Here is a 57671-nt window from a genome sequence, read left to right as displayed (position 1 = left end):
TTACCGTTTCTATCACTGTAGAAAACCAATCAGATATCTCGGGTCAAGAAACAGTTCAATTATATATTCGAGATCAAATTGGTGAAGTTGTTCGTCCTGTCAAAGAATTAAAAGGCTTTGAAAAAATAACCCTACAAGCACATGAGAAAAAAACGGTTCAATTTACGATTACTGAAGAACTTCTTCGATATGTGCATAGTGACCAAACGTTTGCTAGCGATGCAGGAACTTTTGATGTAATGATTGGATCAAATAGTAGAGATGTCTTAACAAAAACATTCAAATTATTGAAATAGATAGGAAGAGTGAGATGACGCATCAAAAACGAACAATTAAAAATGGTGGGACGGCCGTTTCGTTTTTAGAAACGGGAGATCTATACGAAATAATACATGGACATATTATGATCAACCAACTAAATGGGAATGCATTAGATGGAAGTTGCAACCAACTCTATTTGAGAGTTTATGATAATAATGGTATTCATAGTGCCCCCATGATCGGCTCAAATTCAGCCAGTACATTTCTGATGGGAAAAGAACAAGCGACTTGGTTCGGCAATTTTTTCGACGTGAACTACCAAGTTGATTTTAAATTAACTGAAATGGGTATTTGGTTTTGGCAAGTGACATTGACAGGTTCTGGGCAGAAAGTTGATGTTATTTATGGTCAAGATATCGGTAATGCGACAAAAGGTGCTGTTCGATCAAATGAAGCGTATATGTCACAATACGTGGATCACCATGTCTGGAAAGAAAATGAAACAATTACTATTTCTTCTCGACAAAATCAACCGCAAGAAGGAAATTTTCCAGTAATCGAGCAAGGAAGCTTAAATTCGTTGGTTGCTTTTTCTACAGATGGTTACCAATTTTTTGGTCGCGAGTATAAGGAAACAAATCAAGCTCAAGCTTTGAAAAAAGCATCTTTAGCAAATGAAGTGTATCAATACGAATTTGCCTATATTGCGTTACAGACTGAAATCTACGATGTAAGTGAGAAAGAGACTAAAATTGTTTTTTATGGAGCACCAATAGACAACCAAAGAACAGTTATTAAAGAGCCACTTATTTCTAAAGCAGATATCCAAAAAAATTATGATGCATTAAAATTCGAAGAAATTGATGAGCAATCAACAAACTATGAGAAAAAAATAGGTGAACCAATTACAGGTAAAACATTGACGGATATAGAACGCGACGAATTATTTCCTAATCAAAACCTAGTCGAAACAATTGATGGCAAAGTAGCTTCTTTCTTTACAGATGAGTATCATCATGTGGTTTTGAAAGAAAAGGAAATAGCCATGGAAAGAGCTCACGGGCATATTCTATTAAGTGGAACAGAACTAGATGTAGAGCGTCCCATCCTGAGCACGACTGTTTATATGTATGGTCTTTTCAATTCTCAAATTGTTTTAGGCAATACATCTATGAACAAATTAATGAGCAACAGCCGCAATTCACTAAATATCATGAAACAATCAGGTCAAAGAATTTATATCAAAGATGCAGAAAATTGGCGTCTATTAACAATGTCCTCTGCATTTGTAATGGGATTAAACTCCGCTACATGGTATTATAAATTAGAGAATGATATACTTATGGTGAGAACGTTTACGTTATGTGATACTAAGGAAATCCGTACAGAAGTGATAAGTCAACGAGGCTTGAAATATACTTTTGCCGTAACCAATCAATTGGTGATGAATGCAGATGAAGAAGAGCCAACCTATGAAGTGACTAAATCAAACGAATTGGTAAGTGTAAAAGCTTTACCAGAGTCAGTGATCCATGAAGAGTATCCTGATTTAACTTATTATTATTCGTTAGATAAACCTTTTGAACTAACGGATGAGCGCTTGTTTTTATCTAGTAAATCTGCAGGAGTTTTAACTATTTTTGTGATTAAAGAACAAACAGAATTTTCTATGGCTATCCAAGGAAGCTTGACGGGAGAACCATTTCAGACAATAACGACCACATACGAAAAAGAAAACAAGCAATTCTTAGACTTTGTAAATGAGCTATTAAATAATTTCCAGTTAACACATAAAACTGAAGAAGTTGAATCAATAAACGTGTTGTCTCGCTGGTATACACACAATATGTTGGTACATTATCTTTCACCACACGGATTAGAACAGTATGGGGGTGCTGCTTGGGGAACACGAGATGTTTCACAAGGTCCAACAGAATTTTTCTTTGCCGTCAATCGACCAGAAGTTGTCCATTCAATCATTAAAAATGTCTATGCAAATCAATTTGAAGATGATGGAAATTGGCCGCAGTGGTTTATGTTTGATCGCTATGAAAAACAAAAAGCCGATGAGAGCCATGGTGATGTGATCGTTTGGCCGATGAAGATTGTGGCTGATTATTTGGCTAAAACAAAAGATTTCAGTATTTTAGAGGAAAAAATTCCCTATACTGATCGTAAAACCTTTTTAAAAACAACGAAGACTTACACCTTGTTTGAGCATATAAAAAAAGAAATTCAATTTATTGAAAATAACTTTTTAGAAGGAACATACTTATCTTGTTATAGTGATGGAGATTGGGACGATACGCTACAACCTTATGATAATAAGTTGAAAAAATATATGGCAAGTAGTTGGACAGTTGCGTTAACGTATCAAATCGTGAATAAATTATCCAATTTATTAATGGAGGTCGACGCCGTATTTGGCGAGCATTTACAAGTTTTAGCTGTTAATATTAAAAATGACTTTGAAAAGTATATTTTATCGACTGAAACAATTCCTGGTTTTGTTTATATGGAAGACACAGATCATGTGGAATTTATGATTCATCCAACAGATAAAAAAACAGGGATTCAATATCGTTTACTGCCAATGACACGTAGTATGATCGCTGAGCTATTAACAGCTGAACAAGCTAAACATCACTATGCTATTATTAAAGAACATTTGCAATTTCCAGATGGCGTCCGTTTGATGAATCGACCAGCAACCTATCAAGGGGGTGTCAGCACCAACTTTAAGCGTGCGGAACAATCAGCTAATTTCGGACGTGAAATTGGGTTACAATATGTTCATGCGCACATTCGTTTCACAGAAGCGATGGCTAAACTTGGTAAACCTGATGAAACGTGGCGAGCCTTGAATAGCATTAATCCGATTCAAATAAAAGAGCATGTTGAGAATGCTGAGATACGTCAAGCCAATGCCTATTTCAGTAGTTCCGATGGTGATTTTAAAACAAGATACGATGCGCAAGAAAACTTTACCAAGCTGAAAGATGGCAGTGTTGGAGTTAAAGGTGGCTGGCGAATATATTCCAGTGGTCCTGGAATATATATGAATCAACTGTTGACCAATGTTTTAGGCATTCGGGAAGATAAGGAGAATATGATCTTCGATCCAATTTTACCTAAAGAATTAGATGGTCTAGCGATGGGGTATCAAATTGCTGATAAAGACGTGAGAATTGTCTTTCATTTAGTGGGACAAAAAGAGGCAGTTCTCGCAAACGGAACTGAGTTTTCTATAAGACGAGAAGAAAATCCTTATCGCCAAGGTGGGTATATCGTTCCTTTAGATGAACTCATTGCTTGTTTAGATAAGAAAGAAAACCAAATAGATATTTTTTGTTAGGAGATGAGCGTACATGGTAGGAATCAAAGAGATTGCAAAAAAAGCGGGGGTATCGATTTCAACTGTTTCTTATGCATTAAATGGCAGTCCAAAAGTTACTGAAGCAACTCGAGCAAGAATCCAAGCGATTGCAGAGGAATTGGACTATATTCCTAACATGGCTGCTCGTACGTTAAAAAGGCAACAAACCAATATTATCGGTGTATATCTTGCTGATTATGGTGGTAGTTTTTATGGCGAACTATTGGATGGCATAAAAAAAGGACTGGAAGCCCAGAACTATGAAATGATTGTTTGCAGTGGGAATAAATCACATTTGTTTATTCCCGAGCGAATGATCGATGGTGCAATTATTTTAGACTGGACGTTCAAAAACAAAGAAATTGAACAATATGCAGATCGAGGTCATTTTTTAGTGATTTTAGATCGTTTGATTACTCATGAAAATGTGCGTAAAGTTTTATTAGATAATAAAGGTGGCGCAACGTTAGCCATTGAAAAAGCTGTGGCCAGTCAAACGCAAAAAATATTTTTAGTTTCTGGTCCCCAAAAAAGTTATGATAGTCAGGAACGATTAAATGCCAGTATCAAAGAATTAGAACGCTTTTCAATTGACTATGATATTATTTCAGGAGATTTTACAGAACCTTCTGGTTATCGGGCAGCTAAGGAAATCATGGGAAGTGAGCCTAAGTTTCCTGTAGATATTTTTGCGTTGAATGATGAAATGGCAATCGGCATTTATAAATATTTTGAAGAAACACCGTATGAAATTGGCAAGGATATTCGTTTGATCGGTTTTGATAATATTGATATCAGTGCATTCATTCAGCCGCGATTAGCGACGATTTCATATTCTAAACATCGTTGGGGTATGTTGGCTGCTGAAAAAATCATTCAATTGATTACGGGAGAAGAAACGGAAGATGACCATATTTATACAAGTTTTATTGATGGGTCTTCATTTTCTTGAGTAGGCAAAGAATAGATCAATAGAATAATTGTGAAAGGTGTGATAAGGCGATTTTCAGTCTTGTCACACCTTTTTATAAAATGAGGTTGAAAAAGAACAATGGGAAGATACTATGATTGAAGCAAGACAACTAGTCGAAATGGTGCAGTTAACATCACAAGTTCTACAGCAATTATCTGGAACGTATAACAATATCTTGAATAATAACTTGAATGACACGATGAAAATTTTGACAGTACTGTCGATTTTATTAACGATTCCAACAATCGGAACTGGTTTTTTCGGGATGAATATGCCTTTACCACTGGAACATAATATTTTAGGATGGATGATTGCAATTGGAATAAGTTTGATTGGTTGGTTTGGCTTATCTTTTATATTGCGTCTTATATTAAAATAAGAGATTAAAAATATAATTGTTACGTTGCTCTGAACTAAGAAAATTGTATTTTTTAGTGCTGGAAATAATTCCAGCACTTTTTTTTCAGTAAAGATTAATTTTTTTGATGTTTCATATAATGTACAATTAAAAAGATCATTGAGAGAAAACCCTTGACTTATAGTGCACTCTAATTGATATAGTTTGGATACATAAACAATTAGAAAGGATTGATTAATTATGAAAGAAAGACAACTTGGTAAAAACGGATTAGTTACTTCAGAAATTGGATTTGGCTGCATGGGACTGAATTATCATCGAGGACCTGCTAAAGATAAAAATGAAATGATTGAAGTAGTGCGTACAGCAATCGATGCAGGGATCAAAATGTTTGATACAGCAGAGGTTTATGGGCCTTATACAAATGAAGAATTAGTTGGGGAAGCATTGACTGGAAAAAGAAATCAAGTTCAAATTGCAACCAAAGGTGGATTTAAAATCGACGGACTAAAAAATCAACCAGATAGCAGCTCTAAAGCGATTATATCTGCTGTAGAAGGCTCGCTAAAACGGTTGAAAACGGATTATATCGATTTATACTATATTCACCGAATTGATCCAAATACACCAATCGAAGAGGTCGCTCTAACGATCCAAAAGCTCAAACAGGAAGGTAAAATTTTGCATTGGGGGGTCTCTGAAGTTGGGGCCGAAACGATTCGAAAAGCTCACAAGGTAGAACCGTTAGCAGCAGTTGAAAGTGAATATTCTATTTGGTGGCGGGAAGTTGAAGAAGAAGTTTTACCAGTTTTGGAAGAGCTGGAAATCGGTTTAGTTTCATATAGTCCATTAGGGAGAGGGTATCTCACAGGAAAGTTAAATAAAAATACCCGTTTTAATGAAAATGACAATCGAGGAGAATTACCGAGATTTACTCAAGAAGCCATGAGAGCGAATCAAGTATTGCTTGATTTTATGCAGGAAATTGCGGATACGAAAAATATCACAACTGCTCAACTTGCGATTGCTTGGATACTTGATCAAGAACCGTGGATTGTTCCAATTCCAGGAACTACTAAAAAGGACCGGATTTTAGAAAATGTTACAGCAACCGATACAACGTTTAGCCCAGACGAAAGAGTCATAATTTCGAAAGCATTAGAGCAAATTCGGATTGTCGGTGATCGATACCCAGAATCTGAGAAAAAACGTACCGGACGCTAAAAAGTGTTTCTATAGTTAGAGTGCTCTTAAAAATTGGTGGCGTTAATAAAATACTATACGTTTTATTAATGCCACCAAAAAAAATTTTGTTACTGGACAAGAGCTAGCTAGACAATTTTGTTATGAGATGTTTTATTGATGTATAGATTGTATGGTAATCTTCATCTGTGGGTACTTCATTGATATAAAGGATATTTTCTGCCTTGAACTGTCTAGTTAATTCAGGTGTTTTACTGGTAGTAACTACTATTTTAAGATCAGCAATTGAATCAACAAAATCAGCGAGTGAGGTATGGATAGAAATATTCAAATAGGCTCTTAGTCTGCCATCTAATGTTTTCTTTATGATATTTTCAGTAAAAATACCAAATTCTGTGTCTAAAAGTATATCTACAGTAGGTTCAAAATAACTTAAATCTTTTAACTGACTGAAAATTAACATGTATTGATTTAAAATATAGTTATTACTAACGATGTTATATAAGCCAAATTTCTCTGATAAATGAAAAGCTATAATGTTCATATTCTTTTTTAACATTGGGAACTCTTCGAAATAATGATTATTCTCAGTGTCGCTCCATGTAGGGTATAGCAAGGCATTTACATGGGCTGAATAGACACTAGATTCAATTTTCTTTTGATCGTCGAGAGAAAGGTTAAGATAGTTAGCTGAAAGATAATAGGAAAATTCTGAAGAAATTCTTGAAAGAAAAGTATTGTTCAATTTAGCATTTTTAATAAAATGCCTTCCTAGCTCAGTATTCATAAATCTAGGGTAACTAAATAAACGTAAGAAAAAAAATTCTATTTCTTTTTTTGAAAGTGTAGATTTAAGTTTATCTAAATGAAACTTTTCACTTATGTATTCAGCCTCATCTCTTAAATAATAAGGGATATCTACTTCATAACCATTTCTATACCTAATGATTTGTATTGATAATGAATACATAGTTTGTTTAATATTAATATTATTGACATTTTTTATATAGGATTCATTTTTTTTTGATTTAACAATGTCAGATATTAAGTCTTCATCTATCTCATCAAATGGCCACACTTCACCATGAAATAATTGCCAGAAAACTTTATTCGCATATAATCGTGTATTTTTTTCATCACCAATCAGATAATTGAATCCTTTATTCGATTTTATTATTAACTTGTATGCCGAAATCTGTTTAGTTATAGTTGCAATAGATCTTCTATAAGTAGCCTCACTAATAAAATTATCTTGAACAAACTTTATTCTGTTGACCTTGTAACCCAACAATAATCGCAAGAATAGTTTTATACTCCAATTTTCAAAAATAAGATTTCTTTTAAATTGCTTGTAATATAAAATATCTGAATATTCTAAAAAAAGCATGTTATTTTCACTTGTTCTAATAGAAACTTCATGACCAGGATACATCAAATCAGAGTTGATTTCTTTAATGTATTTTGTCACGGTTGTAGAAGATAAATCAAGATGTTGGCTAAGCTCAATTGTAGTTCTACCTTCAGTTGAATTAAGTAAACAATCCATAATATCAATTTTGGTTTTTAGAACACTATCGTACAATTCATCTAAGTAATATATAAGTAGCCCTCCCTTTTTATTTCCACCAACTGATTCTACTATAAAATCAAATACATCACAAACTAGCCACTCGATAAAATGTATTAAAAGAACACTTTAATATCGGAAAAAAATCAATATTTTTGATATTTTATAATAAAAATTGAGCAAATATTGTTATAAAATTATGTGATAATTTGAAAGAGAAAAATAATGAAAAGATTAGATGAGGAGGAGACAAAAGGTAAATAGGGTAGAAGAACATACATATTTTTATTAGATATATTGCTATTTAACTTGTTAATTATTTATTAAAGAACGTTAAAATTATAGCCTCAATGTAACGGAATCAAAAAAAATTCATATGCAGATAAATGAGCAGTAATCACTGTTTATACATTTATAGACCCACTAATATACTAGGAAATTGTGTTTTAAATAAAGAAGGGCGAATAAATAAGATTTGAGGTAGTATTCAGATGGAAAAATCGGTTGAAAAGTATAATCAAAATAAAATACGTATGCAGTTTTCTTTAATTATAACAGGTACGTATCAGTAAATATTGATGATCTTTGGACACATAACGAGGTTTTTAACTAAAATAAATCTGAATTTATATAATCTATTACTACAACTGATGTATATCAAAATTATTTTCTTATTCAGACCATGTTCAGTCTGATATTTGGGATACTATTGATATTTTTTGCATTTCAGTATTTAAATTTACAAGTTATATTAGTTATTTTCAAACAGGTTTTTTGTATAAAAAAATACTAAGGAAAATTGAGCCTTAGTAGTAAGTCAAATTTATTTGAATAAATAATTTATATAGTTATCTTTATTCTTTGAAAATAAGGAAGTCAGTTAAATAAGACATTTCGTTTATATATTTATGATAATGGATAAAAGATTAATAGTCAATGTGATATTACGTTGATTTCTATCATTTTTTTAGATGTTTTATTAAAAAAATGATAGAAATAACAGTTTTTTTAAAATAATAACAACGAAATGACTTATTTGTACATTAAATTGGCGATTTTAAAAATAAGCCGTCAAAATTAGCGTCAAAATAATTATCAGATAGGGTGAGATTCTATGGCTAAAAAAGGTGAAAATATATATAAAAGAAAAGATGGACGTTGGGAAGGTCGCTATATAAAATATCGGAAACCCAGCGGGAAAATCCAATATGGATATATATATGGAAAAAAATATAAAGATGTAAAGGAACGTTTAGTACATTTGAAAGCCACTCAGGCTGAAAGCAGAAAACACAGTATCGTTCCGGATAGTCTTTTTTTAGAATGGTTTGAATCTTGGATGAATAAAAGTTTAAAAAAGAAAGTTAAGCCAACTACCTTTTCAGTCTACTCAAATATGGCACAGAACTACTTGATTCCTTATTTTGGAAAAATAAGAATTCGACAATTGAATAAGCAAAAAATACAAACATTTGTGAACATACTGGAAGAACAAAACCTTTCTTCTGGTTATATTCGAAACGTTTTTAACCTTCTACAAAAGGGGTTGAAAGAGGCTGAAAGGCTAGGCTTTATTGATCAAGATTTATTAAAATATGTGAAATTACCAAAAATGAAAATGAAGCCAGTCCACGCATTGTCATTAAATGAGCAACAAAATTTGGAACGTGCTGCTTTAAAATTGGACGAGTGCTCTGCCATTATATTGGCTCTTTATTCTGGAATGAGAATTGGTGAAATTAGTGGTTTGAAATGGTCGGATATTGATTTTGAGCAAGAAGTTATTTATGTAAAAAGAACAGTATATAGAATTTCAGACATAAAAGAAAATAACAAAAAGACTATTTTGATTGAAGGAAGTCCGAAAACAGAAAGTTCAAAACGAGCAATTCCAATGTCAAAAAACTTACAAAATTATTTAATAGAAAAAAAAGAGAAATCGGATTGTGATTATGTAATATCGTCTAATGGAAATTGTGTAGAGCCTAGAACGATTAATTATCGTTTTAAGAAGCTTTTAAAATATGCAGATATAAAAGATATTCATTTCCATTCTTTAAGACATACTTTCGCTACAAGATGCTTAGAGCAGGGAGCTGATATAGCGAGTTTAAGTCGATTACTTGGACATAATTCGGCTAAGTTAACATTAGATACATATACTGATTCAATGTTTGAAAATCGGCGTGCGGTTATTTCAGCAGTTGATTTGCTATGGTGTTCGGTTGAAAGTAAAACGTAAACAATTAAATAATAAAAAGCTGAAAACAGAATGGAGAATGACTATTTTATAGTGTTCTCCATTTTGTTTTTTCTATATAAGCCGTCTTAATAACCGTCAAAAAAAAATACACCATGAATTTTAGACTATTTTTTCGTCTGTTTCTTTATTTTCAAAGAATAAGGAAAAATAATGCTAACTATATTATAACGAAAAATCATAAACTTAAAAACAATAATGCTTGAAAAAGTAATGAGAAATGAAACGTTTAAACGGAAATTATAAAAAATATAAACGGAGGTAGGAAAATGTATAACTTGTGTTATATAAAAGTGGCTACTTTTGATTTGGATCCATATTTAAAAGCGCTAAAAAAAGAATGTCAAATCTCTGAAATCAATGAGACGCTTATTTATTCACAAACAAATGATATAGATGGAATTTTGATCTTTAATGAAGATCCAGCGAAGTTTTCAGAAGTATGTGATTTAATCTTAAAAATTAAAAGACAGATAAATTGTCTGATTTGGACCATATCAAAAGAAAAAAATACTATTTCGAATATTGTCTATCTACAGTTAGGGGTCAATGGCAATTTTTGTGAGCAAGAGTCAATAGATGAATATCGATTAATTGTCTTAAATGCATTGAAGAACCGTAATTACTTTAAAAAAAAATCAGAAAAAAATTCTTTGCTAGTTTTAGATAAAAGTAATAGAGAAATAATAATAGACGGAAATAATCATGTGGGATTGACCAAACTAGAATATAAATTAATAAAACTATTGATGGAAAATCCTAATAGAACACTCACGTATAAAGAACTTTACGAGAGTATCTGGAATAAACCATTCAAACAATCAACATATCGAGTTTCTAACTTAATTTTTCATTTAAGATCAAAAATTGAAACAGATAAAATGCATCCTAAATATATCAAAACAATTCGTTCTAAAGGGTATCGATTTGTCGAATAGTTTTCGCTTCACAATAAAGTCATTATGAATGGAGGAGACTTTTGGAAAAACAAAAAAAAGTATTGAAAAAGGCACGTTCTTTGAAAAAGAATGATACGGCTGAACATATTGAAGTTGAACAAAAAATGAGGAAGAAACGTGTGAAAAAAAATAGTACAGCAAAAAAATCCAAGCAGAAAGCTAAACAAAATAGAGGTCAAATGAGTGACTCAGTTATAAAGCGAAATAGAAAAAAGAAAATAAATCGAGAAAAAATCAAGAAAAAAAGAAGAAAACAGATCTTAGCAAGAGGTTGGAATCTCGTTTTTTATACGTTTATCTTAATCATGCTATTTGGTGCTGTAATGTTTTCATTTAATGATAGTAAGAGTAAATCATTCTTTGGTTACCGATTTATGACAGTCAAAACAAATTCCATGGCTCAAAAGAAAGATCGCCCAAAACATAATGATGGATTTGAGGCTGGAGCGATGATTTTTCTAAAAAGTATTCCACCAGAAGAATTGAAAGTGGGAGATATTATCACCTACAAACCTTTTGAAGGTGAACAGGAAATCTATTTGACCCATAGGTTGATTAAAATAGATAAAGAATTAAACCAAGAAACAGGTTTATTTTTTACGACACAAGGTGATGCGAATAATAATCCAGATTCTCCAATACACTCAAATCAATATGTAGGTAAGGTAGTATTTCATATTGAGTATATAGGAAGAATTATTCAATTTATTCGAGACAATCTAATCATCGTTCTTGTTTTATTATGTGCAATATTTGCCTTTAGTTTGACGATTAAATATTATTTGAGTCTTCCAAGTGCAAAGTCTAAATCAGTATAAACTCCCTGAAATTTAGGGATTTATAAATAAAAAGAAATATAGGAGGTTTTTTCAATGAAAAAATGGAAAAACAAAAGTAAAAAACAGAAAGTGGGGTCACTAGCAGCAGCTTCGGCTGTGTTGTTGGTAGTAGCAGGTACTTTCGCCTTCACATCGTACACTGAGTGGGTTCGAAATCATATGCAATCTGCGGGGTATGAAAAAGGGGCAGTAAATATCGTCGAGGTCTTCCCACCAGGACAAGAGCTAGATGCTAATGCAACGATCCAAAAGAAAGTTGACGTTCAAAATGCATCAGGAAATGATGTTATTGTTCGTGTATCATTTGAAGAAATGTTAAGTAAACTAACTTCTGGGGAAACAACTGCTGGGAATGCCGCATATACACCTAGTAAAACTGCCTTTCCTGTGATTGTAAATCCTGATTCTCATGCATCAGGTTGGACGGAAGTTACAGGTCCTGTGACAATTCTTGATGGAAATGGTACATCTACTGCTAAACCAGCTAATTTGAAATTATTTGTTAATGGAAATAGTACAATGCTGGTAAACCAAACAAGCGGATTGAAATACTATGCTGATAAACCAGCTGATAGCAATGTAGAATTGCCAAAAGCTTTCCAAACATCGGGTCCAGAATATACAATTCCAACAATCAATGGAACAAAATGGGCAGATGCAACAGGTGCAACGGTTGAACAAAAAGTTACTGCAAAAGCTACGCTTAAAGACGGAGCAGGCGCGACTGGTACTTATGAGTTAAGTGATGTTAAATATTTCACATATGCTTCTACTTATACCGATACTGCAAATGATTGGAAAAACCCTGTTGTAAATCTTAATAGTACTAATTATCCAGGCTTTACAGGAACAGTGGGTACGATGACTCCAGCAGCTGGCTCAGCTAAAGTGTCTTCTGTAAATTCAGATATTACGTTTGATATGCCAAATGTAGTAACTACGATTCCAAGTTCAGGTCAAGGAAAATGGTTCTATAGTGATGGTTATTTCTATTATGATAAAGTGCTTGCAGATGGTACTAAAACAGAATCTTCAGTGTTAGAAAATATTAATATTGGCGCTGCAGATACCACTTGGAAATTGTCTTCATACGATTTATGGGTTGGTCTAGACTCTATTCCAGCTAGTAAAGCGGCTTTAGATATTGCTTTTGATGGCAGTCAAATTGGATCAGGTTCATCAGGCTGGAGCAACATGTCTTCTCAAGCGAAAGCTTACTTTACTGCTTTACCAGGCATGGCCGAGTAATGAAGTAACACATTCTGGGAGGAACAATTATGAAGCGAATTCATGCTATCATCATTTTAGTCGCAGGACTAATCATATTCACTGGATTCGGACTTTCCGCAAATGCTGCGGAGAGTCTTCCTCCTGGATTAGTTATTGCAGATGAAAATGGAATCCACGCGAATGAAAAAGGTAAATATTTTATTGAACACAATGAAATTAAACCTGAACTAACATTTGAGAGAGCTATTATGATTAGTAACTATGGTATAGAAGAAAAACCATATCGCCTATCTTTAAGATTTTCTGAAGGTGATGACAATCATTCAAGTTTTAAAGAAGGAAAAATAGATTTGAATAGAGCAATTTCTGTCACCATGACAATGAGTGGTAAAACGTTATACGCTGGTGATCTAATTGGAAATGGATTACCAGATGCAAAAAATAAAGCTATTGATTTGGGAACTTTTAAACCAGGTCAAACAGAAACCTTGAACGTTAATTTTTTTGTAAGAAATGATAGTGACGACGATTGGAGTGAAATAAGTCAATCCGACTTTTATTGGGTATTCTATGCGAGTGAAGATACTAAATTGCAACCAGACCCTAAGCCGTCCAAACCTTTTGGAATATTCCCTCAAACGGGTGAAGATCTAAGGAATGTTCTTTTAGGATTTATCTTAGGTCTACTTTTTATAAGTTTAGTAATTGTTGTTACGATAAAAAGGAATAGAAATAGGCGTCGTTAAAGAACACACGGTCGAATCTTATCTGATCTTTTGAATTTTACAAGTATTGTAAAAATTGAATGTCAGAGAAAGGAAGTGAAACATTGAAGAATAGAAAAAAAAGATTTTTTTATAAAAAAGGGTTGAGATTAAATCAAAATAAACTTTTCTTCGGTAGTTTTGCGCTATTATTTTCCTTTGTATTAGTTGTCGGAGCGACTTTAGCATGGACCAGTTATGCTGAGTGGACAAAAAACCACACCCAATCAGAAGGAACAGATAAGCGTTTAGAAGTCAAAGTTGAAGAAGTTTTTGATCCTAATTGGATACCAAACATAGAAACAAAAAAAGAAGTGAACATAATCAACACTGGTGAAATAGATGCCCAGATAAGAGTATCCTTAAAAGAAGTACTATTACAATTCAAAATGACCTATGAAGTTTATCCACGAGCCGAATATGCTAAAGATAGCTACGATTATGGTGACTTATACGAATCAGAAAAAAGTTCAGCGACGATAGAGATAAGTAATAGTCAGACATGGATTGTAGGACAAAAGTACAAATCTTTAGATGAAAAAAAACAAGAGCATTATTATGAAGGACGTAAGAGAATTCCAACTAGTGGTACAACAGAAATAGGATTTAATGGAGGAAATAGAGAGACTGAAATGTCAAAATGGATTCGCATTAATTTTGGACCCTATGTTCAGTCAAATCAAAGTGGTGGAGGGGACTATTGGTATTATAAAAATGGTTACTTTTACTATTCTACTATACTTAATCCAGGAGAGAAAACAAAAACACCATTGTTGAGAAGCTTAACATTATCAAATGAAACGCCTAACTATTTTAAAGGTTCTCTTTATGATTTGATAGTTAAAGTAGAAGGAATATCAAAAAATGATTCGTGGTAATAAGAGAGAGCACCTAAATCTGATTAACAAAATTAAAGTAGGTGAGTCAATGGATTATTTTGTTAATGTAATACAAAAAAAGAACACGAAAAAACAAAAATGTTTAGTTGCAGCTAGTAGTATTGCTTTTTTATTATTTTTTTCAGCAAGTATTGCATACGCTTTGCAGGTTAGTGAAGATCAAAAAGATAATATATTAACTTTACCTACAACACAGGTTGTACTTGATGAACAAGGTTTTGTTAGTGATCCAAATAGTAGTACAGAAAATATGTTGGCTAGCAAAAAAGCAAAAGTAACAAATACTGGCGAGACGGCAGTATTTGTTAGAGCTTTAGTCATCCCGACTTTCCAAAAAACTGAAACCGCAAACCAAGAGCGAAGTGATCTCTTAAAAGAATCTTCGATTTTGCCTGTTGTAATTGATAAATCTGCAGGGATAAATACGGTTGCAATCAACAGCCAAGGAACAAAATGGTATTTGGGAAGTGATGGCTATTATTATTATTTAGCCGTTCTTAATAAAGGTGAGTCGACAGATAATTTAATAAATGGAGTGACAAAACCGAATAACATGACGGATTTTAAAGGGTATCAATTAAATATGGATGTTAAAATTGAAGCTATTGGTGCATATAGCAAACGAGATGGACAAAAAGCGTTTGTCGATGCGTGGAATGGACCGAAAGATTTAACTGTTAAAAGTCGATTAGACGGATTAGCGAATTAAGCGATAAAGAATTGGAGGTGAAACAAAAGTGAAACATCACGCTCATAAGAATCTATTTACACGCTTTTTTTTCATAAGTAAAGAGATAAAAATGACTTATTTGATGGTAATTTTAGCTCTATCTTTAGCTTTTATTTGCTTTTTCAAAAGTTCAGTTGTTTTTTCAGAAGAAACAGTGAAACAAAGTTCGACACAAGTTTTAGAAGGTCAAAAATCCAGCAACTCAGAAAAAGAATTGGATACAAAAAAAACATCATCCTCTACTACTTCAGCGTCTACACAAGACTCAAAAGAATCTGCAAAGAAAATTACTGCTCCTGATAAAGAAAAAAAGGGATTGGATAATCCTACTTCTTCAATCACGCCGTTTGGTATTTATGCAGGTCATTATTATGATTATATACCTGATCTATATAAGTATAATGGAGTTTCGATAACTAGACCTTCTGGATTTGAAGGAGAATGGCCTCCTTATAACAGTATTTATACAGGAGAGTATGGGACTGACTATTTTACTGGTAAGCTGGGAGATCTTGGAAATGACTGGCAATATCAGTATGTTCAAATTGCTGGTATAGGTCCTAAGACTTTGAATCCTTATTCTGAATTTAAAATGTATCGGACGATGCCGTATCAAGTTGATATGTATACAAGTAAATATTTAGGGTATAGACCTGCTGGATTTCTCTATAGACAGAAACTAGATTTAAATAAAAAACAAGTGATGGGATTTTATTACCGCAGTAGTGTTGATGGACCAGGATTTACTGCTACCTTACACAATGATACCAATTTTAAACCTTCCACAGGAAACGAATTGTCAGATCCATTAGTTGAGAGTATGTTTGGACCTATTGGCGGTGGTGGTTTTGGACTAGGGGCCTATCCTTTAACCTATATAGAAAAAAGTTATGCTAATTCAGTATCTGGATCCAGTAACACTAGTACTTGGGGATTAAGTGGCTGGAATCTGGACAACCTTAGTGCAAAAAAATATGAAACGGATTATATTGAAAATGCAGTTTCTATTGAACTAGATTTTAATGGTGGTCAAAATCCAGAAGCAAGTTTAAATGGTCCACTAGGAAGTGCCTATAATCAGTACATCTATTCTGAAGCGCCATCACGTCTTTCAGGTCATATGGCAATGATCAAACCAGAACAGTTTAAATCGGGTATTATTACGAATGTAGAGCCACAATCCAATGCGTATCATAATTACTTTTCTGCAGCAGATGGAACACCAGTAGGACCAGTTTGGGATAAAGTAATTCCTACTAAGTCAGAAGGGCTTTTAAAAGGTGGACGTGCGTGGCGGTATATGGAAGTTACTTGGGATCCATTTAAAAATGAAACGAATCCTTCTGCTCCAGTTACAGAAGGGGATTTATCAGCAACAGTATACGCTTTAGATTCTGACTTTAATCGCTCAGGTATAAATCCTCAGTTGGGAGCAGCCTCTGGAATTTCAACAATTAAATATCTTAACGTTGATAGAAGTCCTAAAGGGGTGATTGCAAGGTTTGAAAAACCAGCTAGAATCAATATCCAACAAGAGTTTAAGACTTCAGATAATACTGTGTATTTTGAAGTAACGTCTTCCACAGGTGTTGCAGGATATGGAAAGGGTGGGAGTGTTGATCAAAACCTTTTACCTACAATCATACCTGGACGTGGAACCAATAATTTGAATGATGAACCAAAAACAAATGTTAAGAAAACTGCTGATCCAGATAAAATAGTTTATAAAGAAGACACACCACCAAGTGATTTATCTCAAAAAACGAGTAAGTTTTCAATCGAATTTGAAAATGATGCATCTGATAATAAAAAAATTACTCAGTTTAATATTACAGATGATTTATCTAAAATAGCAGATAAGCCTTTTGAATACATTCCATATGATTCAAATAATAAAAGTTCAGGAACAACAATCAATATAATGAATGCAAGTGGCAATGTAAAATCAGGTTTTCCGATTAGCGGACAACAAGCTGACAATTTTTGGAAATCAAGTGTATCTACTTCTAAACTAGATCAATTCGAATGGCCATCTTATCAAGGGGGACAAAAAGGGTTTCCTTATCCTTTAAACCCAGGAGACAAAGTTATGATTGAGTTCTATGCGAAATCTGTTTATACATTTAAAACAGAAGATGGAAATCAAGTCATCAAAAAAAATGAAGCTCAAATAGATTTTGATACAGATTACGAAGGAATAAACGCAACGGGAAATACAAAATTGACCGATGCGGATGTAACCTTACTAAAAGAAACTCAAACGGATGCCCATCTATTTTTAAGACAGGTTATGCGAACGGATGAAACCAGTGTAAAACCGATATTGGTAAAACCAACATTACCTATTCCAACGCCAGGTTATGCTCGTATCACAGCGAATAATAGCTATAATTTTTCTATGCCAATAGTCAGTTATAATTATAATATCACGGGTGTTACTTTTGGAGGACAGTACGGGTTGCCGAGCAGTTTTACAGAAGTGATTGTTCCAAGTAAAGTTGCAGGTAATGTACTATCGATGAAAGATGTATCGATCAGAGCAGTAGAACAGCCTATGTATTATCGATACGTTGGAATGAAAATAGAGGATCAACTTCCTGTGCCCCAAGGAGTCACAAATGAAAATCAAAGTATTTTACCGGATATAACGAATACTACTTGGACAGGTGATATTACGAAAACAAAATATGTAACGTTTATTTATGAACCAGTAAATAAAACATCTTTAGATTTTGAAAAACCTTTTAGTGGTTCTTTAAAGTTTAATCAAATCGGAAAAGTAAATTAATGAAATAAGTGGGGAGAATAAAATGAACTATACTCAAGGGATTGTAAAAAAAAGTGTTTTAACCGTAGCATTAGTTTCAACAGGCTTATTATTGTTTAGCAATGCAACAACTGCGAATGCTGAAGCGTCAAGTGAAATGAAGGCTAATACAAATGAACAAAGAGCAGCAAGAGTTATAGCTAATAACTTTAAACAATTTAAACAGCTAATAGAATCGGGTGAAACTGTAATCACTGTGAATGGAACCATTATTTTCACGGACGATGTTTACGTGGATGGAGATTTAGAAATTAATGGTTCCGGAAGATTAATAACAAATGGCTATGGATTAAATACAGACTATGGTAATTTTACTAAAATAGTTTTGAAAAGAATAAGTGTTACTTCTAGCGGAACAAAAAGTTTGATAGAAGATAGTTTTAATGAAACTGGTTCGATTGAACTTGATTCGGTAAACTATTCTGGCAATAAACCATTAATAAAAGTTCCGGGAAGTGTAACATTATTTGGTAACAACAAATTAGAAATAGAATCAAGATATGATAATTTTACTATTGAAGCTGGGAGTATCAACTACCAAGGTGCACAGACAACTTCAGGACCAATAAAAGTGAACAACGGTGATTTGATTGTTAATTCAGGTGAACTAACAATTACAGGAACTTACGGATCGATGGGAATGGATCATGGAAGTATCGTTCTTAATGGAGAGCATTCAATCGTTGTGAACAATAGTGCGAAACTAAATGTAAATGGAGTAGCTAATGGTGTTTATGCCCCAAAAGGAACATTATCAGTATCTGATGGAGCCAATGTAATAATCCAATCAGACGGAAGTAAAATGCGACCTGGCGTACTTTATAGCGTCCTGTCTATTCAGAATATTTCCGTACAAGGAACTGGTGTTGTAGGAAGCAATGGTAAGCTGACCGTGACTTCTCCAAATAAAACGAATGTTAGAAATATTGATTTAGGGGAATATGGCTCCATCGATATCGACAATGGAGGGTTTGATTTTAATAATCAATACTATAGATGTACACCTATCTCAATGAGAAATACAAGTATTGGGTTTCTGAATATTAATATGGATAGAGGTTTTATTGAAGGTTGGGTGAATAGAGGGAAAACGACTACTCCGACACCAACAAATCTTTGGCGACCTATTTCTAATGTAAGCTTAACCTTAGACAATCCGAATAGATCTTCAGTCATTGCTCGATCAACAATAGACTATGCTGATAACGATCAATTTAAAACACAATTCCAAATGCAAAATTACGGAAGAATAAGTAACATGCGCTTTGTTCGATAAATTTAGCACCTAAATTATAATTGAAATGCTGTTTGTTTCGCTAGATATCTAAACAATATTATCATACTGAAAATAGAGTGGCGTAACCCGCTCTATTTTTTTTGAAAAAAATGTTTGATTTCTTTTATCTAGAGTTAAACTATCTCTTTATTCGCAATGCTACATAATTAGCTTTATAATAAATAGAGGTATTATAAAACGCTAAAATGAAACATCATGTAGGAGAAAAAGTTTATGGAAAATCAATTCATTAAGATCAAAAATGCTACTCAAAATAATTTAAAACACGTCACAACACAAATACCAAAACATCAATTAACTGTTGTAACAGGTGTTTCTGGATCTGGAAAGTCTTCTCTAATTTTTGATACGTTAGCTGCTGAATCTAGAAGAGAACTAAATGATACTTTCCCAAGTTTCTTACAAAAATATCTACCTAAATATGGCAGACCAACCGTAGATAACATTGAAAATTTACCTGTTGCGATCGTGATCGAGCAAAAGAAATTATCTTCAAATTCTAGATCAACAGTCGGAACATATACAGATATTTATACATTTTTACGGTTACTTTTTTCAAGGGTAGGCAAACCATTTGTTGGCTATTCGGATACTTTTTCTTTCAATCATCCGGACGGTAAGTGCCCAGAATGTGATGGCATCGGCACTGTAACAACTATTGATATTCATAAATTAGTCGATTTTAATAAATCACTAAACGAGGGACCTATAGATTTTCCAACTTTCCATTCAGGCTTTTGGCGTTGGAAACGTTACGCAGACAGTGGACTATTTGATTTGGATAAAAAAATAAAAGACTATTCGAAAGAAGAGCTAGATTTATTTTTGTATGCACCGCAACAAAAATTAAAAAATCCACCAGAAAAATGGCCTCACACTGCACTTTTTGAAGGAGTGATACCTAGGATGAGACGAAGTATTCTTCAATCAGACGAAGGGAAAAGGCACCAAAAACAATTAGATCGCTTCGTTACTATTGAAACGTGTCCAGCTTGTTATGGCACTCGAGTAAACGAACGAGTGAGAAGTTGTAAAATTTTTGGTAAAAGTATTGCTGATGTAGTCACCTATTCGCTTGATGGATTAACATCGTTTATAGAAAAAATCGAAGACCCATTGGCTGTAGATATTAAACCCGAAATTCAAAAGCGCTTAAAGGCATTAATGGAAATTGGTTTAAGCTATTTAACTTTGGGGAGATCGACTGGCAGTCTTTCTGGAGGGGAAGCGCAACGTATTAGAATTTCGAAATATATCAATAGCGCACTAAATGATATGATGTATATTTTAGATGAGCCAAGTGCTGGTCTTCACCCAAAAGACATCGATCGGATCAACAAAGCGTTGCTTTCTTTGAAAAATAAAGGCAATACAGTCATCTTAGTAGAACATAACCCTCAACTGATTCGCTCTGCAGACTATATTCTTGATATGGGACCTGGTGCTGGAGAAGGCGGAGGAGAACTTCAATTTGCGGGCGATTATTCTAAGTTCCTTGAAGCCAAAACCATCACAAGTGAAGCATTGCAGACAACGATACAAATAAAGAAGAAGACACGGAAACCAAAGAACTTTTTGGATATAAAAAATGTCAATCTTCATAATCTAAAAAACTTTTCCGCAAGAATACCATTAGGTGTCATGACGGTTATTTGTGGTGTTGCAGGTTCAGGTAAATCATCATTGGGTGAGGTCATCCGTCAGACTTCTATTGAAGAAAATCAAGAGATTGTAGCGATTTCACAAAAAAGCATTGGAATCAATTTGCGTTCTACTCCGTTGACGTATTTAGATATCTTCGGGAAAATCCGTGAACTATTTGCCAAAGAAAATGGTGTAAGTGCTGCTTTATTTAGCTATAATTCAAAAGGCGCTTGTCCAAGGTGTCGCGGTAAAGGTGTAATCATTTCTGATATGGCTTTTATGGAAGATATTGTGACAACGTGCGAAGTCTGTCATGGTACACGTTATGATCCAGAAGTTCTGAAGTACACATATGAAGGTAAAACGATTGTCGATGTTTTAGAAATGACAGTCAATGAGAGTGGCCAATTCTTTTTCAGTCAGCCCTTCAAAAAAGAATTATTAACATTAATGGAAGTTGGATTGGGTTATTTAAGGTTAAACCAGTCTTTAACAACACTTTCTGGAGGCGAGTTGCAACGCTTGAAATTAGCAAACCAGCTGCATAAGAAAGGAACGATTTATTTATTAGATGAACCAACGGATGGTTTACATTTAGCAGACATCAACCATTTATTGAGGCTTTTTAATCAAATGGTTGATGAAGGAAGTAGTTTGATTCTTTTAGAACATCATTTGAGTATCATCAAACAAGCTGATTGGCTCATCGAAATTGGTCCAGAAGGCGGTGCAAAAGGTGGTCAATTAATATTTAGCGGAACACCCGAAGAGCTATCAACTTCAAATGATGAAATCACAAAACCTTACTTGTAATAGAATTAACAGTGTGAAAAAAGTACAAAAGTCGAGAAAAAAAGCAGATCCTTTGAAAATTAACTGAAATTCACAAAAATTTAAAAAGCAATTTTCGTGAATTCCCTCTTATTTCTCGGAGCTAAATGCTTTTGTCTCGTCTTCTTTTTGTTTTCTTTAAGATAAAGGATTTTAGCTGGTAATAGATTTTTTGAAACACCGTTAAATCGATTCACACAAAACAACAATAATAATTTAGCCTCTTGCAGTTCAGTGACTTTTCATGGATAATAAGGAACTGAGCCTAAAAAATATTCAGACAATTAAAAGTAAAATTCAACTCACACGAAAAAAGTTTTTACTGTGTGCAAAATATTTTGATCGATAAAATAGAAGAATGGGGAAACAATGAATAAAATAAATTTCAATACCTATCCAATAAGTGATGTAATTCTAGAAGCCATTTCAGATTTAGGCTATGAAACACCAACACCAGTCCAACAAGCAGTAATTCCAGCTGTTTTGGATAGAAAAGATGTCTTAGTTCAATCTCAAACTGGCAGCGGGAAAACTGCTAGTTTTGCTATCCCGCTTTGCGAAAAAGTCGACTGGGTCGAAAATAAACCACAAGTCCTTGTTTTAGAGCCAACAAGAGAGTTAGCTCAACAAGTGCAAGAAGATATAATCAATATCGGTCGCTATAAAAGAATAAAAGCAACGGCTGTTTACGGGAAAGCATCTTATGTAAAACAAAAATCAGAATTAAAACAAAAAAGCCATATCGTGGTTGGAACACCTGGACGGGTGTTAGACCATATCCTAAAAGGAACGCTTCCTCTTGAAAAAATTAATTGTTTGGTGATCGACGAAGCAGATGAAATGTTGAACATGGGCTTTATTGAACAAGTAAAAGAGATTATAGCGGCATTACCAGAAGCTAAAAATACTCTTCTTTTCTCTGCGACAATGCCAAAAACAATTGAAAAACTGAGTAGTGCGTATTTGCGTGAACCAGTTGTTATAAAAATCGAGGCATCAGAAAAAACAACACCGAAGATCCAACATGCCTTTTTAGATGTAACAGAGGAACAGAAATTTGCTGCTTTAGAGGCAGTAACGATCGTTGAAAATCCAGATACCTGTATCATCTTTGCTAATACTCAAGAAAAAGTCAATGATACATACGATTTCTTAGTCAAATCCGGATACCCAGTCGGGAAATTACATGGTGGTATGATGCAAGAAGACCGCTTTGAAGTAATGGATGCTTTTAGAAAAGGCAAGTTTCGTTATCTCGTGGCGACAGATGTGGCGGCTCGCGGTATTGATATTGAAAATATTACTCATGTCATTAACCTTGATGTACCTTTTGAAAAAGAAAGCTACATCCACCGTGTAGGAAGAACAGGACGTGCGGGCAAAGAAGGGTATGCACTGACATTTGTTACTTCAAAAGAAGACTCTTTAAAAAAAGAAATTGAAGCTTTTAGTGAATTAACAATGACACGAATCACTTTGCCGAATACTAAACAAGTAGCAAGAAACAAATCAGCATTTGAGAAAAAAATAACAACAAAGCAAAAACCAAAGCACCAAAAAGCCAAACGTGTAAATGAAGAAATCACAAAAGTTTATTTCAATGGCGGTAAAAAAAAGAAATTACGAGCGCTTGATTTTGTAGGAACCATTTCAAAAATAGAAGGCATTTCATCAGAAGACATAGGAATTATTACGATTCAAGAGAATGTGACTTATGTTGATATTCTAAACGGAAAAGGTCAACTAGTTATTCAAGCAATGAAGGAACGAACAATCAAAGGCAAGCAATTAAAAGTACATGTAGCAAGAAAAAAATAATATAATAAGAAACATAAATCAGAAAAGGTTGAGATATGTTTCTTTTTCTTTGCTTAAAATTGATAGAAAGTCCATTTTCTATTTATTATAATACTCTAAATTTTGTTTAAGAAGCGAAAAATAAACGCAAACAAAGTGAGTAAACGAGGTAAAATAAAAGAACACTGTTCTTTGAAAGTCTGTGTATAAAGTCAGATTTTTTAACAGAGATAAATAGAAAAACCCACTTTGGAGATAAGGTAGAATGAAAAAAATAAAAGACCTAATTAATAGTCGTAATCTTTCAACAACTAAAAATCGAAAACGAGTTGGCGTGATTGTTTTGTTTCTAGCCGTTTTGATTTTTTTACTCTTTACAATTCGATTATCCTATATTCTGATTACTGGCAAAGTTGCTGGAACGTCTCTTTCTGAAAAGACGAAAGAGCTGTATGAGGTTCATGAGACATTAGACGCAAAACGAGGATCGATTTTTGATAAAGATGGTAATGTCCTAGTCGAAGATTCGAGCGCATTTTCGTTATACGCTATTTTAGATGAAAACTATACCGATTTAGAAGGTAAAAAACTATACGTCCAAGAAAAAGATTGGGCAACAATTGCTGAAATTTTTGAAAAACATGTAAAAATAGAGAAAGAGATGACCTTGAAACAATTAAAACCGAGTGTAAATGAAGCCGGAGAGACAGTTACAACAGTTGAATTTGGTACAAATGGGAAAAATTTAAGTTTTGAAACAAAAAGAAGTATTGAAGAAGAGCTGGCAAAGCAAAAAATTTCAGGTATTTATTTTAGAGAAGAGAAAAAGCGTGCCTATCAAGTTGGTAATTTCGCTTCATATTTTATCGGTTATACCAACACAGACGACCAAGGAAATGAACATGGGGTCATGGGGATCGAAGAAGCTTATGATGAAAAGCTATCTGGTAAAAATGGCTCTCGTAGTTATGAGAAAAACTCTGCATTCGGTGATGTAAAACCAGGAAGCGTAAAAGAAAAAAAACGTGTCGATGGAAGTGATATATACACCACGTTAGATAGCAATTTACAGTTTTATCTGGAAGAGTTATTAGACGATGCTGCACAAAAATACCAACCAGAGCATATCACAGCCACTTTGATGGAAGCAAAAACGGGGAATATACTAGCAACCTCTCAACGTCCATCTTTTGAATTAGACACAAGAAAAGGGTTAGATGACCCAAACACTGCTCGTTGGAGTAATATTTTGGTAGAAGATGTTTATGAACCAGGTTCGACAATGAAAAGCATGATGGTCGCAAGTGCAATTGAAGAAAATAAGTTTAACGAAAGTGAACAGTTTCCCTCAGGAAGTATCAAAGTCGATGATGCCACAATCAATGATTGGAATAATGGTGTTGGAGAAGGAAATATGACATTTAGACAAGGTCTAGCTTGGTCAAGTAATGTCGGAATGGTGACACTTCAAGAGCGGATGCCTGATTTGTGGCAAGAGTATCTTAAGAAATTTGGTTTTGGTCAAAGCACGAATTTTGGTTTAGCTGGTGAGGCTGCTGGAGAAATACAGAATAAAACAACAGTAGACAGAGCAATGACCTCGTATGGTCAAGGAATCTCTGTTACTCACTTGCAAATGCTTCAGGCTTATACGGCAATTGCTAACGGTGGGAAAATGCTGAAACCTACTATTGTTAGTAAAGTTGTTTCTTCAAATGGGGAGGAAACAATCACTCAACCTGAAACAGTTGGAACACCAATTTCAAGTGAAACGGCGGGGAAAGTCTTGGAATATATGAAAGATGTGACAGTGGATCCTAAGTATGGTATGGGAAAAGAATATGCGATAGATGGAATAAATGTCTCAGCTAAAACAGGGACAGCAGAATTTTTTGAAAATGGTGCATATCAAAAACAAGAATATTTACATTCTGTGGTAACGATCACCCCAACTGAAGATCCTAAATATATCTTTTATATGACACTTAAAAAACCATTGTTGGAAGGTATATCGGCAAATGACATTATTTCTAATGTTTCTAATAATTTAGTCAAGCGAGCAATGGTTGCTCGTGATTAAAAATAGGCCGAGACAAAAGCGTTTAGCTCCGAGAAATAAGAGGGAATTCACGAAAATTGCTTTTCAAATTTTTGTAAATTTCAGCTTATTTCCGAAGGATCTGCTTTTTTCTCGCCGTTTATTCGGATTTAGAGCGCGAAACAAAACTGTTTTTTAGTTTTGTTCCACGCTCTTTAATGTTTCCAATAATTGCTCATCTGGCGTTACATAAATCGTTTTTTGATTTTCATAAATAACATATCCTGGTTTAGCACCATTCGGTTTATGAACATGTTTTACTTGAACATAATCAACAGGAACTTGGGCAGATAAACGATATTTAGAGTAATAGGCAGCAAGATTGGCAGCTTCCAACAAAGTTTCCTTGGAAGGATCAGTATCTTTAATGATTACATGAGAGCCAGGAATATCTTTTGCATGCAACCAAATATCCGTTTTTTTAGCCGTTCTAAGAGTGAGCTGATCATTTTGTAGATTGTTGCGGCCTACAAGAATCAGGCTACCGTCAGTTGAATAGAATTCTTCTGGTTTACTTTTCTTTGGTTGTTTCTGTTTTTTTGCACCGCGATTTTTAACATACCCTTGCTCGATCAATTCCTCACGAATCATTTGAATATCCATCGGACCTGCAATTTCCAATTGTGACAAAACAGATTCTAAATAGCCGATTTCTTGATTGGCTTGTTCGATTTGACCATGAACAACTTTCACTGCATTTTTTAGTTTTTGATATTTTTGAAAGTATTTTTGAGCATTTTGATTTGGTGTAAGGGCTGGATTTAGTTTAATTTTTAGTAAATGATCTTCTTCGTAGTAATTTGGCAATTCAACGAACTCAGCACCTTTTGGTACTTGAGCCATAAACGTTGTTAGAAGCTCACCATCACGACGATAGTTTTCTGCATGTTCGGTGTCTGCTAATGTTTGCTGAAGTTTAACAACTTTGCTTTGGTTTCGTTTAAGCTCATTTTCAATTTTATGGATCAGCTCTCCGCCTTGTTGCTTAACGCGGTCTTTTTCAGCTTTTCCGCCATAAAATGTATCTAACAGTTTGCTAAGATTTACAAAATTTTCTTGTTTTCCTTCAAGAGATGAGAAGGGAAGGGGCGTAAAAAATTCTTTTTTCTCTGTTACTGTTAAAGTTGGTGCGAGTTCATTTTCTATAGAAGACCAAAATGACTGCCATACAAGCATTTTTTCATTAGGTCGTTCATTTAAACGAAAGGCTATCTCGTCTGCGGTGTCTTTACCTAGACCTTGAAATTGACCTTGTAAATACTTTCCATTTATTTCACTTGTTTTTGAAAGGATTTCAAAAACTTTTTCTTTACTTGATAAAAATGGATTTTGCAGATCTTGTTTTGGTGGGTCAATGTATTCAACACCAGGCAGTAAAGAACGATAACTGTTTTGAGAGCTACCAATATGTTTGATCGCATCCAAAATTTTGCCATTTTCTTTGTTTATCAAAACGATCGTACTGTGTCTACCCATAAGTTCAACGATAAGAACGATATTTTGCAGATCACCTAGTTCATCTCTTTTGGTGAAAGTAAAGTGGATCACTCGATCATTATCGATTTGATGAATCTTTTCTAAAATGGCACCTTCAAGAAACTTTCGCAACATCATAACAAAGTTTGGCGGTGTGTCAGGATTTGCATACGCAATTTCTGTAAGTTGGACTCGAGCATAACTTGGATGAGCCGATAAAAGTAATTTATGATTTTTCCCTTTAGTACGGATAACTAAGATAATTTCATTTTCGTAAGGCTGATGAATTTTTGAAATCCGCCCTGTAGCTAAAGTCTCGGACAATTCGGAGACCATTGCATGAGTAAATACGCCATCAAATGACATAAACATCCCTCAATTCTATATACATAATAATACTATTATAACGGAGTTCTTTTTATTTATAAAGGAAGTGGGAAATAAAAGCTTGAGAATGTGAAATTGATGAATCTATTTTGTAAATGACTGCGCTTTCCTTTGTTTTTTAGTATAATGTGGGTAGATTTATTTCTCAGTTTTGCAAGCTAGTCTCTCGGGAAAAAGGGAAAGAATGCATGAAGTAAAAAGCCTTAGCCATAATTTCTTATTTTTCTGTCGTGACTAACTGAGCCGCTACGCTTTTAAATTAGGGAGGAAAACGATATGGTAAAAAGATTAATCAGTGCGAGTTACAGTGAAGTAGCAAAAATGACAGCAGAAGAATTGAAACAATCGATCAAAGCGAGCGAAGGTCGAACGATTTTGTCAGAAAATGTTGTGATAGCGTCTCCTCAGGCCGGAGATATCAGTAATGCCGAGGTTGCTGCCGCATTTGGAGCAGATTTGATTTTGTTAAATGTTTTTGATTGCTTCAATCCCATCGTACAAGGGATTCCAGGTATGTCTTTTGAAGAGGTCATGAGCTATTGGCAAAATCCAGAAACAAACAAAATCAACCCAATTCCTATTTTGAAAGAGTTAGTAGGACGTCCAATTGGGGTAAATTTAGAACCAGTGGATGATTCATCAGCTATGTTTAGTGAAAAATTAACAATCAGTAATGGCCGTACAAGTTCAAAAGAGACGATTCAAAAAGCAGAGGAAATGGGTATTGACTTTATTTGTTTAACAGGAAATCCAGGAACAGGTGTAACTAACTTAGAAATTGCCAAAGCGGTTAAAATAGCAAAAGAAAATTTCTCTGGTTTGATTATCGCTGGGAAAATGCATAGTGCAGGATCAGATGAGCCAGTTGTTTCAACTGAGGCGGTTGAAGCATATGCTAAAGCAGGTGCAGATATTTTATTATTACCAGCAGTTGGAACGGTTCAAGGATTTACAGAAGAAGATATGAAAGCAGCTGTAGCAATCGCTAAAAAATATAATTTATTAACAATGTCAGCGATTGGGACGAGTCAAGAAAGTGCCAGCAAAGAAACAATTCGTCAAATCGCATTGACCAATAAAATTTGTGGAGTAGATATCCAACATATCGGTGATGCTGGCTATGGTGGACTTGCACCAGTTGAAAATATTTATGAAATGTCCGTTGCGATTCGCGGGATGCGTCATACAATCAATCGCATGGCGCGTTCAGTCAATCGATAAAATGAAAAACAAGAAGCTAAGAAAAAATAGCTTCTTGTTTTTTTAAGCATCTTGCCAAACTTGTTTTGCAGTTTCGACAACCAATCTAACTTTTGCCCATTGTTCCTCTTCTGTCAAATGATTTCCTTCTTCTGTAGAAGCAAAGCCACATTGAGGTGAAAGACACAAGTTTTCCAAAGGAATATAGGTTGAGGCTTCTGTAATTCGTTTCGTTAAACGTTCTCTTGACTCTAATTCAGGGAACTTAGAAGTAACTAATCCCAGAACAACTTTTTTAGCAGGTCCATTTTCATAGATTTGTGCTAATGGCTCAAATCCGCCAGAACGATCATCGTCATATTCTAAGAAATAGCCATCGATGTTCAACTCTGCTAAATAAGTAGAAACATGATCGTAAGGACCTGCAATCGCCCAGTCGGATTTATAATTACCGCGGCAAACATGCATTGTGATGGTTAAATCTTCAGGTAAACCTTTAAGCAATTGATTTACTACAGTAACCCCAGCCTCACATTGTTGTTGCCAGTGTTTGATTTCTTCATCGTTTTTAGCATTTTCAATGAAACCAGTATACATTCCCCAAGATGTATCATCTAGTTGAAGATAACGACAACCTAAATCATAAAATTTTAAAATTGTTTGATGATAGGCTTTAGCTAAATCGTCGATAAAGACGTTCTCATCTGTGTAACTTGCATAGGTAAAAGTATCACTTTTACGGTTAAATAGCAATGTTGGGGAAGGGATTGTTGCTTTAGCGAAGATTCCTTCTGGTGTATGCTCATTTAAAAATGTAAAAGCTTCAAAAAATGGATGATTCGGATTGAAAGTGACCTTATCTGAAATTTGATAAGAAGCAGCTCTTGTTTCCACAGCATTAAATTGATAGCCGTGTTCAGGCGTGGTTTGCTCAACACCATTTAAGCCCCAAAGAAAATCCAAATGCCACCAACTGCGACGAAATTCACCATCAGTTACTGCTTTTAAACCATTTGCAACTTGCTGATTGATCAGCTCGATGATTGCTTGATCTTCTATTATTTTTAATTCTTCAGCAGAAATGCTTTGATTTAAAAAATTTTCTCTTGCTGTTTTTAATGCTGCAGGTCGTAAAAAACTTCCCACTTGATCGTAACGAAATGGAATCTCTTTAATGGTTGTCATATTGTTGCCTCCTTTTTATTTTAAGCGTCTTGCCAAATTGCTTCAGCAATCGTTTTTACTAGTTCTATTTTTTTCCACTGATCTTCTTCAGTTAAATGATTGCCTTCATGTGTAGAGGCAAATCCGCATTGTGGAGATAAACAAATCTGATCTAAAGGAACAATTTGACTCGCTTCTTCAATGCGTTTGATAATATCAGCAGTATCTTCTAGTTGTCCCTTTTTGGTGGTGACTAATCCTAACACGATTCGTTGATCCCTCAAATCTTTAAGTGGTTCAAATCCACCAGAGCGTTCATCATCATATTCTAAGAAGAAACCATCAAATGCTTCAATGGAAAATAGATTTTTAGTAATGGTTTCATAAGAACCATTATATAGCCAATGAGACTGGAAATTCCCTTTGCAAAAATGGAAAGTAACTGCAAGGTCAGCGGGCTTATTTGCTAAGGATTTTTCTGTGACTTCTTGAAAATCACTTAGTAATTGGTCAGCATCTAAGCCATTAACTGTAATCATGTCACGGAAGCGATCGTCGAATAATCCACCCCAACTTGTATCATCAAGTTGTAAATAGCGACAGCCAGCATCGTAAAATGCTTGAATCGCTTCTTGATAAGTTGTAATAAGATCTTTTTTGAATGCCTCCAAAGAGTTGTAAATTGGATTTTCATTGTATTGCTTTGAGAGAATCAGTGAATCTAAAAAAATCATATTTGGTCCAGGGATCGTCTGTTTTGCCAAGACAGGTGCAGCATGTTTTTGAGTAAATCGAAAATGCTCAAGAAATGGATGGTCTTTTGGAAAAGATAAAGGTCCACTAACATAAGTTCCTTGAGCTTGTGTAGCAATACCAAAGGCAGTTGTTTGAAAATCATAGACAGTGATACCGTTTAAACTTGCAATAAAATCTAAATGCCACCAACGACGACGAAATTCACCATCTGTAATAGCGTGAAGACCGATTTTTTTTTGTTTTTCAATTAAATCAATAATTGTTTGATCTTCGATTTGGATCAATTGCTCTTTTGTTATTTTGCTATTTGCAAATGCATCACGTGCATTTTTCAATGATTCAGGCCGTAGAAAGCTGCCTACAATATCATATCGGAAAGGGACAAGTTGGTTGTTGTTCGGCATAATTATTCCTCCTTTTAAATCAGATGTGTTAAAAGAATACAAAAAAAGCCCAATACTTTTTTTGCAAAAGTAAAGGACGATTGATCGTGTTACCACCTTTAATTGAAAATCCCTCACGAGATTTCCCTCTATAGGTACGGATCATGTCGATCTATACCGTTACGCTGTAATGGGCGTTCCCAATATTGACTATACAAGTGTTGATCAATATCTACTCAAAGACCATCTTCCTATTTTCTAAAATTATCTCTTTTCAGCAGCTGAGACTCTCTCATCAATTTTATAAAAATAGTACTCTTCTTTTCATCGTATTTTAATATTTTCGCCATTAACAAAAGTATAGGCTAGAGGTTGAATTTTGTCAACTGGTGCAAATAAAATTAATTATTGTTATTTTTTAATATTTATAAATAGGTGTATTAACAATATTCTATTTTTTATTAAAAATGGAAGTGAGCGTTATTTGTTATACTAGGCAAAGGAATCAACTACTAGTATAATAGAATTATAAGTAGTAGAGGAGAGAACAAATGAAGAAAAATTTTATTGATATTAAAGATGATTTTGTGGCTTCTTTAAATAGACAGAAAAAGCTTACTGCAATTATATTAGTTGTGACCATCCTATTTATTATAAGTTTATTTATAATAGTACCAAAGGTCCAAGCCAATATTCGTGCTTCTGAAATTAAATCTTTGGTAAACCAAGAAAAGCTAACGAAAAAAGCAAATTATTTAGATGCCAAAATTGCAGATAAAGAAATCAGTGAAAAAACTGCAAGAACTGTTTTGTTTTCAGTTCCAAGTGGTAAAGCATACGGGAATGTCATTGATGTATTAAAAGATTCTAAACAAATGAAAGATTTTAATCATAGTATTTATATCTACCCAATTGTTTATGATGCACAGATTATTGAAAATAAATATAATATCAAGAAAAATGAAGTAACGATTATCTTCTTTGAAAATGGTAAAGAGAAGAATAGAATTTCTATCGATGAACGTTTTGATACGAAAAAAATGCTGATTCCTGCTTTAAATCAGTTACCATTATCGAGTATTGGACAAAGTATTCAGCCGCCAGCATCATCAATGCCAGCTTCAACAGAAGCTAAAACAGAAACAACTCAAACAACAACTGAATCACAAGTGACTGTTGATTCAGAACAAACGGTAGAATAATCAGTAGGAGCTGACTCTCTAGCGCATTAAATCAATTTTTAGAAAGAAGGGCTTGATATGAAAGAATTTATTCTATTCAGTTTATTGGGACTTTTTATGATGAAATCTAGATTACAGCATGTCTATGTAAGAAGTGAACGACGTGACAAGCGCTAAATGGCGGACTTTGGCGACAGATTTAGTAAGAAAGAGGACTCGACATAAAAGTGAGTCCTCTTTCAATCGTAATACGCCAAAAAAAGTCCGAATCAATCAAAATATTCGTTTGATCCCTTTTGACAAAATGCGGGAAGAGTCATTAAAGTGGTATCAGGATCCAGAAAGTATGCGTAATATCGTTGGAGTCAAGATTATCTATACAAAAGAGCAGATCCAAGAAATGTATAAGTGGCAAAATGAGCATGGTCTACTTTATTACATTGAATATTACAATGGCTTTCATAAGCAAATAATAGGCGATGTCTGGTTGGCAGAAGACGATTATGCTATCGTAATCGATCAAGCATTTCGTAATCGCCATATCGGACGAATTGTTACAAAATATTTTATCTACAAATCAAACAAAATAGGAAGGGAGTTCATTACAGTTAGTGAAATATTCAATTGGAATAAAGCGTCACAAAAGATGTTTACAAGTTTGAATTTTTATCCTTTTAAAGAGAATAAAGATAGTTGGAGTTATCGCAGACAATTAAAAAAATCTCAAAAAGGAAAAGAAAATTCAAAATAATCTCTCTTTATGACATTTTTAGACTTGACGAACAATTTCTATTTAGTGTAAACTGATTTTAATAGAAAACTATAGGAGTGATTATATGAATCGACTATCCAACCCAATCAAAGAATTGAATAATTCATGGCAAAACTGGCGTAGATAGTTGTATGTATGATACTCTCATAGATACAACTTTAGAAGACAAATTCTAAATTTTGTATCTATGTCGGTTTATTCAAGATGAATTTTCGACCACATAGATGTGTAATCTATGTGGTTTTTGTTTATAAAACAACGACCGCTCCTTTTTAGGATTTGTCGTTGTTTTTTTGTTTGAAATGCACTATTTGATAAGAAGGAGAGGAATAAATATGAGGAAAAATCGTTTATCAGCAGTTGTAGCAATCATTGTTATTTTTTTAATAGGATCATTTTTTATAGAAAAGAAAGAAACGGCTAAAGAGAAATTACCGACAGTTGGAGTATTACAGTTTGTTAGTCACCCTGCTTTAGATCAAATTTACAAAGGGATTCAGGCTGGATTGAAGGAAGAAGGCTATGAAAATGGTAAAAATATGACAATTGCGTTTCAAAATGGTCAAGCAGATCAAAGTAAGTTAGCTACGATGAGTCAACAATTGGTTCAAGAAAAAAAATCGGATGTTTTGATTGGGATTGCTACACCAGCAGCTCAGGCACTTGCAAATACGACGTCAGAAGTGCCAATTATTCTTGGTGCAATTACTGATCCTGTTAGTGCAGGGCTTGTAAAAAACAATCAAAAACCGGGCGCTAATATCACAGGAGTAAGTGATAAATCGCCTGTAAGTGCTCAGTTTGATTTAGTAACAGAAATCTTGCCGAAAAGTAAAAAAGTCGGAATCTTATACGCATCGTCTGAAGAAAATTCTAAATATCAAGTCGAAGAAGCAAAAAAAATTGCCGAGGGAAAAGGTCTGACTGTAAAAACATTCGCAGTTCCTTCTAGTAATGAAATCGCACAGACAGTTCAAGTAATGACGAGCGAAGTGGATTTCATTTATATCCCTACAGATAATACAATTGCTAATGCAATGCAAACAGTGGTAAGTGAAGCAAACAAAACTAAAACACCTATTATTCCCTCCGTTGATACAATGGTAGAACAAGGTGGGGTAGCTACAGTCGGCATCAATCAATTTGAATTGGGTGTTCAGACAGGTAAGATGGCAGCAGATGTTTTGTCTGGAAAAGCAAAGCCAGCCACTACACCGATTTATACCTTTAAAACAGGAGAGATCATCATTAATCAAAAACAAGCAGATAAATTAGGCGTTTCAATACCTGAAAATATCGCATCAAAAGCAAAAGTTATAGAGTAAACTTAAGGAGAGGAAGAGGATCAAATGATAGTTTCAGCAATTGGACAAGGAATGTTATGGGCAATATTAGGACTAGGTATTTTCATGACATATCGTATTTTAAATTTTCCGGATATGACGACAGAAGGTTCATTTCCACTTGGAGGAGCAGTTTGCGTTACCGCAATCACTTCAGGTGTTCATCCGATTTTAGCAACTTTATTAGGCGTTTTGGCAGGTATGTGTGCAGGTCTTGTGACAGGATTACTATTTACAAAAGGCAAAATACCAGTAATATTAGCAGGGATTTTAGTCATGTCAGGTTTGAATTCAGTTATTCTTTACGTGATGCAGACACCAAATTTATCATTATTGAATAAACCAAAAATCCAAGATTTCTTTTTACAATTAAATTTACCTAACTACTATGATATTGTCTTTTTAGGGGTGATTTTTCTAACGATTATTATTAGTTTATTACTATTTTTCTTCAATACAAATTTAGGACAAGCATATATTGCAACGGGAGATAATGAGCATATGGCGCGTTCGATCGGGATTAAGACGGATTCTATGAAAATATTAGGTTTAACCTTATCAAATGGCGTGATTGCTTTATCTGGTGCATTAATCGCTCAAAATGATGGATATGCGGATGTTAATAAGGGAACTGGTGTGATTGTTATCGGTCTAGCATCGATCATTATTGGAGAAGTTTTGTTTGGAGAATTGACGTTTGCAGAGCGTTTAGTGGCAATCGTTGTTGGAAGTATCATTTACCAACTACTCATTCTACTTGTTATTAAACTTGGATTTGACACAACATACTTAAAAATCTTTTCAGCCGTGATCTTAGCAGCTTGTCTGATGATTCCACAACTAAAAAAAGCATTGAATTTACACTTTATACCAAAAAAGGAGGGTGACAAATGAGCACAGTCTTAGAACTTAAAAGTGCGGTAAAACGTATTGATAATGGATTGAATGAAACAAAATTGATTTTAAATAATGTGAATTTGAAAATTTCTCAAGGCGAGTTTGTTACGGTATTAGGTGGTAACGGTGCAGGCAAAAGTACGTTGTTTAACAGTATCGCTGGAACCGTGTCCTTAAGTGAAGGTGATTTATTCATTAACGGACAAAATATTACAACTTATTCTGAAGAAAAACGAGCGAAATATTTATCCCGTGTTTTCCAAGACCCTAAGATGGGGACAGCACCAAGAATGACTGTAGCTGAGAATTTATTATTAGCCATGTATCGAGGTAAAAGACGCGGGTTGCGTTTGCGTAAACTAAATGAAGAGAGAGCTTTATTTACTAAAATATGTAGTGAAGTAGGAAATGGACTAGAAAATCACCTAGATACACCAACAGGAAACCTTTCAGGGGGGCAAAGACAAGCCCTGAGCTTATTGATGGCAACCTTGACTAAACCTGACTTACTACTTTTAGATGAACATACGGCAGCGTTAGACCCTAAAACATCTAAGCAATTGATGCAACTTACAGATCAAAGAATCAAAGAAGGGGCGTTAACTTGTTTAATGATTACCCACCGTATGGAAGATGCCTTAAAGTACGGTAACAGACTGATTGTTTTACAAAAAGGCCAAATCATTAAAGACTTAAATAAAGAAGAAAAAGAAAAATTGACCTTAAAAGATTTACTCTTATTCTTTGAAGAAGAGACAGAAGAAATTTCGATTGACTAAATAAAAAGATCGTTCAGGCAGTTTGAAGGTTGCTTGAATGATCTTTTTATTTAAGTCTGTTTGGTTACTGATTTGTTTTTATCCAATAGATTTTTTAAAAGTCGTTCAACAATCCCTGTTACCATAAAACCAGCAGCGATTGCACCTGCTGTCATAATCACTTTAATGATAGAATGGGCACCGCCAATATAATCACCTAAAACAATATTTCTAACAGCTTGATAAGCTGGACCACCTGGAACTAAAGGAACAAGACTAGGGATATTAAAAATCGTCATCGGCATCTTTTTTTTGCGCGAAAAATAAATACTTAATAGACCAATACCGATTGCTCCAAGAAAATTAGCGAAAATTTCTCCAGCTTCCATGTTTTTAGTAGACCAATAAATCATCCAGCCGACAGTACCAGTGATACCACAAGCATTTAAAACTTTTCTAGGGACATTAGTAACAATCCCAAATGTAACCGTACTTAGATAGCTAAATAAACAATGAATAACAACTTCCACATTCATTTCTCCTTACATAAATAATTTAAATACAATTGCGATCCCAATTCCAATCGATCCAGCAACAAATATCGCCTCTGTTGCACGTGCTGTCCCGCTTAATAGATGTCCTGCCAAAATATCTCGGAATGAATTTGTGATAGCAACACCTGGAACCAGTGGCATGACAGCTCCGATAATAATATTATCAATATTTCCAGCTAAGTGGAATCTCACTGCTAAATAGGCTAGCAGACCAATTGTGAAAGCTGACAAAAAATCATCTAAAAATTTGATATTTAACCATTCCTTGGTGAAATAAGCAACGCTAAAACCAACCATGCCAACGAAAAATGTGGCTAAAAAATCTTGCCAAGTTCCTCCGAAAATATACATTAATGTACAGCTGACAATTCCGGCGGCAAAGATTTGCAACGAAACAGAATAAGTTGGCGCTTCATGGTTAATATTTGTAAGTTTTTGATTGAGCTCTTCTAATGTAATCTCTTTGTCCGCAAATTTCCTCGAAAGGTTATTTACGATTGCTACTTTTTCTAAATTGATACTTCGTTCAGTCACATTTTCTAATTGGGTGTAATTACTTGAACGAAAGCCCATAAAAAGCCCTGTCGCAGTAACATAACTAACACTTTCTTTTTGACCAGCGTTTTCTGCAATTCGATTCATCGTATCTTCAACACGATAAACTTCAGAACCACTTTCAGTCATGATTTTACCCGCCATTAAACAAGTATCTAAAATAAGTTGTATATTTGATTGTTGTTCGTCCATGTAAAAAAACTCCTCACAGTAAATTAGCCGTAAAATCAGTGTATCATTTTTTAGAGTCGTTTGAAATGGATAGTGTGTTTTACAAGAAATAAATGAACTATTATGTTTAGAGTTTCCTTAGAATTATAAAGAAACACTAAAAAAAGGTAGGAAACTTCACAGATACCCAAAAGATCCTTGCATTTTCTAAACAAAAGTCCTATCCTTATAGATAACAAACCAAAGGGGTCTAGATATTATGGATAAGCAATGGTCACTTTATTCAGTAAGCAGTCTGATTTTACTTGTATTGTTAAAAAGAACTTTAGATCAAGGACATTTAGGATTAAGCGCGATTTTGCTTTTTCTCTTACTGATTCAAGTGACAGGAACCGTTATCTGTGTTCATCAAAAAAGACATAAAAAAGAAATCCCATCTTCTAAATAAGAAGAGGGATTTTTTTATACAGTTTTTAGATCAAATCGAAATGTTTTAAGGCGTGAACAATTCCGCCTTCTGTATTTTTCTTAGTAATATAACTAGAACGCTCTTTTAATTCAGTCCGCGCATTGCCCATAGCGATTTTATTGTCACACGCTTCAAACAAAGCGAGATCATTGATTCCATCGCCAAAAGCAAAGGTTGGAACTTTGGGTAACGCCAATGTTTTAAACAGATTGTTTACACCAGTTCCTTTAGAAACACCTTTTCTGACAGTATCAATAGAGTAAGGACCATTGCGATAAAAGGTCATTTCTGGAAAATGTTTTAAATAATGTTCATCACCATCTTCAGATAAAACTAGCATCATATTCACTGTTTTATTTTTTAAACTGGATCGATCGATTATTGGGACATCCGAATGGATAAAAGCATATGCATTAGCTAAAATCTCGCTGTGACCAGAACACCAAATTTGTTGATCGTTATAATATGAGATTTCATGTCCTAGACTTTTGACATGTTCATACATTTTCATGCATTCTTCATAAGTAAATTCATCCGAATAAACTTTTTTTCCTTCTACTTGAATAAATTGGCCGTTCATAACGATTGCTGAATCAATCCCACTGTCTCTCATAATTGGTTCAATTTCCACAACAGTTCTACCAGTTGCGATCATTGGTAAAATATTGTTGGCTTTTAAACCACTGATCGCTTTTGTTATCTCTGGTGTAATCTGTGACTTGTCATTCAATAATGTTCCATCTAAATCAAAAAAAGCAACTGCTTGTACATTTTTCATGAATTTTCAACGTCCTTTCATTATTAATCTTATCAAAAATTGAACAAAAGACAAAGCTTTTTTGAAGAAAGGTAGAAGTTATTGGAGCTGGGTGGTTTTTAGAGTATAATATAAATGACGTTAAACTTGAAGGGAAGAGGCGATTAAATAATGAATGTATTAATGATAGAAGATAATGAGTCAGTTTCAGAGATGATGCAAATGTTTTTCTTAAACGAGGGCTGGGAGGCTACTTTTAAATATGATGGAAAAAAAGGATTGGATGCGTTTTTAGAAAATCCTGAAAAATGGGATATGATCACTTTGGATTTGAACCTACCAACAATGGACGGAATGGCAGTTTGCAGGGAAGTTCGCAAAGTATCTAATACTGTTCCGATTATTATGCTAACTGCTAGAGACTCAGAAAGTGATCAAGTAATTGGGTTGGAAATGGGTGCGGATGATTATGTGACAAAACCATTTAGTCCATTAACCTTGATTGCACGGATAAAAGCACTGCATCGACGTTCAGAAATTGGCGAACATGCACCAGAAGGGACGGATCGTTCCGATGATCAATTTGATGTAGAGACCGATCACTTTAAGATGAATACAAAAACAAGAGAAGCATATCTTGATAATAAATTAATCGACGGTTTAACGCCAAAAGAATTTGATTTGCTTTATACATTGGCAAAGAAACCAAGGCAGGTATTTTCGCGTGAACAATTATTAGAAATGGTTTGGGATTATCAATATTTTGGTGATGAACGGACTGTAGATGCTCATATAAAAAAATTGCGTCAAAAAATTGAAAAAGTTGGACCACAAGTGATTCAAACTGTTTGGGGCGTAGGGTATAAATTTGACGATTCTGGAGTAGTCTAAATGAAGTATTTATATCAACAATTACTGGCCTTTTGGGGTGTGATTATTTTAATTATTTTGATCGTTGGGACATCATTCACTCAACTGACCAAAAAAACACTTCAGGATAATAACTATGAGCAACTTAGAGGGTATGCCATATCAGCTTGGAAAACAAAAGATTCGATCAACAGACTTCCTGGAATGACGGATCAAGATATTTGGAATACGTCGTTTAGTTTGTTTGAAGGTTTCTTGAGCAATCAAGATGTTCAATTTGTTTTTTATGATAGAAATATGCAAGTTCAATATCCTTTAACTCCGGGGAAAAAATTAGACAATTCTGTAATCAAAGATAATTGGGATGCATTGATGGAAGGGCAGCAAGAATACGCAACAATTGATAAAGATATTTATGGGGATAAACGTATGTCATCTTATGTGATGATGCCAGTCAGTACAACGAATGCCCAAAATGAAAATATCATCATAGGTGCGCTAGTCATTACGCAACCAGCGAAGAATGTTTCCAATAGTGTTGATGCTATAACAGCTAATTTGTTCAAAGGATTTATCATCTCTAGTATCGTTGGACTGATTTTGAGTTATTTCTTTGCTAGTTTCCAAGTTAAGCGAATCAATCGTATGAGAAAGGCCACAAAGGAAATTACGAGTGGCAATTTTGATGTTAAACTGGTTACGCATGATAAGGATGAATTTGATGATCTAGCTGAAGATTTCAATAAAATGGCGGAGTCATTGAAAGAATCTAGAGAAGAAATCGATCGCCAGGAAGAGCGACGACGTCAATTTATGGCGGATGCTTCTCATGAGATGAGAACACCGTTGACCACGATTAATGGGTTATTGGAAGGCTTGCAATATAATGCGATTCCAGAAGGACAAAGAGAGAATGCTATTAAATTAATGCAAAATGAGACGTCACGCTTAATCCGGTTAGTGAATGAAAACTTAGATTATGAAAAAATCAGAACAAATCAAATTAGTATCGTAGTGAAAAAATTCGATGCTACCGAAACGCTGAAAAATATTCTTACCCAGCTAGAAGGGAAAGCTGAATCAGCGAATGACAAGCTCATATTAGAAGCGGATGAAGGTATTGATGTGTATGCTGATTATGACCGTTTTGTTCAAATAATGGTGAATATTATTCAAAATGCGATCCAGTTTACTCAGGATGGTGAGATTCGAATCCAATTACAAAAAGGATACTTGGAGACGATTATCACAATTTCTGATACAGGAATCGGCATGACAGAAGAACAAGTGCAAAATATTTGGGATCGTTATTATAAAGTTGATCCTTCAAGAAAAAATACAAAATATGGTGAATCTGGTTTAGGTCTATCCATCGTTCAGCAACTAGTTCGTCTGCATAAAGGTAAAATCAGTGTAGAAAGTCAAGAAGGAAAAGGGACTAGTTTTAGTATTTCATTTCCTGATGTAGAAATAGAAGATGAAGTATAAAAAAAACCAGTTAAACAGAAATTGTTTAACTGGTTTTTTAAGCTGTTTTAATGATTTTATCCATATATGGGCTTTCAGCAATTTGAATATCTTTTGTCAAAACTAGAATAGCTTTTTGCTTTTCTTTTGCTATTTTTTGAAGTAAAGGCAGTAATTCTTGCCTTTGAGCAATGGAAAGTTCTTGAAAGATATCATCAATAATGATGATATCTTTTTCTATGAGTAACAATTGAACTAATTGGAGTTTAACTTGTTCAAAAGAAGTTAATTGCTCTTCAGACTTGTTTAAGATACTCGTGGTAAGCCCAACATAATCGAATAAATCATTGAGTAACTTCTTTTTATCCTTTTCTTTAACAGAGGACCCAACAAATAAGTTGTCTTTAATAGAAAGGTAGGATAAGAAGATATTTTCAGCTAAAATAAAGCCAACAGCCATGGATTTTTTCATATCAAATGTTTTATCGATCAAGAAGTAAAAATCAGCCTGAATACTGCTTTGGTCTTCTAAAACAACGGTCATATGTTGTTGTTGGAACAATTCATTAAAACTTTCTTCGGTCCAATTTTTTGCTAAAGGAAAATTCATTCACTCACGTCCTAAATACTTTTTTCGATGTTTTTGAAAGAAAATAAGTTGCAGATAAGGTGATTCCAGTTGCTATAGCTAGCAATAGAAGACAATTTTTTGTAAAAGCTTTAAAAATAGTATTAACAGATAACCCGCTTATTCTCATAGATAAAAAATATGTGTCTCCAGCTGTATTGATAAATTGATTTGGTGTGCTTTCTACAATTACTTTGGAAGAGAAAAAAGGCACTCGCTTAATGCCCATTTTATCAGCAAGCAAAGGTCTAGCATGTAATAAAATATACTCATATGTATGCTGAAAAACTATAAGAAATACGGCAGTAGTAATGATACCTATGATCATTGGAATAATACTTTCTAAAATAGATTGTTTGATAACGAAGCGATTTGAAAACCCCATAATGCGCCATTTCATCATGTCTTGTTTTTTTAATTTCAAGGAGATAAACAACAATCCTGTAATTAGAATCATCCAAATAAACAAGATAAATAAATATATAGAAGAATACATCTGCATAATTTTTTGATAGTTTGTATGATAGTCAGTGTTGTTGATTATACTACTTACTTGAGTATAAAAAGATCTCTCTATATCTCTCAGGTTTAAAATACCTGTTAAGATAAATAGAAAAAAAGTGGAACAAGCACCAATGACAAATGAAATTTTTTTATGGTAAGAAACGCTAGCAAAAGCGTAACGTAAGTTTTTCAAATAGGATCACCTCACTAAACTAAGTATAAAAGAAGAATATGAATAAATTATGAATAAGATATAAAAAAGCTTGAGTAAATTACTCAAGCTTTCGTGATTATTCTGTGTTATTTTCCAGATTTCAGATAATCTTGGAAGGATTCAGTATGATATTTATCAACCGTTGACGTGTTGTTATTTTTACTATAAACACTCGTTGAATCGTTTCCTTTTTCATCTTCGATTTTTTCTAATTGTTTCAATTGGTCTTTGTAATTATAGTTATCCGGATTCACTGGAGTCAATCCGCTATTTGTGTAAAAGCGTAACAAGTCACCATTGGTTGTTTGATCAGACATTTGAAGTTGTAAGTTTGCTTTGTCTTTCAGTGCTTTAGCTTCTTGTTTTTCTTGTTCAGTAGGTTCTTCTAGTAAACGACCAGTTGCTGTTTCGTAAATGCTTGAGCCTAACATAGTATATTTTGGTGAAACGTAGTTCCCATTTCTAAACGCAACGAGTTGAGAATTTTCTTTAGAGAACAGGTCTTGTCCCATTTGAATATAATTTTTAGTATCAATACCCATTAAATGTAACAGGGTAGGTAACGCATCGATTTGGCCACCATAAGTGTGATTGATTCCGCCATTTGTTTGCCCTGGAACATGAATCATATAAGGAACACGCTGCATCGTTGAATTGTCAAAGTCATTCCAAGTTGATTTAGTTTTACCAACTAATTCAGCTAAGTTATCATTTCTAGAAGTAGAAATACCGTAATGATCACCATAAAGGACAATCACTGAGTTATCATACAAGCCAGAAGCTTTTAAATAGTTGAAAAACTCTTCAACTGATTTATCTAGATAGTTTGCTGTAGCGAAATAACCATTGATGGTTTCATCAGATGTTTGAGCAATTGGGAAACCAGCCTCATCATTTGTAAATTGAGAATATGGATAGTGATTAGAAACAGCAATAAATTTAGAGTAAAATGGTTGTTGTAATCGTTCCAAATATTGTGCAGACTGTTGGAAAAATGGTTTATCATGCAAGCCATATTGGAATGAATTATCTTCATTAACATCATAGTAATTAGCATCAAAGAAGTAGTTATAGCCTAAATGTTTGTAAGTTTCATTTCGATTCCAGAAGTTACCGGCATTTCCATGGAAAACAGCACTTGTGTATCCTGCCTCTTGACCTAAAATAGCAGGAGCTGCTTCAAATGTATTTTTACCACCAACTTGTGTGAACAATGAGCCTTGACTAAGACCAAATAATGAATTTTCAAACATCGTTTCAGCATCACTCGTTTTTCCTTGTCCCACTTGATGGAAGAAATTGTCAAAACTATAGGTACTGTTACTGTGATATAAACTATTAATAAAAGGAGTAACGACATGTTCGACACCTTTTTCATCTTTTAATTTATAATCAATCAAAAATTGTTGGAAACTCTCTAAATGGATATAGATAACATTTTTGCCTTTAGCCATACCAAATGTATCCGGATTTGGAGCGGCATAATGACCCTTAACGTAATCAGAAACAGCATCCATATCGTTCTCACTAGCTTCCGCTCGAACTTGGTTGGTTTGATAAGTTGTTACGCCATCATATACTGTAAAAGCATTTAAACCTAAAAACTTAACAATGTAGTCACGAGAAAATTGACGACCTAATAATTGAGGACGGGCTGTTTCAGCTAATGTTAAGTTTGCTACAAAGAACAAAGCGGACAACATGCTGATTGAGACAGCGACACGAGCTCTAACTGGACGTTCATCCATTTTGATTTTTTTAGTAAGTAGCAAAATACCAACGATAATAAAGTCAAGCCAATAAAGTACATCGTACGGTCTAAATAAACGTAGAGCACTTTCACCAAGACCACTAGCAACTTTCCCCGCACCAAGCATAGTATTTACTGTAATGAAATCAGTAAATTCTCTGTAATACACCACATTTGAGAACAACAGTAAAGACATTAAAAAATAAATCACCATCATAGTAATATAAGAAGCTTTCTTTCTTCTCACATATAATGCAATAGCCAATAAGAAGAAAGTGGAAGCTATTGGATTAATGAAAAGAATAAAATACTCAAAGGCATTCTCAATTCTTAAGTGAAAATCAACTGTATAAGCAAAAATATTTTTCAACCAGATCAATACAGCAACAAGCCCAAAAAGTCCCAACCTGGTATTTAAAAATTTAGGCATATGCATTTTTTTTATAATATTCAAAGTAAACGTATCCTTTCCAAAATCAGATCTAAGAGAAAGTAACAGGAAAATATCAGAAACTTTCTATATACTGTTACAATTCTACTCTGTCTGTAATTCTATGTCAATTTAAATCAAGATTTGTGCTGATAAAGTTAACAAAGTTTTACTTTTCTTAAGATATCAACTCGTCTTAAATTAATTCTAGCTAACGACACAAGCGGTATTTTTTGATATACTAGCGAATGATGGGCACACAAGCGCCTGAGCTATTCTTATATAAAAATTTAAATTGAACAAACAAAGGATGACAAGAATGAATATAATGGTAACAAAAAAATCAGAAAAGAAGTTTAAAGGAAGATATCCTCTTATCCAAAAAGAAGATTTACATGATATACCTAAGACATTTTCAAATGAATGGGTGAAATTTGTCGATAGTAAAGGTCAGTTTATTGCGACAGGCTACCTTGGTGAACAAAATAAAGGGATCGGCTGGTTAGTCAACTGGCAAGGCAGCGTGGACGCTCCTTTTTTAGAAAACTTATTTTTAAAAGCTAAAAGCCACCGAATGGTTTATGAACAAGATGAATCGACTTCTGCTTACCGCATATTTAACGGAGAAGGGGACGGACTTGGTGGGCTTATTATTGATCGCTACGATAATTTTGCTGTATTTTCATGGTACAACAAAACCTTATATCAAAAAAAGGAAGAAATCGTCCAAGCGTTTAAAAAGAGCTTTCCGGAAATTGTAGGTGCCTATGAAAAGATTCGTTTTGCAAGCAAATTATTACCAGAATCACAGAAATTATTTGGCAATGATGCACCGGAACCTCTTTTGGTTTATGAAAATGGTGTACTCTATGCTACATATTTAAATGATGGCTTGATGACAGGAATTTTTCTTGATCAAAAAGAAGTGCGTGGTCGATTGATTGAAGGCGTTGCGGCTGGAAAAACAGTCTTAAATATGTTCAGTTATACCGGTGCATTTTCGGTTGCTAGTGCGATGGGTGGCTCAAGCGTAACAACCAGTGTAGATTTAGCCAAACGCAGTTTATCAAAGACGAAAGAACAGTTTGAAGTGAACCATCTAGCTGTAGAAGACCAAAAGATCATCGTAATGGATGTTTTTGACTATTTTAAATACGCTGCTCGTAAGCAAATTCGTTATGATGTAATCGTTTTGGATCCTCCAAGTTTCGCTCGAAATAAGAAAAAGGTTTTTTCAGTTGCTAAAAACTATGGGGATTTAGTGAAGGATTCTGTTGATATCCTAGAAAAAGAAGGCTTGTTGATCGCCTCAACAAATGCTGCAAATATTTCGCTAGAAAAATATAAAAAAATGATTATTGAAGCGTTGGAAGAAAAACAAGTTCGTTATCAATTCAAAGAAACCTATCAATTACCTAGCGATTTCAAAACAAATAAGCACTTTGAGGAAGGCAATTATTTGAAAGTCTTTTTCATTGAAATAAAGAAATAGAAAAAAGGGGGCTCAGCTAAAGAGCACTCCCTTTTTTTCTATTGATAAAATATGTTTTGTGCAAAGGGCACAATAAATTCTTTAAAGCGCAAAGCAGCTGGTGAAAGAAAATGGTCTTTTTTGGTCGCTAGGTATATATAGCGAGGAAAAAAATTATCTTCAAGAGTCAGTGTTTTGACATTATAAGCAGCAATCGAGGGGATTTTCGGCATTAATGCAATTCCATAATCATGAGCTACAAATCCTAACATCGTATGATCTTCCTCAACTTCACAAACAATTGTTGGTGTGATTGAAGCGGAAGTTAACATTTTATCAAGATAGGGACGCAAGCCACTTCTTTCATTAAAATAGACAAAAGGATACTCATTCGTTTGCTTCAGAGAAATACTATCATATGAAGCTAAAGGGTGATTTAAGGGAACGACCAAAACAATTTCTTGTTCCGTTAAAATCTCGTAGTTAAGTTGTTCATCCTCTTTTAGCTTAGAAGTAATGGCAATATCTACCTCTTCCTTTAATAGTAAATCTGTCATATCGGAGGAATTACCTTGAAATAAATTAAAACGAATCTGTTCATTACCAGGATAGGTCGAAAATTCCTTCATTAGCATCGGAGCTAAAAAAGAACCAGCGGTATAAATAAAGCCAAAATCAATCAATCCTTTTTCTGGGCTGACCAATTCTTTTAACGCACGTTCCCCTTTAGCTAACTCTTCTAAAGCCGTTGAAACATACGTATAAAAAAATTTCCCATATTTTGTTAGCTGAATATTCCTGCCTTTTTTTTCAAATAATTGCGCATCAAGTTCCTTTTCTAATTCTGACATAGAGTGACTTAAATTCGGCTGGGTCGTATTCAATAACTTGGCCGCATGGGTCATATGTTGGGTATCCGCCAACATTCTAAAAAATTCTAATTGTCTCAAATTCATATGAAATACTCCTTATCAGTAATGGCTTCTTATGCACAGTTTAACAATAATTATGAAAATATGCACCAGCTAAAGAAAAAAAGATTCACGTTATATACATAAATTATATTTATCGAAAATATAAAAAACATTCATTGGAATTTATTGGTTAGATGAATTAAAATAAATTCATAGAAATTGTGAAAAGAGTAACAATTGAAAAGCATTAATTAAGTGAGCTTGTTTTTAATAGACAATTAGGGTTAAGACAAAAAGCGCCTCAATCATAATTTCCTATTTTTATGTCAGAATCGAATGAGCCACTTCGCTTTTAATGTTATCTAGCTGCACAAATCAATCCTTACGAAAATAGAGAAATTGACTTCAATAGCAATTTCCTGATTTTCTCTAGGCTTAACCGATTTGTTCCGCTTTTATTGTTATCTATCTTCAAGAGCTAGTCTCTCGGTAAAAAGATAAAAAATAAATGAGACAAAAAGCGTCTCAGTTATTTTTCCTATTTTCCTGTCGAGACTGAACGAGCTCTTTCAGCATTTAAATTAGGAGGTTATCATGAATAATTATCAAGCAATCTTTGAACCTTTAACTGTAAAACGAATGACTTTAAAAAATCGAGTTGTTATGCCACCAATGGGAACAAACTTCGCTAATATGGACGGAACGTTTAGTATGCAACACGTTTCGTATTACGAACAACGGGCTAAAGGTGGAACTGGTTTAATTACTTTGGAAAATGTGTGTATTGATTATCCTATGGGGACCAATGGCGCCCGTCAATTAAGGATGGACAACGATCAATACATTTCAGGATTATGGCATTTTAACGAAAAAATGCATGCGTATGGTGCCTGTACGTCAGTTCAAATCAATCATGCGGGAGCCTCTGCATACGGATTACGTTTAGATGGAGAGCAACCCGTTTCGGCATCGAACATTCCTTCTAAAAAAGGCAATCCGATACCACGACCACTGACCGAAGAAGAAATATATGGTATTGTAGATCGTTATGCAGATGGTGCTTTAAGAGCACAACGTGCTGGATTTGATTGTGTAGAAATTCACGCAGGTCATTCTTATCTATTGAGTCAATTTTTATCTCCTTTATACAATAAACGAACAGATAAATTTGGTGGAAGTCCAGAGAATCGTGCTCGTTTTACAAAACTAGTTGTTGAAGCTGTCAGAAAAGCTGTAGGACCATTTTTCCCGATTTCGTTACGGTTCAGTGCCGATGAACTATTAGAAGGCGGTAATACATTAGAAGATACCATTGAGATTTTAAGCTATTTTGCGGACGAAGTAGATATTTTAAATGTGTCTGCAGCATTGAATGATAGCTTACAATATCAAATCGATAAAATGAATTTAGCAGACGGTTGGCGTGCATATATGTCAAAAGCGGTCAAAGAACGTTTTCCTGATAAAATAACAGTTACATCAGGAAATATCCGTAGCCCTAAACGAGCAACAGAAATTCTAGAAGCTGGAGACGCAGATTTATTAGCAATGGGCCGTGGTTTGATTGCCGAGCCTAACTGGGTCAATAAAGTTGCAAATGGACAAGAAGACCTACTTAGAAAATGTATCTCTTGCAATATTGGTTGTGCGGATCATCGGATCGCCAAAGCACGTCCAATGCGTTGTACTGTCAATCCAGACCTGCATTATGAAGATGAGTATAAAATGAAACCTATTTTGCATCCAACTAAAATGGTTGTGATTGGTGGAGGAACGACTGGACTTGAAGCAGCAGCCACAGCAGCTGAAGTTGGTGTTAGCGTTGAACTTTTTGAACAAAAAGAGTATCTAGGTGGATTAGGGCATGAAATTGCTCGTTTCCCTGACAAAAAAAGAATTGATGATTTTATTACTTACGAAATCAATCGTTGCAAAGAATTGGATAACTTAGCGATTCATCTAAATCATGCAGCAACATTAGCTGATATCGAAGCTATAGGACCAGATATCATTGTTAATGCAACAGGTGCAAAACCGTTATTACCACCAATCAATGGATTAAATGAACAACTAGATAATCCAAACAGAAAAATCTTTTCTATTTTTGATATCTTAGAGGATATGTCAAAATTCCAAGAATTTGAAGGAAAAGAAGTTGTTGTGATCGGTGGAGGTGCTGTTGGTTTAGACGTTGTGGAGTATTATGCCGAACGTGGTGCTAAAAAAGTCAGTATCGTGGAAATGCAAGGTGAAATAGGGAAAGATCTAGATTTGATCACAAAGCTTGCGATGATGGAAATCGTTGAAAAATTTGGTGTGGAAGTTCATGTAGAAACGAAATTAACAGAAGTTAGAGAAAGTAGTTTCTTAGTTGAAAAAGATGGAGAAATGATCGAATTACCATTTGACTTAGGTTTTGTATGTTTAGGGATGCGTGCAGAAGCACCAATGATTCGCGAATTAGACCAGTATGCTAGAAGTAACGGTGCAGTTCTTTTAAATATGGGTGATAGCAAAGTAGCTAGACGGATCATGGAAGGGACAAGAGAAGCCCGCGACATTCTAAAAACAATTGAAGTGCTAGAAAACACACGAACACAAAAAGCGTTGTTTGAACAAACAAAAAGTCTACAAGCAACACAAACTATATAAAGTGAGGGAATTTAACATGACAGAAAGAATTGACGGACACACATTATTAATCAGTTTGATTGCGACACCGATTCGCCATAGCCTGTCACCAACCATGCATAACGAGGCTTTTGCTAAATTAGGTTTAGATTATGCTTATATGGCTTTTGAAGTGGGCAATGAAGAATTGAAAGACGCAGTTCAAGGAATTCGTGCATTAGGGATTCGCGGTTCAAATGTTTCAATGCCGAATAAGCAAGCAATTATTCCTTATTTAGACGAACTTTCACCAGCTGCAAAATTAGTCGGTGCGGTTAATACTGTAACGAATAAAGATGGAAAAGGTCATTTAGTTGGGCATGTAACGGATGGTACTGGCGCAATGCGTGCGTTAAAAGAAGAGGACGTAGAAGTCAAAAATCAAATCATCACGATGACTGGTGCTGGTGGTGCGGGAACGGCAATTGCGATTCAAGCAGCATTAGACGGGGCCAAAGAATTACGTATTTTCAATATCAATGACCAACACTACAAAAATGCTGAAGAAACAGTGAAAAAAATCAATGAGAACACAGAATGTAAAGCAACATTGACTGATTTATCAGATCAAGCAGCATTTAAAGAGTCAATCAGTGAAAGTAGCATTTATATTGATGCAACAGGTGTGGGGATGAAACCACTACAAGAAGAAAGCTTGATCAATGATCCGGAAGTTATCCGTCCAGACTTAGTTGTCTTTGATGTTGTTTATATGCCAAAAGAAACAAAATTATTAAAATTTGCTCGTGAACATGGTGCAAAAAAAGCGATCAACGGTTTGGGTATGATGCTTTATCAAGGGGCAGAAGCATTCAAGCATTTCACTGGGGAAGATATGCCTGTTGACTATATTAAAGAACTACTATTTAAGGACTAACAGTTAGGAGAAAATGATGAAAAATAAATACACACCGACCGCCATAGGTCTATATATCAACTACATTGTCCATGGGATGGGCGTTATTATTATTTCACAAAACCAAAATTCGTTGATGACACAATGGGATACGGATTTGATGGGGATTGCTAAAGTTATTTCGATGTTAGGGATTGGTCGTTTGATTGCCATCATGATCTCAGGGCGCTTATCTGATAAGTTTGGACGTAAGCCATTTATTTATTTAGGAATGGTTACCTATGCCGCTTATTTCTTTGGAATATTGTATAGTCCAAGTGTTGAGTTAGCCATGTTTTTCGCAGTAGTTGCCGGGATTTCAAATTCATTCCTAGATTCTGGAACCTATCCTGCATTAATGGAATCATTTCCTAAAACAGCTGGAACAGCCACAGTTTTGTTAAAAGCCTTTATTCAAGGAGGACAATTTGCTCTTCCATTGATCATTAAATTCTTAGCTTCAAATCACTTATGGTTTGGTTGGTCATTTATGATTGCCGCAATTTTACTGGGGATCAATGCGATTTATTTGTGGAAGCAACCGTTTCCTGATGCAGATGCTAAACTTGCTGAAGAAACTGAAGAGATAGTAGAACAAGCACCAACAGTGAAATTTAAATCAAAACCTAAGATGGCGATCGAAGGGGTTGCTTTTGTTATCTATGGTTTTATCGCGCAAGCAACGTTTTATTTAATCAGTCAATTTATCGGAACCTATGGTGAACAAGTTGCCGGCATGGCTCAAACTGATGCAGGTGTCTTAGTTTCTTATTATTCGATTGGTTCTTTACTATGTGTAGCATTTACAGCAATTATGGCTTCTAAAGTTCGTTCAGTGTATCTAGTTGTTATTTATACATTTGTTTCATTTTTGACGATCGCTATTATGTGGTTATTCCCAACTCCGCTTGTTTGTATGATTGGCGCAGCATTAGTCGGTTTCTTTGCCGCTGGTGGCGTGTTACAATTAGGACTGACAGTGATGGGTGAAATGTTCCCAGCAGGTAAAGGGACAATCACAGGAATCTATTATACGTTTGGAAGTATTGCTTCATTTGTTATTCCAGTAGCAGCCGCTCAAATCGCCAAAACGAATGTACGTGGTATCATGTTATTCGATACGATCATTGCGGGAATCGGTTTTGTTTTAGCGGTTATTATTTTTATTCGCTATCGTCAAACGATCGATACATCTAAATAGGGAGGATACAAAAAATGAATACAGTCACAGTTAAAAACGTAACTCTCGGAAGTGGGAGCCCTAAAATTATTGTTCCTTTAGTAGGTAAAAATGAAACAGAATTAATCGAAGAAGCCAACCATTTAGTAACGATCGATTGTGATCTAGTGGAATGGCGTGTTGATTTTTTTGATCAAGTAGCCGATTTTCAAGCAGCTGCTGAAATGTCAAAAAAGATTGCAGAAATCTTAAACGATAAACCAGTTCTGTTCACGTTTCGTACGAAACAAGAAGGCGGCGAAATTGCGTTTTCAGATGAACAATACTTTGGTTTGTACAAAACAGTCATCGAAAATGGTACAATTGATTTATTGGATGTTGAATTGTTTATGGATGATGCTCTTGTTCAACAAACCATTCAAGCAGCACATGAAAAAGACATCAAAATTGTGATGTGTAACCATGATTTTGATAAAACACCCAACAAAGAAGAAATTGTTTCAAGATTATGCCGTATGCAGGAAAAAAAGGCTGATATCTGTAAAATTGCTGTAATGCCGCAATCTTCCGATGATGTATTGACACTTTTGTCAGCTACAAATGAGATGAAGACGATGCATGCAAATCGACCAATCGTTACGATGTCTATGGGGCAACTAGGAATGGTCAGTCGGATGTGCGGAGAAGTTTTTGGTTCAGCCATGACTTTTGGTGCCGCTAAAAAAGCTTCTGCACCAGGTCAAGTTCCAGTTGGTGAACTACGAGACGTTCTTAAAACGTTAGCTTTATAATCAATAGACTAGTTAGAAATGAGTTGTCTTGTTTCTAACTAGTCTATTTTTCTTGCATCCGTTGATTTCTTTGATAAACTTAATCATGAGGTGAATAAATTGGCTAAGAAAAAGAAAGCACAAAAAACAAATGCAATGCGAATTGTTGAACAACATAAAATCACATATAAAGAATATGAATTTGAGTGGAGTGAAGACCATTTAAGTGCAGATAGTGTTGCTGTAAAATTAGGGATCGAGGATGGAAAAATCTTTAAGACGTTAGTAACTATAGGCAATAAAACTGGTCCTGTTGTCGCCGTTATTCCAGGTAATAAAGAATTGGATCTAAAAAAATTAGCAAGTGTAAGTGGTAATAAAAAAGTTGATATGCTTCATCTGAAAGATTTAGAAGAAACGACTGGCTATATTAGAGGTGGCTGCTCTCCAATCGGAATGAAAAAACAGTTTCCAACGTACATTGCTGAAGAAGCAAATTCCTTTGATGCGATCATTATTTCGGCAGGTAAAAGAGGGATGCAGATTGAATTATCTCCTCTGTCTATTCTTCAAGTAACAAATGGTAGCATAGCCAATTTAACCATGTGAAATTGAAATGATCGCGTTAGGCTCATTTTCTACTAATATTTTTGCAATGCTTGTTTAGCTAATGTATCTGCACCTTTATTTTGGCTTTCAGGAAGCCATTTTACTAGCAATAAAGGAAAATGACTTTCTAATTGCTGATATGTATGTAAATAAGGTTGGAATAAAGGGTTTTTGGCATGATGTTTTTCAATTGTTTGAACCACGATTTTACTGTCGGAGTGGATCAGTACGGTTTGATCGTTTAGTTTTTTTTCAATAACAAATTCCAACGCTTTAATAAAAACTTTAAATTCAGCCTCGTGATTGGAACACTCTCCAAGAGGCAAGTGGATTTGTTCATGAAGTGCATCACCTACAATTACAATACCGCCACCACTTGGGCCAGGATTTCCTTTTGTTGCAGCATCGACATATATTCGTAACATAAAAGTCTCCTTATTTTCTTTTTGTTAAAAGTTGAAGTGTGGTACTATTATAACATACTGAATTTTTATTAAGGGGTCGCTACATGAAGAAAAGAGTCTATCATTGGCAACCAGAATTATCAACAGCGATAATTTATTGGTCCTGTACATTTGGCATTTTATTTTTGAGTTTGATTTTAACATTAGAACATACTCGTCCTTATTTGATTAGTAATATTGTGTTAGGTCTTTTCTTTTTCTTTGCTTTTCTGGGATGCAACCGTTATTTTATGATTGAAGATGAATTTTTGATCGTCCATGCATTATTACCAATGAGACGTAAAAAAATAACGTTACCTTCAATCGAAATGATTCGAGTCGGGCCAAAATGTATTGAAATAAAATCGTCTGAATTTAAAGAACACACACAAATGTTTATTATGACCAAGAAAAATAAAACAGCATTTTTGGAGTCAATCAAGCAGAACAGCTTCTTTACAGCAACTGTTATTGATGACCCTGAATTGACTATTGGCAAACATTATTAAAAAGAAGAGCTAAGCAAAACCCTAGAGGTTTTGCTTAGCTCTTCTTTTTAATTATTCATAAATGACAAGCAAATAGCTTTTTTCTATAATTTTTTTACATGAGCAGCTTGTAAGCCACGTGTACCTTCCATTACTTCAAATTCTACAGCTTGATTTTCTTCCAATGATTTAAAGCCATCTTCTTCGATTGCTGTGAAATGAACAAAGATTTCTTCGTCCTCATTGTAACCAATAAATCCGTAACCTTTTCTATTATCGAACCACTTGACGAACCCTTTTTCCATTCAAATCACGCTCCTTTATTTTCTAAAGTCTAGCATCATTATAAAGTGAAAAAAGCAACCCGTCAATCTTTTGTAAAAAAGTTATTTTTATAATGGAAAAGTACTGAATTAAACGTTATAACGAGTTAAAACTTAACGAAAAATGATATTTGGTTAAAATAGTTTGGGAAAGAGCTTGTATGATGAAAACAGATATAGAAATTTCTCGAAATGTTGACTTATTACCTATTAATAAAGTATCAGAATCAATTTGTCTAACTCAAGAAGATCTAGAATTATTCGGTAAATACAAAGCAAAAATTGATTTTAGTCACCTCGATTAATCCAACTCCAGCGGGAGAAGGTAAATCAACAGTTACGATTGACTTAGGAGATGCGTTGAATCATATTGGAAAGAAGACCATTATTTCCTTACGCGAACCTTTATTGGACCTGTTATGGGCATCAAAGGTGGAGCGACTGGCGGAGGATATGTTCAAGTATTGTCGATGGAAGATATCAACTTGCATTTCACTGGAGTTAACGATAATGTAAAAGAGATTGCTACTTTACGGAAATTATGTGAAACAATCCAAGTACCAGTTGAATTGACGAGTGTTTGGGGAAAAGGGGCATAAGGTTGTGTGGCTTTAGCAAAAAGGGTTACACAAGTTATTGAAAAAGAGACAGCTGATTTTAAAACGATTTATCAAATGGGGATGAATCTAGAAGATAAAATTCACGCAATCGTAACGAAAATCTACGGCGGTAGTGATGTAGCGTTTTCTAAAAAAGCACAAAACCAACTTGCTACTTTTGAAAAATACGGTTGGGATCGTTTGCCAGTAAGTATGGCAAAAACGCAATATTCCTTGTCTGATGATCCTCAAAATTCAGGGCATCCAGAAGGCTGTACAATAACGATTCGTGATCTAGTTTTTAAAATTGGTGCAGGTTTTATTGTAGCTTTAACGGGGGATGTCATGACGATGCCAGGCTTGCCGAAAAAAACTGCTGCATTGAATATGGATGTTGATAAAGAGGGACAGGCAATTGGATTATTTTAATCTGTAATAATTGATAATAGTAAAACAAAAGCCTATTTCTTAAAGGCTTTTGTTTTTTTAGTAGAAAGAAATTTATTTCTACCCAAATCAACTTCTTTCTTCCAGTCTGACTATTTTTGTTATATAATTTAGACTAAAGCTCGAGGAGGAATCAGCATGAATATTCGTTGTACTAGAAATACCGGATTTTATGGAATGGGTAGTCCAATCGAGATCAGAAAAAATGATAAAAAGTGGTTTTACTTAAGCCATAATGAAATAAAACAAGTCGAAATAGATGAAACAGAATGTACAATACAGGCTAAGTTTTTCTTTTTGAAGAGTGCACCTTTTGCGGTAAGCGATCAAGGACGAATTGTTGATTTAGAGATAACAATGAACCCAACATTGATCTTGATTTATGTTATACTCTTCATTGGAATGTTTTTGATTCCGTTGTTACATTTGAATATAATAGGAATTTTACTATTATTTGTTCTCTATTTTATTTTTGTATTTTCAATGTTAAATAAAGCATATGTAATCAAGGAGAAAATGTGATGGGTGAAAGAGCTGAAGAATTTCTAAGTAGTTTTAATCGTATTGAAAAGTGGTTTCGTGAACAATTAAATAATCCAACTAATATGGGATTCAGTGAAATGGTTCGAAGATTATCTAGAAAAAAAGACAGCCAAATACCACTTTTTCAAGATGATTTACTCCAAATGGCCCAACTAAGAAATGCGATTGTTCATGAACAGATTTCAACCGATTTTGTGATAGCTGAACCAAATGAGTGGGCAGTTAACCGCCTGTTGGAAATCGAAAAATCGTTGATCAGTCCTGAAACCGTTCTACCTCGTTTCTCAAAAAAGGTCACAGGATTTGATGTGAACATTTCTATCAAAGAAATTTTAACGATTGTGGCTCGTAAGCAATACTCACAATTTCCAATCTATGATGATGGGATATTTAAAGGGTTGATCACTGTCAGAGGGTTAGGAATTTGGTTGGCAGTCGAAAGTTCTAAAGGAGACATTCAGTTAGAAGGAAGAAAAGCCTCAGAACTTTTGGTAAGTAATTACAAAGGCAGTAACTACCAATTTGTTAGTAAAGATACGACAGTGTTTCAAGTTGAAGAGATGTTTGTGACCCAAGTCAAATTAGAAGCAATTTTGATCACAAAAGATGGCAATCCAAATGGTAGTTTGCTTGGCATTATTCGTCCAAGAGATTTATATAATAATTTAGAGAAGGAATGAAAGCCGTTGTTAGCAGTTTATTTAATTATCAGTGCAGTCCTAGTTGGTTTAGATCAGTGGGTCAAATATTTAACGGTTGCCAATATCCCACTGGGCGAAACCAAAGAATTTATTCCAGGAGTGTTATCATTTACGTACCTTCGGAATACGGGAGCTGCATGGAGTCTTCTAGAAGGAAAAATGTGGTTCTTTTATATCGTCACGGTGATTGTGGTAGCCGTGGTTTTGTATATTTTAGTTAAAAATATTAATGGAAGCAAGTGGTTTACAGTCGGTTTGAGTTTAGTCTTAGCCGGAGCAGTCGGAAATTTTATCGACCGCATTCGTCTAGGTTTTGTTGTTGATATGTTCCAAACAGAATTTATTAGCTTTCCTATATTCAATGTTGCTGACTCTGCGCTAGTAATTGGCGTGATATGTATTTTTATTTATTTGATTTTAGACGAAAAAGCAGCGAAGGATGGAAAAAATGGACCAAATTAATGTAAAAATAAAACAAGAAAAAGGACGGATCGACAAAGTTTTGAGTGATTTATTAAAAGATCATTCCCGTTCACAAATTCAACAGTGGTTAAAAGATCAAAATATAACGGTCAATGGTGAAATTACCCGTCCAAATTATAAAGTAAAAGAAAATGACGAAATTAATATTAATGTGCCTGAGCCAGAAGAACTTGATGTTTTAGCAGAAGATATTCCAATCGAAATTGTTTATGAAGATGACGATGTATTAGTCGTTAATAAACCTCAAGGAATGGTCGTTCATCCATCTGCTGGACATCAGCATGGAACACTAGTAAATGCCTTGTTATATCATATAAAGGACTTATCTTCAATCAACGGCATCATACGTCCCGGCATCGTCCATCGTATCGATAAAGATACCTCAGGTTTATTAATGGTTGCTAAAAATGATAAAGCTCACATTGCTTTAGCTGAACAATTAAAAGATAAAACCTCACTTAGAAAATACGTTGCCTTAGTCCATGGTGAAATATCGCATGATAAAGGTGAAATTAATGCGCCAATTGGCCGTTCAA

49 protein-coding genes, 2 pseudogenes and 1 other annotated feature (2 of these 52 cut by a window edge) are annotated in these 57671 nt (G+C 34.4%); of the genes and pseudogenes, 38 read left to right on the top strand and 13 right to left on the bottom strand.

Annotation, left to right across the window (positions count from 1 at the left end; translation table 11 throughout):
* From bglX to IGJ02_RS08990, 5 genes and pseudogenes are all read left to right on the top strand, one after another.
* Positions 1 to 296, top strand: partial view of a beta-glucosidase BglX gene (bglX, locus tag IGJ02_RS09010; RefSeq protein ID WP_430601772.1) — the end only. Its footprint begins 1864 nt before the window's first position; only the last 296 of its 2160 coding nucleotides appear in the window; its start codon lies beyond the left edge, outside the window; it ends in the stop codon at positions 294 to 296.
* Between the two features lie 14 nt (positions 297 to 310).
* Positions 311 to 3616 (top strand): GH36-type glycosyl hydrolase domain-containing protein, encoded by a 3306-nt coding sequence (locus IGJ02_RS09005; RefSeq protein WP_430601771.1) that lies wholly within the window; start codon positions 311 to 313, stop codon positions 3614 to 3616.
* Between the two features lie 13 nt (positions 3617 to 3629).
* Positions 3630 to 4589: a LacI family DNA-binding transcriptional regulator gene (locus IGJ02_RS09000; protein WP_430601770.1), complete on the top strand. Its 960-nt coding sequence runs from the start codon at positions 3630 to 3632 to the stop codon at positions 4587 to 4589.
* Between the two features lie 79 nt (positions 4590 to 4668).
* Positions 4669 to 4989: pseudogene (locus IGJ02_RS08995) on the top strand (CorA family divalent cation transporter); the annotation flags it as partial.
* A 219-nt stretch (positions 4990 to 5208) separates the two neighbouring features.
* On the top strand, positions 5209 to 6192 hold the full coding sequence (locus tag IGJ02_RS08990) for an aldo/keto reductase (protein ID WP_430601769.1): 984 nt from the start codon (positions 5209 to 5211) through the stop codon (positions 6190 to 6192).
* Positions 6193 to 6295: 103 nt separating this feature from the next.
* Here IGJ02_RS08990 and IGJ02_RS08985 read toward each other — a convergent pair whose 3' ends face one another.
* On the bottom strand, positions 6296 to 7717 hold the full coding sequence (locus IGJ02_RS08985; RefSeq protein WP_430601768.1) for a helix-turn-helix domain-containing protein: 1422 nt from the start codon (positions 7715 to 7717) through the stop codon (positions 6296 to 6298).
* 1135 nt (positions 7718 to 8852) lie between these two features.
* Between IGJ02_RS08985 and IGJ02_RS08980 the strand changes: the two genes are divergently transcribed.
* The 12 genes from IGJ02_RS08980 to IGJ02_RS08925 all read left to right on the top strand — a co-directional run bounded on the left by IGJ02_RS08980 (position 8853) and on the right by IGJ02_RS08925 (position 25895).
* Positions 8853 to 9980, top strand: coding sequence for a tyrosine-type recombinase/integrase (locus tag IGJ02_RS08980; RefSeq protein WP_430601767.1), 1128 nt, complete (start codon positions 8853 to 8855; stop codon positions 9978 to 9980).
* Positions 9981 to 10267: 287 nt separating this feature from the next.
* The gene (locus IGJ02_RS08975; RefSeq protein WP_010761515.1) at positions 10268 to 10936 is read left to right on the top strand and encodes a winged helix-turn-helix domain-containing protein; all 669 of its coding nucleotides are present in this window, start codon (positions 10268 to 10270) and stop codon (positions 10934 to 10936) included.
* Positions 10937 to 10977: 41 nt separating this feature from the next.
* Complete coding sequence (locus IGJ02_RS08970) at positions 10978 to 11775, top strand: signal peptidase I (protein WP_430601766.1); 798 nt, start codon at positions 10978 to 10980, stop codon at positions 11773 to 11775.
* A gap of 54 nt (positions 11776 to 11829) precedes the next feature.
* Complete coding sequence (locus tag IGJ02_RS08965; RefSeq protein ID WP_430601765.1) at positions 11830 to 13044, top strand: hypothetical protein; 1215 nt, start codon at positions 11830 to 11832, stop codon at positions 13042 to 13044.
* Between the two features lie 29 nt (positions 13045 to 13073).
* Positions 13074 to 13772 (top strand): hypothetical protein, encoded by a 699-nt coding sequence (locus IGJ02_RS08960; protein ID WP_069654802.1) that lies wholly within the window; start codon positions 13074 to 13076, stop codon positions 13770 to 13772.
* 83 nt (positions 13773 to 13855) lie between these two features.
* Entirely contained in the window at positions 13856 to 14668 is an 813-nt protein-coding gene (locus IGJ02_RS08955) for a hypothetical protein (RefSeq protein ID WP_430601764.1), read from the top strand.
* 49 nt (positions 14669 to 14717) lie between these two features.
* Entirely contained in the window at positions 14718 to 15398 is a 681-nt protein-coding gene (locus IGJ02_RS08950; protein ID WP_430601763.1) for a hypothetical protein, read from the top strand.
* Between the two features lie 91 nt (positions 15399 to 15489).
* Positions 15490 to 18207 carry a hypothetical protein gene (locus IGJ02_RS08945; protein ID WP_430601762.1) on the top strand — a complete coding sequence of 906 codons (2718 nt, stop codon included), beginning with the start codon at positions 15490 to 15492 and terminating at the stop codon, positions 18205 to 18207.
* A gap of 22 nt (positions 18208 to 18229) precedes the next feature.
* The gene (locus IGJ02_RS08940; RefSeq protein WP_430601761.1) at positions 18230 to 19522 is read left to right on the top strand and encodes a hypothetical protein; all 1293 of its coding nucleotides are present in this window, start codon (positions 18230 to 18232) and stop codon (positions 19520 to 19522) included.
* Positions 19523 to 19756: 234 nt separating this feature from the next.
* Entirely contained in the window at positions 19757 to 22000 is a 2244-nt protein-coding gene (locus tag IGJ02_RS08935; protein ID WP_430601760.1) for an ATP-binding cassette domain-containing protein, read from the top strand.
* A gap of 387 nt (positions 22001 to 22387) precedes the next feature.
* Entirely contained in the window at positions 22388 to 23836 is a 1449-nt protein-coding gene (locus tag IGJ02_RS08930) for a DEAD/DEAH box helicase (RefSeq protein WP_430601759.1), read from the top strand.
* A gap of 244 nt (positions 23837 to 24080) precedes the next feature.
* Positions 24081 to 25895 carry a penicillin-binding transpeptidase domain-containing protein gene (locus tag IGJ02_RS08925; protein WP_010761505.1) on the top strand — a complete coding sequence of 605 codons (1815 nt, stop codon included), beginning with the start codon at positions 24081 to 24083 and terminating at the stop codon, positions 25893 to 25895.
* Between the two features lie 153 nt (positions 25896 to 26048).
* Here the strand turns inward: IGJ02_RS08925 and efbA are convergent, their stop codons facing one another.
* Positions 26049 to 27755, bottom strand: coding sequence for a fibronectin-binding protein EfbA (gene efbA, locus IGJ02_RS08920; RefSeq protein ID WP_430601758.1), 1707 nt, complete (start codon positions 27753 to 27755; stop codon positions 26049 to 26051).
* 297 nt (positions 27756 to 28052) lie between these two features.
* Between efbA and IGJ02_RS08915 the strand changes: the two genes are divergently transcribed.
* Positions 28053 to 28997: a hypothetical protein gene (locus tag IGJ02_RS08915; protein ID WP_010761503.1), complete on the top strand. Its 945-nt coding sequence runs from the start codon at positions 28053 to 28055 to the stop codon at positions 28995 to 28997.
* 42 nt (positions 28998 to 29039) lie between these two features.
* Here the strand turns inward: IGJ02_RS08915 and IGJ02_RS08910 are convergent, their stop codons facing one another.
* Positions 29040 to 30161 (bottom strand): 5-methyltetrahydropteroyltriglutamate--homocysteine S-methyltransferase, encoded by a 1122-nt coding sequence (locus IGJ02_RS08910; RefSeq protein ID WP_430601757.1) that lies wholly within the window; start codon positions 30159 to 30161, stop codon positions 29040 to 29042.
* Positions 30162 to 30181: 20 nt separating this feature from the next.
* Positions 30182 to 31300, bottom strand: a complete 1119-nt coding sequence (locus IGJ02_RS08905) for a 5-methyltetrahydropteroyltriglutamate--homocysteine S-methyltransferase (protein WP_430601756.1) — start codon at positions 31298 to 31300, stop codon at positions 30182 to 30184.
* A gap of 69 nt (positions 31301 to 31369) precedes the next feature.
* Positions 31370 to 31616, bottom strand: a binding site (T-box leader).
* A gap of 214 nt (positions 31617 to 31830) precedes the next feature.
* On the opposite strand from IGJ02_RS08905, the gene IGJ02_RS08900 reads away from it, so the two are divergent.
* From IGJ02_RS08900 to IGJ02_RS08880, 5 genes are all read left to right on the top strand, one after another.
* Entirely contained in the window at positions 31831 to 32481 is a 651-nt protein-coding gene (locus tag IGJ02_RS08900; RefSeq protein WP_430601755.1) for a hypothetical protein, read from the top strand.
* A 142-nt stretch (positions 32482 to 32623) separates the two neighbouring features.
* On the top strand, positions 32624 to 33211 hold the full coding sequence (locus tag IGJ02_RS08895; RefSeq protein WP_430601754.1) for a GNAT family N-acetyltransferase: 588 nt from the start codon (positions 32624 to 32626) through the stop codon (positions 33209 to 33211).
* A 356-nt stretch (positions 33212 to 33567) separates the two neighbouring features.
* Complete coding sequence (gene trpX / locus IGJ02_RS08890; protein WP_430601753.1) at positions 33568 to 34557, top strand: tryptophan ABC transporter substrate-binding protein; 990 nt, start codon at positions 33568 to 33570, stop codon at positions 34555 to 34557.
* A gap of 24 nt (positions 34558 to 34581) precedes the next feature.
* Positions 34582 to 35469, top strand: coding sequence for an ABC transporter permease (locus IGJ02_RS08885; protein ID WP_430601752.1), 888 nt, complete (start codon positions 34582 to 34584; stop codon positions 35467 to 35469).
* Complete coding sequence (locus IGJ02_RS08880; protein ID WP_430601751.1) at positions 35466 to 36251, top strand: ABC transporter ATP-binding protein; 786 nt, start codon at positions 35466 to 35468, stop codon at positions 36249 to 36251. Before IGJ02_RS08885 ends, IGJ02_RS08880 begins: the two co-directional genes overlap by 4 nt.
* 50 nt (positions 36252 to 36301) lie before the next feature.
* On the opposite strand, the gene IGJ02_RS08875 is transcribed toward IGJ02_RS08880, so the two are convergent.
* Positions 36302 to 36760 (bottom strand): threonine/serine exporter family protein, encoded by a 459-nt coding sequence (locus IGJ02_RS08875; RefSeq protein ID WP_430601750.1) that lies wholly within the window; start codon positions 36758 to 36760, stop codon positions 36302 to 36304.
* A 12-nt stretch (positions 36761 to 36772) separates the two neighbouring features.
* The gene (locus IGJ02_RS08870; protein ID WP_430601749.1) at positions 36773 to 37531 is read right to left on the bottom strand and encodes a threonine/serine exporter family protein; all 759 of its coding nucleotides are present in this window, start codon (positions 37529 to 37531) and stop codon (positions 36773 to 36775) included.
* 238 nt (positions 37532 to 37769) lie between these two features.
* Between IGJ02_RS08870 and IGJ02_RS08865 the strand changes: the two genes are divergently transcribed.
* Positions 37770 to 37958 (top strand): hypothetical protein, encoded by a 189-nt coding sequence (locus IGJ02_RS08865; RefSeq protein ID WP_010761492.1) that lies wholly within the window; start codon positions 37770 to 37772, stop codon positions 37956 to 37958.
* A gap of 25 nt (positions 37959 to 37983) precedes the next feature.
* Here the strand turns inward: IGJ02_RS08865 and IGJ02_RS08860 are convergent, their stop codons facing one another.
* Positions 37984 to 38757, bottom strand: a complete 774-nt coding sequence (locus IGJ02_RS08860; protein ID WP_430601748.1) for a Cof-type HAD-IIB family hydrolase — start codon at positions 38755 to 38757, stop codon at positions 37984 to 37986.
* A 150-nt stretch (positions 38758 to 38907) separates the two neighbouring features.
* On the opposite strand from IGJ02_RS08860, the gene IGJ02_RS08855 reads away from it, so the two are divergent.
* A complete protein-coding gene (locus tag IGJ02_RS08855; RefSeq protein ID WP_010761490.1) occupies positions 38908 to 39627 on the top strand; it encodes a response regulator transcription factor in 720 nt (239 codons plus the stop codon).
* Complete coding sequence (locus IGJ02_RS08850) at positions 39628 to 41094, top strand: ATP-binding protein (RefSeq protein WP_430601747.1); 1467 nt, start codon at positions 39628 to 39630, stop codon at positions 41092 to 41094.
* A 37-nt stretch (positions 41095 to 41131) separates the two neighbouring features.
* Here IGJ02_RS08850 and IGJ02_RS08845 read toward each other — a convergent pair whose 3' ends face one another.
* From IGJ02_RS08845 to IGJ02_RS08835, 3 genes are all read right to left on the bottom strand, one after another.
* Positions 41132 to 41683, bottom strand: a complete 552-nt coding sequence (locus IGJ02_RS08845; protein WP_010761488.1) for a hypothetical protein — start codon at positions 41681 to 41683, stop codon at positions 41132 to 41134.
* A 4-nt stretch (positions 41684 to 41687) separates the two neighbouring features.
* The gene (locus IGJ02_RS08840) at positions 41688 to 42398 is read right to left on the bottom strand and encodes a hypothetical protein (protein ID WP_430601746.1); all 711 of its coding nucleotides are present in this window, start codon (positions 42396 to 42398) and stop codon (positions 41688 to 41690) included.
* 107 nt (positions 42399 to 42505) lie between these two features.
* A complete protein-coding gene (locus tag IGJ02_RS08835; protein ID WP_430604093.1) occupies positions 42506 to 44605 on the bottom strand; it encodes an LTA synthase family protein in 2100 nt (699 codons plus the stop codon).
* Between the two features lie 313 nt (positions 44606 to 44918).
* Here IGJ02_RS08835 and IGJ02_RS08830 point away from each other — a divergent pair, with 313 nt between their 5' ends.
* Positions 44919 to 46091 (top strand): class I SAM-dependent rRNA methyltransferase, encoded by a 1173-nt coding sequence (locus IGJ02_RS08830; RefSeq protein ID WP_430601745.1) that lies wholly within the window; start codon positions 44919 to 44921, stop codon positions 46089 to 46091.
* A 38-nt stretch (positions 46092 to 46129) separates the two neighbouring features.
* On the opposite strand, the gene IGJ02_RS08825 is transcribed toward IGJ02_RS08830, so the two are convergent.
* On the bottom strand, positions 46130 to 47026 hold the full coding sequence (locus IGJ02_RS08825) for a LysR family transcriptional regulator (RefSeq protein WP_010761483.1): 897 nt from the start codon (positions 47024 to 47026) through the stop codon (positions 46130 to 46132).
* Between the two features lie 552 nt (positions 47027 to 47578).
* Here IGJ02_RS08825 and IGJ02_RS08820 point away from each other — a divergent pair.
* From IGJ02_RS08820 to ybaK, 5 genes are all read left to right on the top strand, one after another.
* Positions 47579 to 49636 carry an FAD-dependent oxidoreductase gene (locus tag IGJ02_RS08820; RefSeq protein ID WP_430601744.1) on the top strand — a complete coding sequence of 686 codons (2058 nt, stop codon included), beginning with the start codon at positions 47579 to 47581 and terminating at the stop codon, positions 49634 to 49636.
* A 16-nt stretch (positions 49637 to 49652) separates the two neighbouring features.
* Positions 49653 to 50531, top strand: coding sequence for a shikimate dehydrogenase (locus IGJ02_RS08815; protein WP_430601743.1), 879 nt, complete (start codon positions 49653 to 49655; stop codon positions 50529 to 50531).
* Positions 50532 to 50547: 16 nt separating this feature from the next.
* Complete coding sequence (locus IGJ02_RS08810; RefSeq protein WP_430601742.1) at positions 50548 to 51750, top strand: MFS transporter; 1203 nt, start codon at positions 50548 to 50550, stop codon at positions 51748 to 51750.
* A gap of 14 nt (positions 51751 to 51764) precedes the next feature.
* The gene (gene aroD, locus IGJ02_RS08805; protein ID WP_430601741.1) at positions 51765 to 52520 is read left to right on the top strand and encodes a type I 3-dehydroquinate dehydratase; all 756 of its coding nucleotides are present in this window, start codon (positions 51765 to 51767) and stop codon (positions 52518 to 52520) included.
* A 135-nt stretch (positions 52521 to 52655) separates the two neighbouring features.
* The gene (ybaK, locus tag IGJ02_RS08800; RefSeq protein ID WP_051094825.1) at positions 52656 to 53108 is read left to right on the top strand and encodes a Cys-tRNA(Pro) deacylase; all 453 of its coding nucleotides are present in this window, start codon (positions 52656 to 52658) and stop codon (positions 53106 to 53108) included.
* Positions 53109 to 53140: 32 nt separating this feature from the next.
* Here ybaK and IGJ02_RS08795 read toward each other — a convergent pair whose 3' ends face one another.
* Entirely contained in the window at positions 53141 to 53533 is a 393-nt protein-coding gene (locus tag IGJ02_RS08795; RefSeq protein WP_430601740.1) for a ribonuclease HI family protein, read from the bottom strand.
* 83 nt (positions 53534 to 53616) lie between these two features.
* Between IGJ02_RS08795 and IGJ02_RS08790 the strand changes: the two genes are divergently transcribed.
* A complete protein-coding gene (locus tag IGJ02_RS08790) occupies positions 53617 to 54060 on the top strand; it encodes an EbsA family protein (protein ID WP_430601739.1) in 444 nt (147 codons plus the stop codon).
* A gap of 83 nt (positions 54061 to 54143) precedes the next feature.
* On the opposite strand, the gene IGJ02_RS08785 is transcribed toward IGJ02_RS08790, so the two are convergent.
* Positions 54144 to 54344, bottom strand: a complete 201-nt coding sequence (locus IGJ02_RS08785; RefSeq protein WP_010761475.1) for a cold-shock protein — start codon at positions 54342 to 54344, stop codon at positions 54144 to 54146.
* 182 nt (positions 54345 to 54526) lie between these two features.
* Here IGJ02_RS08785 and IGJ02_RS08780 point away from each other — a divergent pair.
* The 5 genes and pseudogenes from IGJ02_RS08780 to IGJ02_RS08760 all read left to right on the top strand — a co-directional run.
* Positions 54527 to 55390: pseudogene (locus tag IGJ02_RS08780) on the top strand (formate--tetrahydrofolate ligase).
* Between the two features lie 156 nt (positions 55391 to 55546).
* Positions 55547 to 55930 carry a hypothetical protein gene (locus tag IGJ02_RS08775; RefSeq protein WP_010761472.1) on the top strand — a complete coding sequence of 128 codons (384 nt, stop codon included), beginning with the start codon at positions 55547 to 55549 and terminating at the stop codon, positions 55928 to 55930.
* On the top strand, positions 55930 to 56631 hold the full coding sequence (locus IGJ02_RS08770) for a CBS domain-containing protein (RefSeq protein ID WP_430601738.1): 702 nt from the start codon (positions 55930 to 55932) through the stop codon (positions 56629 to 56631). The genes IGJ02_RS08775 and IGJ02_RS08770 overlap by 1 nt, the downstream gene beginning before the upstream one ends.
* A 6-nt stretch (positions 56632 to 56637) precedes the next feature.
* Positions 56638 to 57114, top strand: coding sequence for a signal peptidase II (gene lspA, locus IGJ02_RS08765; RefSeq protein ID WP_010761470.1), 477 nt, complete (start codon positions 56638 to 56640; stop codon positions 57112 to 57114).
* Positions 57101 to 57671: the 5' portion of an RluA family pseudouridine synthase gene (locus IGJ02_RS08760; RefSeq protein WP_010761469.1), read on the top strand. The gene runs 335 nt beyond the window's last position; the window shows 571 of its 906 coding nt (coding positions 1–571); its start codon is at positions 57101 to 57103; its stop codon lies off the right edge, out of view. The genes lspA and IGJ02_RS08760 overlap by 14 nt, the downstream gene beginning before the upstream one ends.

Source organism: Enterococcus sp. DIV0724b, from assembly GCF_050531475.1.
Lineage (GTDB): Bacteria > Bacillota > Bacilli > Lactobacillales > Enterococcaceae > Enterococcus_L > Enterococcus_L haemoperoxidus.
Note: the sequence above shows the minus strand (reverse complement) of the source record. Positions and strands in the feature narration are given on the sequence as shown.

Coding starts and splice junctions, on each gene's coding strand:
- efbA (WP_430601758.1), bottom strand. CDS start 27,755: ATGTCATTTGATGGCGTATTTACTCATGCAATGGTCTCCGAATTGTCC.
- IGJ02_RS08940 (WP_430601761.1), top strand. CDS start 18,230: ATGAACTATACTCAAGGGATTGTAAAAAAAAGTGTTTTAACCGTAGCA.
- IGJ02_RS08885 (WP_430601752.1), top strand. CDS start 34,582: ATGATAGTTTCAGCAATTGGACAAGGAATGTTATGGGCAATATTAGGA.
- IGJ02_RS08790 (WP_430601739.1), top strand. CDS start 53,617: ATGAAGAAAAGAGTCTATCATTGGCAACCAGAATTATCAACAGCGATA.
- IGJ02_RS08855 (WP_010761490.1), top strand. CDS start 38,908: ATGAATGTATTAATGATAGAAGATAATGAGTCAGTTTCAGAGATGATG.
- ybaK (WP_051094825.1), top strand. CDS start 52,656: ATGCGAATTGTTGAACAACATAAAATCACATATAAAGAATATGAATTT.
- IGJ02_RS08845 (WP_010761488.1), bottom strand. CDS start 41,683: ATGAATTTTCCTTTAGCAAAAAATTGGACCGAAGAAAGTTTTAATGAA.
- IGJ02_RS08975 (WP_010761515.1), top strand. CDS start 10,268: ATGTATAACTTGTGTTATATAAAAGTGGCTACTTTTGATTTGGATCCA.
- IGJ02_RS08880 (WP_430601751.1), top strand. CDS start 35,466: ATGAGCACAGTCTTAGAACTTAAAAGTGCGGTAAAACGTATTGATAAT.
- aroD (WP_430601741.1), top strand. CDS start 51,765: ATGAATACAGTCACAGTTAAAAACGTAACTCTCGGAAGTGGGAGCCCT.
- IGJ02_RS08980 (WP_430601767.1), top strand. CDS start 8,853: ATGGCTAAAAAAGGTGAAAATATATATAAAAGAAAAGATGGACGTTGG.
- IGJ02_RS08915 (WP_010761503.1), top strand. CDS start 28,053: ATGGTAAAAAGATTAATCAGTGCGAGTTACAGTGAAGTAGCAAAAATG.
- IGJ02_RS08770 (WP_430601738.1), top strand. CDS start 55,930: ATGGGTGAAAGAGCTGAAGAATTTCTAAGTAGTTTTAATCGTATTGAA.
- IGJ02_RS08860 (WP_430601748.1), bottom strand. CDS start 38,757: ATGAAAAATGTACAAGCAGTTGCTTTTTTTGATTTAGATGGAACATTA.
- IGJ02_RS08905 (WP_430601756.1), bottom strand. CDS start 31,300: ATGCCGAACAACAACCAACTTGTCCCTTTCCGATATGATATTGTAGGC.
- IGJ02_RS08960 (WP_069654802.1), top strand. CDS start 13,074: ATGAAGCGAATTCATGCTATCATCATTTTAGTCGCAGGACTAATCATA.
- IGJ02_RS08810 (WP_430601742.1), top strand. CDS start 50,548: ATGAAAAATAAATACACACCGACCGCCATAGGTCTATATATCAACTAC.
- IGJ02_RS08985 (WP_430601768.1), bottom strand. CDS start 7,717: ATGGATTGTTTACTTAATTCAACTGAAGGTAGAACTACAATTGAGCTT.
- IGJ02_RS08795 (WP_430601740.1), bottom strand. CDS start 53,533: ATGTTACGAATATATGTCGATGCTGCAACAAAAGGAAATCCTGGCCCA.
- IGJ02_RS08850 (WP_430601747.1), top strand. CDS start 39,628: ATGAAGTATTTATATCAACAATTACTGGCCTTTTGGGGTGTGATTATT.
- IGJ02_RS08910 (WP_430601757.1), bottom strand. CDS start 30,161: ATGACAACCATTAAAGAGATTCCATTTCGTTACGATCAAGTGGGAAGT.
- IGJ02_RS08925 (WP_010761505.1), top strand. CDS start 24,081: ATGAAAAAAATAAAAGACCTAATTAATAGTCGTAATCTTTCAACAACT.
- IGJ02_RS08835 (WP_430604093.1), bottom strand. CDS start 44,605: ATGCATATGCCTAAATTTTTAAATACCAGGTTGGGACTTTTTGGGCTT.
- IGJ02_RS08950 (WP_430601763.1), top strand. CDS start 14,718: ATGGATTATTTTGTTAATGTAATACAAAAAAAGAACACGAAAAAACAA.
- IGJ02_RS08965 (WP_430601765.1), top strand. CDS start 11,830: ATGAAAAAATGGAAAAACAAAAGTAAAAAACAGAAAGTGGGGTCACTA.
- IGJ02_RS08935 (WP_430601760.1), top strand. CDS start 19,757: ATGGAAAATCAATTCATTAAGATCAAAAATGCTACTCAAAATAATTTA.
- IGJ02_RS09005 (WP_430601771.1), top strand. CDS start 311: ATGACGCATCAAAAACGAACAATTAAAAATGGTGGGACGGCCGTTTCG.
- IGJ02_RS09000 (WP_430601770.1), top strand. CDS start 3,630: ATGGTAGGAATCAAAGAGATTGCAAAAAAAGCGGGGGTATCGATTTCA.
- IGJ02_RS08815 (WP_430601743.1), top strand. CDS start 49,653: ATGACAGAAAGAATTGACGGACACACATTATTAATCAGTTTGATTGCG.
- IGJ02_RS08785 (WP_010761475.1), bottom strand. CDS start 54,344: ATGGAAAAAGGGTTCGTCAAGTGGTTCGATAATAGAAAAGGTTACGGA.
- IGJ02_RS08820 (WP_430601744.1), top strand. CDS start 47,579: ATGAATAATTATCAAGCAATCTTTGAACCTTTAACTGTAAAACGAATG.
- IGJ02_RS08945 (WP_430601762.1), top strand. CDS start 15,490: ATGACTTATTTGATGGTAATTTTAGCTCTATCTTTAGCTTTTATTTGC.
- IGJ02_RS08990 (WP_430601769.1), top strand. CDS start 5,209: ATGAAAGAAAGACAACTTGGTAAAAACGGATTAGTTACTTCAGAAATT.
- IGJ02_RS08930 (WP_430601759.1), top strand. CDS start 22,388: ATGAATAAAATAAATTTCAATACCTATCCAATAAGTGATGTAATTCTA.
- IGJ02_RS08900 (WP_430601755.1), top strand. CDS start 31,831: ATGAAGAAAAATTTTATTGATATTAAAGATGATTTTGTGGCTTCTTTA.
- trpX (WP_430601753.1), top strand. CDS start 33,568: ATGAGGAAAAATCGTTTATCAGCAGTTGTAGCAATCATTGTTATTTTT.
- IGJ02_RS08870 (WP_430601749.1), bottom strand. CDS start 37,531: ATGGACGAACAACAATCAAATATACAACTTATTTTAGATACTTGTTTA.
- IGJ02_RS08775 (WP_010761472.1), top strand. CDS start 55,547: ATGAATATTCGTTGTACTAGAAATACCGGATTTTATGGAATGGGTAGT.
- IGJ02_RS08825 (WP_010761483.1), bottom strand. CDS start 47,026: ATGAATTTGAGACAATTAGAATTTTTTAGAATGTTGGCGGATACCCAA.
- IGJ02_RS08830 (WP_430601745.1), top strand. CDS start 44,919: ATGAATATAATGGTAACAAAAAAATCAGAAAAGAAGTTTAAAGGAAGA.
- IGJ02_RS08865 (WP_010761492.1), top strand. CDS start 37,770: ATGGATAAGCAATGGTCACTTTATTCAGTAAGCAGTCTGATTTTACTT.